Annotated in this window: 52 protein-coding genes (1 of these 52 cut by a window edge); 28 read left to right on the plus strand and 24 right to left on the minus strand. The window is 61.1% G+C overall.

The window, feature by feature from the left end; all coding sequences use genetic code 11:
* The 7 genes from glyA to fdhA form a co-directional block, all read left to right on the plus strand.
* Positions 1–818 (plus strand): serine hydroxymethyltransferase (gene glyA, locus AB4N48_RS00005; protein WP_460143623.1); only part of this gene is annotated, 818 nt, incomplete at its 5' end.
* Between the two features lie 21 nt (positions 819–839).
* Positions 840–2090 (plus strand): sarcosine oxidase subunit beta, encoded by a 1251-nt coding sequence (locus tag AB4N48_RS00010; protein WP_016772829.1) that lies wholly within the window; start codon positions 840–842, stop codon positions 2088–2090.
* Positions 2091–2104: 14 nt separating this feature from the next.
* Positions 2105–2434, plus strand: a complete 330-nt coding sequence (locus AB4N48_RS00015; RefSeq protein WP_253496574.1) for a sarcosine oxidase subunit delta — start codon at positions 2105–2107, stop codon at positions 2432–2434.
* A complete protein-coding gene (locus AB4N48_RS00020; protein WP_056786556.1) occupies positions 2431–5448 on the plus strand; it encodes a sarcosine oxidase subunit alpha in 3018 nt (1005 codons plus the stop codon). The genes AB4N48_RS00015 and AB4N48_RS00020 overlap by 4 nt, the downstream gene beginning before the upstream one ends.
* Before the next feature lie 132 nt (positions 5449–5580).
* A complete protein-coding gene (locus tag AB4N48_RS00025; protein WP_323619772.1) occupies positions 5581–6213 on the plus strand; it encodes a sarcosine oxidase subunit gamma in 633 nt (210 codons plus the stop codon).
* A gap of 216 nt (positions 6214–6429) precedes the next feature.
* On the plus strand, positions 6430–7287 hold the full coding sequence (gene purU / locus AB4N48_RS00030; RefSeq protein ID WP_460143624.1) for a formyltetrahydrofolate deformylase: 858 nt from the start codon (positions 6430–6432) through the stop codon (positions 7285–7287).
* Positions 7288–7461: 174 nt separating this feature from the next.
* Positions 7462–8661 (plus strand): formaldehyde dehydrogenase, glutathione-independent, encoded by a 1200-nt coding sequence (gene fdhA, locus AB4N48_RS00035; RefSeq protein WP_016772834.1) that lies wholly within the window; start codon positions 7462–7464, stop codon positions 8659–8661.
* Positions 8662–8723: 62 nt separating this feature from the next.
* On the opposite strand, the gene AB4N48_RS00040 is transcribed toward fdhA, so the two are convergent.
* Complete coding sequence (locus AB4N48_RS00040; RefSeq protein WP_315435763.1) at positions 8724–9032, minus strand: hypothetical protein; 309 nt, start codon at positions 9030–9032, stop codon at positions 8724–8726.
* Between the two features lie 282 nt (positions 9033–9314).
* On the opposite strand from AB4N48_RS00040, the gene AB4N48_RS00045 reads away from it, so the two are divergent.
* Positions 9315–9872: a DUF2780 domain-containing protein gene (locus tag AB4N48_RS00045; protein WP_016772837.1), complete on the plus strand. Its 558-nt coding sequence runs from the start codon at positions 9315–9317 to the stop codon at positions 9870–9872.
* 1 nt (position 9873) lies between these two features.
* On the opposite strand, the gene AB4N48_RS00050 is transcribed toward AB4N48_RS00045, so the two are convergent.
* The gene (locus tag AB4N48_RS00050) at positions 9874–10761 is read right to left on the minus strand and encodes an acyltransferase (protein ID WP_056786561.1); all 888 of its coding nucleotides are present in this window, start codon (positions 10759–10761) and stop codon (positions 9874–9876) included.
* A 278-nt stretch (positions 10762–11039) separates the two neighbouring features.
* Here AB4N48_RS00050 and rloA2 point away from each other — a divergent pair, with 278 nt between their 5' ends.
* The 4 genes from rloA2 to creD all read left to right on the plus strand — a co-directional run bounded on the left by rloA2 (position 11040) and on the right by creD (position 15214).
* Positions 11040–11546, plus strand: a complete 507-nt coding sequence (gene rloA2, locus AB4N48_RS00055) for a retropepsin-like aspartic peptidase RloA2 (RefSeq protein ID WP_041476742.1) — start codon at positions 11040–11042, stop codon at positions 11544–11546.
* Positions 11547–11615: 69 nt separating this feature from the next.
* A complete protein-coding gene (gene creB / locus AB4N48_RS00060) occupies positions 11616–12296 on the plus strand; it encodes a two-component system response regulator CreB (RefSeq protein ID WP_273528258.1) in 681 nt (226 codons plus the stop codon).
* On the plus strand, positions 12296–13714 hold the full coding sequence (creC, locus tag AB4N48_RS00065) for a two-component system sensor histidine kinase CreC (RefSeq protein WP_460094576.1): 1419 nt from the start codon (positions 12296–12298) through the stop codon (positions 13712–13714). Before creB ends, creC begins: the two co-directional genes overlap by 1 nt.
* Before the next feature lie 132 nt (positions 13715–13846).
* On the plus strand, positions 13847–15214 hold the full coding sequence (gene creD / locus AB4N48_RS00070) for a cell envelope integrity protein CreD (RefSeq protein ID WP_252884935.1): 1368 nt from the start codon (positions 13847–13849) through the stop codon (positions 15212–15214).
* Positions 15215–15413: 199 nt separating this feature from the next.
* Here the strand turns inward: creD and AB4N48_RS00075 are convergent, their stop codons facing one another.
* The 8 genes from AB4N48_RS00075 to AB4N48_RS00110 form a co-directional block, all read right to left on the minus strand.
* A complete protein-coding gene (locus tag AB4N48_RS00075) occupies positions 15414–16043 on the minus strand; it encodes a glutathione S-transferase (protein ID WP_071173844.1) in 630 nt (209 codons plus the stop codon).
* 162 nt (positions 16044–16205) lie between these two features.
* Positions 16206–16385: a hypothetical protein gene (locus AB4N48_RS00080; protein ID WP_150636835.1), complete on the minus strand. Its 180-nt coding sequence runs from the start codon at positions 16383–16385 to the stop codon at positions 16206–16208.
* On the minus strand, positions 16382–17512 hold the full coding sequence (locus AB4N48_RS00085; RefSeq protein ID WP_460094580.1) for a PepSY-associated TM helix domain-containing protein: 1131 nt from the start codon (positions 17510–17512) through the stop codon (positions 16382–16384). The genes AB4N48_RS00080 and AB4N48_RS00085 overlap by 4 nt, the downstream gene beginning before the upstream one ends.
* A gap of 74 nt (positions 17513–17586) precedes the next feature.
* Complete coding sequence (locus AB4N48_RS00090; protein WP_460094582.1) at positions 17587–20013, minus strand: TonB-dependent siderophore receptor; 2427 nt, start codon at positions 20011–20013, stop codon at positions 17587–17589.
* 204 nt (positions 20014–20217) lie between these two features.
* Positions 20218–21192 carry a FecR domain-containing protein gene (locus AB4N48_RS00095; protein WP_460094584.1) on the minus strand — a complete coding sequence of 325 codons (975 nt, stop codon included), beginning with the start codon at positions 21190–21192 and terminating at the stop codon, positions 20218–20220.
* Positions 21189–21665 carry an RNA polymerase sigma factor gene (locus AB4N48_RS00100; protein ID WP_263596263.1) on the minus strand — a complete coding sequence of 159 codons (477 nt, stop codon included), beginning with the start codon at positions 21663–21665 and terminating at the stop codon, positions 21189–21191. Before AB4N48_RS00100 ends, AB4N48_RS00095 begins: the two co-directional genes overlap by 4 nt.
* Before the next feature lie 242 nt (positions 21666–21907).
* Positions 21908–22615: a 3'-5' exonuclease gene (locus tag AB4N48_RS00105; protein WP_406227723.1), complete on the minus strand. Its 708-nt coding sequence runs from the start codon at positions 22613–22615 to the stop codon at positions 21908–21910.
* Positions 22612–24546 (minus strand): putative nucleotidyltransferase substrate binding domain-containing protein, encoded by a 1935-nt coding sequence (locus tag AB4N48_RS00110; RefSeq protein ID WP_460094586.1) that lies wholly within the window; start codon positions 24544–24546, stop codon positions 22612–22614. The genes AB4N48_RS00105 and AB4N48_RS00110 overlap by 4 nt, the downstream gene beginning before the upstream one ends.
* A gap of 255 nt (positions 24547–24801) precedes the next feature.
* Here AB4N48_RS00110 and AB4N48_RS00115 point away from each other — a divergent pair, with 255 nt between their 5' ends.
* Positions 24802–25248, plus strand: coding sequence for a response regulator (locus AB4N48_RS00115; RefSeq protein ID WP_016772851.1), 447 nt, complete (start codon positions 24802–24804; stop codon positions 25246–25248).
* 263 nt (positions 25249–25511) lie between these two features.
* Here the strand turns inward: AB4N48_RS00115 and AB4N48_RS00120 are convergent, their stop codons facing one another.
* The gene (locus AB4N48_RS00120; protein WP_305381646.1) at positions 25512–27689 is read right to left on the minus strand and encodes a malate synthase G; all 2178 of its coding nucleotides are present in this window, start codon (positions 27687–27689) and stop codon (positions 25512–25514) included.
* A 640-nt stretch (positions 27690–28329) separates the two neighbouring features.
* Here AB4N48_RS00120 and AB4N48_RS00125 point away from each other — a divergent pair.
* Complete coding sequence (locus tag AB4N48_RS00125; RefSeq protein ID WP_016772854.1) at positions 28330–28848, plus strand: glycine cleavage system transcriptional repressor; 519 nt, start codon at positions 28330–28332, stop codon at positions 28846–28848.
* A gap of 223 nt (positions 28849–29071) precedes the next feature.
* Here the strand turns inward: AB4N48_RS00125 and rarD are convergent, their stop codons facing one another.
* The 5 genes from rarD to AB4N48_RS00150 form a co-directional block, all read right to left on the minus strand.
* Positions 29072–29959 (minus strand): EamA family transporter RarD, encoded by an 888-nt coding sequence (gene rarD / locus AB4N48_RS00130; RefSeq protein WP_041476730.1) that lies wholly within the window; start codon positions 29957–29959, stop codon positions 29072–29074.
* Between the two features lie 194 nt (positions 29960–30153).
* The gene (locus AB4N48_RS00135) at positions 30154–31128 is read right to left on the minus strand and encodes a serine/threonine protein kinase (protein WP_460094588.1); all 975 of its coding nucleotides are present in this window, start codon (positions 31126–31128) and stop codon (positions 30154–30156) included.
* Between the two features lie 165 nt (positions 31129–31293).
* The gene (locus AB4N48_RS00140) at positions 31294–33195 is read right to left on the minus strand and encodes a PhoX family protein (RefSeq protein ID WP_460094590.1); all 1902 of its coding nucleotides are present in this window, start codon (positions 33193–33195) and stop codon (positions 31294–31296) included.
* A gap of 69 nt (positions 33196–33264) precedes the next feature.
* Positions 33265–34029 (minus strand): TOBE domain-containing protein, encoded by a 765-nt coding sequence (locus tag AB4N48_RS00145; protein ID WP_460094593.1) that lies wholly within the window; start codon positions 34027–34029, stop codon positions 33265–33267.
* A gap of 186 nt (positions 34030–34215) precedes the next feature.
* On the minus strand, positions 34216–34950 hold the full coding sequence (locus AB4N48_RS00150; protein WP_460094596.1) for a double zinc ribbon domain-containing protein: 735 nt from the start codon (positions 34948–34950) through the stop codon (positions 34216–34218).
* Between the two features lie 91 nt (positions 34951–35041).
* Here AB4N48_RS00150 and bioB point away from each other — a divergent pair, with 91 nt between their 5' ends.
* The 10 genes from bioB (at position 35042) to AB4N48_RS00200 (ending at position 47415) form a co-directional block, all read left to right on the plus strand.
* On the plus strand, positions 35042–36097 hold the full coding sequence (bioB, locus tag AB4N48_RS00155; protein ID WP_460094598.1) for a biotin synthase BioB: 1056 nt from the start codon (positions 35042–35044) through the stop codon (positions 36095–36097).
* Positions 36098–36256: 159 nt separating this feature from the next.
* Positions 36257–37435, plus strand: coding sequence for an 8-amino-7-oxononanoate synthase (bioF, locus tag AB4N48_RS00160; RefSeq protein WP_256808071.1), 1179 nt, complete (start codon positions 36257–36259; stop codon positions 37433–37435).
* Positions 37428–38147 (plus strand): alpha/beta fold hydrolase, encoded by a 720-nt coding sequence (locus AB4N48_RS00165; protein ID WP_375122784.1) that lies wholly within the window; start codon positions 37428–37430, stop codon positions 38145–38147. The genes bioF and AB4N48_RS00165 overlap by 8 nt, the downstream gene beginning before the upstream one ends.
* Positions 38140–38949 (plus strand): malonyl-ACP O-methyltransferase BioC, encoded by an 810-nt coding sequence (gene bioC, locus AB4N48_RS00170; RefSeq protein ID WP_375122783.1) that lies wholly within the window; start codon positions 38140–38142, stop codon positions 38947–38949. The genes AB4N48_RS00165 and bioC overlap by 8 nt, the downstream gene beginning before the upstream one ends.
* Positions 38946–39626 (plus strand): dethiobiotin synthase, encoded by a 681-nt coding sequence (gene bioD / locus AB4N48_RS00175; RefSeq protein ID WP_252868392.1) that lies wholly within the window; start codon positions 38946–38948, stop codon positions 39624–39626. Before bioC ends, bioD begins: the two co-directional genes overlap by 4 nt.
* A 108-nt stretch (positions 39627–39734) precedes the next feature.
* Complete coding sequence (locus AB4N48_RS00180) at positions 39735–40031, plus strand: hypothetical protein (RefSeq protein ID WP_016772865.1); 297 nt, start codon at positions 39735–39737, stop codon at positions 40029–40031.
* A 274-nt stretch (positions 40032–40305) separates the two neighbouring features.
* A complete protein-coding gene (locus AB4N48_RS00185) occupies positions 40306–42111 on the plus strand; it encodes a phenylacyl-CoA dehydrogenase (protein WP_460094600.1) in 1806 nt (601 codons plus the stop codon).
* A 191-nt stretch (positions 42112–42302) separates the two neighbouring features.
* A complete protein-coding gene (locus tag AB4N48_RS00190; RefSeq protein ID WP_039757672.1) occupies positions 42303–43592 on the plus strand; it encodes a GGDEF domain-containing protein in 1290 nt (429 codons plus the stop codon).
* A 90-nt stretch (positions 43593–43682) separates the two neighbouring features.
* Positions 43683–45479 carry an acyl-CoA dehydrogenase C-terminal domain-containing protein gene (locus AB4N48_RS00195; RefSeq protein WP_423520354.1) on the plus strand — a complete coding sequence of 599 codons (1797 nt, stop codon included), beginning with the start codon at positions 43683–43685 and terminating at the stop codon, positions 45477–45479.
* A 157-nt stretch (positions 45480–45636) separates the two neighbouring features.
* Complete coding sequence (locus tag AB4N48_RS00200) at positions 45637–47415, plus strand: acyl-CoA dehydrogenase C-terminal domain-containing protein (protein ID WP_252886895.1); 1779 nt, start codon at positions 45637–45639, stop codon at positions 47413–47415.
* A 228-nt stretch (positions 47416–47643) separates the two neighbouring features.
* Here the strand turns inward: AB4N48_RS00200 and AB4N48_RS00205 are convergent, their stop codons facing one another.
* Entirely contained in the window at positions 47644–48558 is a 915-nt protein-coding gene (locus tag AB4N48_RS00205) for a LysR family transcriptional regulator (protein ID WP_460094602.1), read from the minus strand.
* Between the two features lie 169 nt (positions 48559–48727).
* On the opposite strand from AB4N48_RS00205, the gene AB4N48_RS00210 reads away from it, so the two are divergent.
* The 4 genes from AB4N48_RS00210 to AB4N48_RS00225 all read left to right on the plus strand — a co-directional run bounded on the left by AB4N48_RS00210 (position 48728) and on the right by AB4N48_RS00225 (position 51127).
* Positions 48728–49954: an aspartate aminotransferase family protein gene (locus AB4N48_RS00210; protein ID WP_460094604.1), complete on the plus strand. Its 1227-nt coding sequence runs from the start codon at positions 48728–48730 to the stop codon at positions 49952–49954.
* A gap of 250 nt (positions 49955–50204) precedes the next feature.
* On the plus strand, positions 50205–50561 hold the full coding sequence (locus tag AB4N48_RS00215; RefSeq protein ID WP_056786636.1) for a type II toxin-antitoxin system RelE/ParE family toxin: 357 nt from the start codon (positions 50205–50207) through the stop codon (positions 50559–50561).
* Positions 50554–50874, plus strand: a complete 321-nt coding sequence (locus AB4N48_RS00220; RefSeq protein WP_039757682.1) for a helix-turn-helix domain-containing protein — start codon at positions 50554–50556, stop codon at positions 50872–50874. The genes AB4N48_RS00215 and AB4N48_RS00220 overlap by 8 nt, the downstream gene beginning before the upstream one ends.
* Before the next feature lie 94 nt (positions 50875–50968).
* Complete coding sequence (locus AB4N48_RS00225) at positions 50969–51127, plus strand: YqaE/Pmp3 family membrane protein (RefSeq protein ID WP_003228885.1); 159 nt, start codon at positions 50969–50971, stop codon at positions 51125–51127.
* Between the two features lie 116 nt (positions 51128–51243).
* Here the strand turns inward: AB4N48_RS00225 and AB4N48_RS00230 are convergent, their stop codons facing one another.
* From AB4N48_RS00230 to pqqF, 7 genes are all read right to left on the minus strand, one after another.
* Positions 51244–53043 carry an alpha/beta hydrolase family protein gene (locus AB4N48_RS00230; RefSeq protein ID WP_460094605.1) on the minus strand — a complete coding sequence of 600 codons (1800 nt, stop codon included), beginning with the start codon at positions 53041–53043 and terminating at the stop codon, positions 51244–51246.
* Entirely contained in the window at positions 53009–54181 is a 1173-nt protein-coding gene (pqqE, locus tag AB4N48_RS00235; protein ID WP_056786640.1) for a pyrroloquinoline quinone biosynthesis protein PqqE, read from the minus strand. The genes AB4N48_RS00230 and pqqE overlap by 35 nt, the downstream gene beginning before the upstream one ends.
* Positions 54153–54428, minus strand: coding sequence for a pyrroloquinoline quinone biosynthesis peptide chaperone PqqD (pqqD, locus tag AB4N48_RS00240; RefSeq protein WP_056786642.1), 276 nt, complete (start codon positions 54426–54428; stop codon positions 54153–54155). Before pqqD ends, pqqE begins: the two co-directional genes overlap by 29 nt.
* On the minus strand, positions 54425–55177 hold the full coding sequence (gene pqqC / locus AB4N48_RS00245; protein ID WP_039757691.1) for a pyrroloquinoline-quinone synthase PqqC: 753 nt from the start codon (positions 55175–55177) through the stop codon (positions 54425–54427). The genes pqqD and pqqC overlap by 4 nt, the downstream gene beginning before the upstream one ends.
* 139 nt (positions 55178–55316) lie before the next feature.
* Entirely contained in the window at positions 55317–56228 is a 912-nt protein-coding gene (gene pqqB / locus AB4N48_RS00250) for a pyrroloquinoline quinone biosynthesis protein PqqB (RefSeq protein ID WP_460094607.1), read from the minus strand.
* An 81-nt stretch (positions 56229–56309) separates the two neighbouring features.
* Positions 56310–56384 (minus strand): pyrroloquinoline quinone precursor peptide PqqA, encoded by a 75-nt coding sequence (pqqA, locus tag AB4N48_RS00255; RefSeq protein WP_003444522.1) that lies wholly within the window; start codon positions 56382–56384, stop codon positions 56310–56312.
* Positions 56385–56540: 156 nt separating this feature from the next.
* Positions 56541–56833, minus strand: the 3' portion of a protein-coding gene (gene pqqF / locus AB4N48_RS00260) for a pyrroloquinoline quinone biosynthesis protein PqqF (RefSeq protein WP_256808084.1). Its footprint extends 2119 nt past the window's final position; the window shows 293 of its 2412 coding nt (coding positions 2120–2412); the start codon falls outside the window, past its right edge; its stop codon occupies positions 56541–56543.

Genomic DNA, 56833 nt, shown 5'->3' on the forward strand with positions numbered 1-56833 from the left:
GCATCAACACCGACACCGGACTGATCGACTACGACGAAGTCGAGCGTCTGGCCGTCGAGTGCAAACCGAAAATGATCGTTGCCGGTTTCTCCGCTTACTCAAAGACTCTGGACTTCCCGCGCTTCCGTCAGATCGCCGACAAGGTCGGTGCGCTGCTGTTCGTCGACATGGCTCACGTCGCCGGTCTGGTCGCTGCTGGCCTGTATCCGAACCCGCTGCCGTACGCCGATGTGGTCACCACCACCACGCACAAAACCCTGCGCGGTCCGCGTGGCGGGCTGATCCTGGCCAAGTCCAACGAAGAGATCGAGAAAAAGCTCAACGCCGCCGTTTTTCCCGGTGCCCAGGGCGGTCCGCTGATGCACGTCATCGCCGGTAAAGCGGTGTGCTTCAAGGAAGCACTGGAGCCTGGCTTCAAGGCTTATCAGCAACAAGTGATCGACAACGCCCAGGCGATGGCCAGCGTGTTCATCAAGCGTGGCTACGATGTGGTCTCCGGCGGCACCGACAACCATCTGTTCCTGGTCAGCCTGATCCGTCAGGGCCTGACCGGCAAGGACGCCGACGCCGCGCTGGGCCGTGCCCACATCACCGTGAACAAGAACGCCGTGCCGAACGACCCGCAGTCGCCGTTCGTGACCTCGGGCCTGCGCATCGGCACCCCGGCGGTGACCACGCGCGGCTTCAAGGTCAGCCAGTGCGAAACCCTCGCCGGCTGGATCTGCGACATCCTCGACAACCTCGGCGACGCCGATGTCGAGGCCAATGTCGCCCAGCAGGTCTCGGCCCTGTGCGCAGACTTCCCGGTTTATCGCTGAGTCGGTTTTGGAGTAATGACTATGCAACGCTATTCCGGCTTCGGCCTGTTCAAACACTCGCTCAGCCACCACGAAAACTGGCAGCGCATGTGGCGCACGCCCACCCCGAAAAAAGTCTACGACGTGGTCATCGTCGGCGGCGGCGGGCACGGCCTGGCGACGGCCTACTATCTGGCCAAGGAGCACGGCATCACCAATGTCGCCGTGGTCGAGAAGGGATGGCTGGGCGGCGGTAACACCGCGCGCAACACCACCATCGTGCGCTCCAACTACCTGTGGGACGAGTCGGCGCACCTCTACGAACACGCGATGAAATTGTGGGAAGGCCTGTCGCAGGATCTCAACTACAACGTGATGTTCTCCCAGCGCGGCGTCTACAACCTGTGCCACACCCTGCAGGACATCCGTGATTCGGAGCGTCGGGTCAGCGCCAACCGCCTCAACGGCGTCGACGGCGAACTGCTCGACGCTAAGCAGGTTGCGGACGAAATTCCGTACCTGGACTGCTCGAAAAACACCCGCTACCCGATCATGGGCGCGACCGTGCAGCGTCGCGGCGGCGTCGCCCGACACGATGCCGTGGCCTGGGGCTTCGCGCGTGCCGCCGATGCCTTGGGCGTGGACCTGATCCAGCAGACCGAAGTGATCGGCTTCCGCAAGGAAAACGGCGTGTGCATCGGCGTCGAAACCAACAAGGGTTTCATCGGCGCCAAGCGCGTCGGCGTGGTGACGGCCGGTAACTCCGGGCACATGGCCAAGCTTGCCGGTTTCCGCCTGCCGATCGAATCCCACCCGCTGCAAGCGCTGGTGTCCGAGCCGATCAAGCCGATTATCGACAGCGTGATCATGTCCAACGCCGTACACGGTTACATCAGCCAGTCCGACAAGGGCGACCTGGTGATCGGCGCCGGTATCGACGGCTACAACGGCTACGGCCAGCGTGGTTCGTACCCGGTAATCGAACACACCATTCAGGCCATCGTCGAGATGTTCCCGGTGTTGTCCCGCGTACGCATGAACCGCCAGTGGGGCGGCATCGTCGACACCACCCCGGACGCCTGCCCGATCATTTCCAAGACGCCGGTACCGAACATGTTCTTCAACTGCGGTTGGGGCACCGGCGGCTTCAAGGCCACACCGGGTTCGGGCAACGTGTTTGCCGCGAGTCTGGCCAAGGGTGAAATGCACCCGCTGGCCGCACCGTTTTCCATCGACCGTTTCCACAACGGCGCGCTCATCGACGAACACGGCGCTGCTGCCGTCGCCCACTAACAGGAGAAATCCCTATGTTGCACATCTTCTGTCCTCACTGCGGCGAACTGCGCTCCGAAGAGGAATTCCATGCGTCCGGTCAGGCGCACATCCCGCGTCCGCTGGATCCGAACGCCTGCACCGATGAAGAGTGGGGCGACTACATGTTCTTTCGCGATAACCCGCGCGGTCTGCACCACGAACTGTGGGACCACGTTGCCGGTTGCCGCCAGTACTTCAACGTCACTCGCGATACCGTGACCTACGAGATTCTCGAGAGCTACAAGATCGGCGAGAAGCCGCAATTCACCGACAAGGCTGGCACTGCGAAAACAGCCGCGACGGCGCTGGGAGAGAAGGTATGAGCCAGACCAATCGCCTGTCCAACGGTGGACGGATCGACCGCAACAAAGTGCTGAGCTTCACCTTCAACGGCCAGACCTACAAAGGCTACGAAGGCGACTCGCTGGCCGCTGCACTGATCGCCAACGGCGTCGACATCATCGGCCGCAGCTTCAAGTATTCGCGCCCTCGCGGCATCTTCGCCGCCGGTTCCGAAGAGCCGAACGCCGTGCTGCAGATCGGTGCCACCGAAGCCACGCAGATTCCCAACGTGCGCGCCACGCAACAGGCGTTGTATCAGGGCCTGGTCGCCACCAGCACCAATGGCTGGCCGAGCGTCAACAACGACATGATGGGGATTCTCGGCAAGGTCGGCGGCAAGCTGATGCCGCCGGGTTTCTACTACAAAACCTTCATGTACCCGCAATCGTTCTGGATGACTTACGAGAAGTACATCCGCAAGGCTGCCGGCCTCGGCCGTTCGCCGACCGAGAACGATCCGGACACCTACGACTACATGAACCAGCACTGCGACGTGCTGATCGTCGGTGCCGGCCCGGCCGGTCTCGCCGCAGCCCTGGCCGCTGCGCGCAGCGGTGCCCGCGTGATTCTGGCCGATGAGCAGGAAGAGTTCGGCGGCAGCCTGCTCGACTCGCGCGAAAGCCTCGACGGCAAACCGGCGATGGAATGGGTCGCCAGTGTCATCGCTGAATTGAAGAACACTCCGGACGTGCTGCTGTTGCCGCGCGCCACGGTCAACGGTTACCACGACCACAACTTCCTGACCATTCACGAACGCCTCACCGATCACCTTGGTGACCGCGCGCCAATCGGTCAGGTGCGGCAGCGCATCCACCGTGTCCGCGCCAAGCGCGTGGTGCTGGCGACCGGCGCCCACGAGCGTCCGCTGGTGTACGGCAACAACGACGTGCCGGGCAACATGCTCGCTGGCGCGGTGTCGACTTACGTGCGTCGTTATGGCGTAGCGCCGGGCAAAAAACTGGTGCTGTCGACCAACAACGATCACGCCTATCGCGTCGCTCTGGATTGGCTCGATGCCAGTCTGCCAGTCGTCGCCATCGCCGACGCGCGCAGCAATCCGCGCGGTGCATTGGTCGAAGAAGCGCGCGCCAAAGGCATTCGCATCCTCACCGGCAGCGCCGTCATCGAAGTGCGTGGCAGCAAGCGTGTGACCGCTGCCCGCGTCGCCGCGATTGACGTAAAGGCCCACGCCGTGACCAGTCCGGGCGAATGGCTCGACTGCGACCTGGTGGCCAGCTCCGGTGGTTACAGCCCGGTGGTTCACTTGGCTTCGCACCTCGGTGGCAAACCGGTCTGGCGCGAAGACATTCTCGGTTTCGTACCGGGCGAAGCACCGCAGAAGCGCGTGTGCGTCGGTGGCATCAATGGCGTCTACGCGCTGGGCGATTCGCTGGCCGACGGTTTCGAAGGTGGCGTGCGCGCTGCCGCTGAAGCCGGTTTCCAGACCGTCGAAGGCGTGTTGCCGAAAGCCCTGAGCCGTCTCGAAGAGCCGACCCTGGCGCTGTTCCAAGTGCCGCACGAGAAGAACTCGGCGCGTGCACCGAAGCAATTCGTCGACTTCCAGAACGACGTCACCGCCGGTGGTATCGAATTGGCGACCCGTGAAGGTTTCGAGTCGGTCGAGCACGTCAAACGCTACACCGCGCTGGGCTTCGGCACCGATCAGGGCAAGCTCGGCAACGTCAACGGTCTGGCCATTGCCGCCCGTTCGCTGAACGTGACCATCCCGCAGATGGGCACCACCATGTTCCGTCCGAACTACACGCCGGTGACCTTCGGCGCCGTGGCCGGTCGACACTGCGGGCACATCTTCGAACCGGTGCGCTACACCGCGCTGCATGCCTGGCATGTGAAGAACGGCGCCGAGTTTGAAGACGTCGGTCAGTGGAAGCGTCCCTGGTACTTCCCGAAAAACGGTGAAGACCTGCACGCGGCGGTCAAGCGCGAATGCAAAGCCGTGCGCGACAGCGTTGGCCTGCTCGATGCTTCGACCCTCGGCAAGATCGACATTCAAGGCCCGGATGCCCGCGAGTTTCTCAACCGCGTGTACACCAACGCCTGGACCAAGCTCGACGTGGGCAAGGCTCGCTACGGTTTGATGTGCAAGGAAGACGGCATGGTCTTCGACGACGGTGTGACGGCTTGCCTGGCCGACAACCATTTCGTCATGACCACCACCACCGGCGGCGCGGCTCGCGTGCTGCAATGGCTGGAGCTGTACCACCAGACCGAATGGCCGGATATGAAGGTGTACTTCACTTCGGTCACCGACCACTGGGCGACCATGACCCTGTCCGGGCCGAACAGCCGCAAGCTGCTCAGCGCCGTGACCGACATTGATCTGAGCAACGAAGCGTTCCCGTTCATGACCTGGAAAGAAGGTCTGGTTGGCGATGTGCCGGCGCGGGTGTTCCGTATCTCGTTCACTGGTGAGCTGTCGTACGAAGTCAACGTGCAGGCCGATTATGCGATGGGCGTGCTGGAGAAGATCGTCGAGGCCGGCAAGCAGTACAACCTGACGCCGTACGGCACGGAAACCATGCACGTGCTGCGGGCCGAGAAGGGTTTCATCATTGTCGGTCAGGACACTGACGGCTCGATGACCCCCGACGACCTGAACATGGGCTGGTGTGTCGGTCGCACCAAACCGTTCTCGTGGATCGGCCAGCGCGGCATGAACCGGGAAGATTGCGTGAAAGACCAGCGCAAACAACTGGTGGGCCTCAAGCCGATCGATCCGACCAAATGGCTGCCGGAAGGTGCGCAGCTGGTGTTCAACACCAAGCAGGCGATCCCGATGACCATGGTCGGCCACGTGACCTCCAGTTACGCGCACAACTCCCTCGGTTATTCATTTGCCATGGGTGTGGTCAAGGGCGGTCTCAAGCGCATGGGCGAGCGGGTGTTCGCACCGCTGGCCGATGGCAGCGTGATCGAGGCGGAAATCGTTTCTTCGGTGTTCTTCGATCCGAAGGGTGATCGGCAGAACATCTGACACTGATCGTTCCCACGCTCCGCGTGGGAATGCATCCCGGGACGCTCCGCGTCCCAAGAGCGGACGCAGAGCGTCCATGGCGGCATTCCCACGCAGAGCGTGGGAACGATCAAATCAAACAACAGGTGCTTTATGACCACAGCCAATGTTTACCAACAACGCCCGACCACTGGCGCCAAGGCCGAGTCGTCGCTGCACCATGCCGACCTCGCCAGCCTGGTCGGCAAGGGCCGCAAGAACGCCGGCGTGATCGTGCGGGAAAAGAAACTCCTCGGCCACCTGACCATTCGTGGTGATGGTCACGATGCCGCGTTCGCTGCCGGTGTGCACAAGGCGCTTGGCATTGAATTGCCCGGTGCGCTGAGCGTAATCGTCAAAGGCGAAACCAGCCTGCAATGGATGGGCCCGGACGAGTGGCTGCTGATCGTGCCAAGCGGTGAGGAATTCGCCGCCGAGCAGAAACTGCGCGAAGCGCTGGGCGATCTGCACATTGCTATCGTGAACGTCAGCGGCGGCCAGCAGATTCTCGAATTAAGCGGCCCGAACGTGCGTCAGGTGCTGATGAAGTCGACCAGCTACGACGTGCACCCGAACAGCTTCCCGGTCGGCAAAGCGGTGGGCACGGTGTTCGCCAAGTCGCAGTTGATGATCCGTCATACGGCGGAAGACACCTGGGAATTGCTGATCCGTCGCAGCTTCTCGGATTACTGGTGGTTGTGGTTGCAGGATGCTTCGGCCGAGTACGGGCTGAGCGTTCAGGCCTGAAGATCAAAAGCCACCCCCTCACCCCAGCCCTCTCCCCCTGAGGGGGAGAGGGGGAAAGGGAGCAGATTTGTGTGTTTTTCGAGCCTGAGTTCGACGCGCTATTTCAGGTCGGCGTAGCTCGAAAGAACACCTCGGTCAGTCCCCTCTCCCTCTGGGAGAGGGCTAGGGTGAGGGAAAAACCTGACACCCCGCACAACGAACAGGAGTCACCGCACCATGAGCCGCGCCCCAGACACATGGATTCTGACCGCCGACTGCCCCAGCGTCCTCGGCACGGTGGACGCGGTCACGCGTTTTCTGTTCGAGCAGGGCTGTTACGTCACCGAGCACCACTCGTTCGATGACCGCCTCTCCGGGCGTTTTTTTATTCGCGTGGAATTCCGTCAGCCCGACGGCTTCGACGAACAATCCTTCCGCGCCGGGCTGGCCGAGCGCGGGCAGGCGTTCGGCATGCTCTTCGAACTGACCGCGCCGAACTACCGGCCGAAAGTGGTGATCATGGTCTCCAAGGCCGATCACTGCCTCAACGACTTGCTCTACCGCCAGCGCATCGGCCAGTTGTCGATGGACGTGGCGGCGGTGGTGTCCAACCATGCGGATCTCAAGCCGTTGGCCGACTGGCACCAGATTCCCTACTACCATTTCCCTCTCGACCCCAACGACAAACCGGCGCAGGAGCGTCAGGTCTGGCAGGTGATCGAAGAGGCCGGTGCCGAACTGGTGATCCTCGCCCGCTACATGCAGGTGCTATCGCCGGAGCTGTGCCGCAAGCTCGACGGCAAGGCGATCAACATTCATCACTCGCTGTTGCCGGGCTTCAAGGGCGCCAAGCCTTATCACCAGGCTTACAACAAGGGCGTGAAACTGGTGGGCGCGACGGCGCATTACATCAACAACGACCTCGATGAAGGGCCGATCATTGCCCAGGGCGTCGAGGCGGTGGATCACAGTCATTACCCCGAGGATCTGATTGCCAAAGGGCGGGATATCGAAGGCCTGACCTTGGCGCGGGCGGTTGGGTATCACATCGAAAGACGAGTTTTTTTGAACGCCAACAGAACCGTCGTTCTCTAGATCGCTTTCGCGAGCAGGCTCGCTCCCACAGGGTATGCATTCCAATGTGGGATCGAGCCTGCTCGCGAAGGGGCCGTAACAAACAACGCAAGACCAACAAGCAATACCCGAGCACTCAACGCGCTGCCCAACCGGGGCAACGCAGTTCCATAAAAACAACAGCGAGGTGAAAGCATGTCTGGCAATCGTGGTGTGGTGTATCTCGGCGCTGGCAAGGTCGAAGTACAGAAAATCGACTACCCGAAAATGCAGGACCCGCGCGGTCGCAAGATCGAGCATGGGGTCATTCTCAAAGTGGTTTCCACCAACATCTGCGGCTCCGACCAGCATATGGTGCGCGGCCGGACCACGGCGCAGACCGGTCTGGTGCTGGGCCATGAGATCACCGGCGAGGTGATCGAAAAGGGCTCCGACGTCGAAAACCTGAAGATCGGCGATTTGGTCTCCGTTCCGTTCAACGTGGCTTGCGGGCGCTGCCGTTCCTGCAAAGAGCAACACACCGGCGTCTGCCTGACCGTCAACCCGGCCCGTGCCGGCGGCGCATACGGTTACGTCGACATGGGCGACTGGACCGGTGGCCAGGCCGAATACGTGCTGGTGCCGTACGCCGACTTCAACCTGCTGAAACTGCCGGATCGCGACAAGGCCATGGAGAAAATCCGCGACCTTACCTGCCTCTCCGACATCCTCCCGACCGGCTATCACGGCGCGGTTACTGCCGGTGTTGGCCCGGGCAGCTCTGTGTACATCGCCGGCGCCGGTCCGGTCGGCCTGGCCGCTGCCGCTTCCGCACGTTTGCTCGGTGCTGCGGTGGTGATTGTCGGCGACGTCAACACCATCCGCCTGGCCCACGCCAAGGCCCAGGGCTTTGAGGTCGTCGACCTGTCCAAAGACACCCCGCTGCACGAACAGATCGCCGCGCTGCTGGGCGAGCCGGAAGTCGATTGCGCGGTGGACTGCGTTGGCTTTGAAGCACGCGGCCACGGCCACGACGGCGTCAAGGCCGAAGCCCCGGCCACGGTGCTCAACTCACTGATGGGCGTGGTGCGCGTTGCCGGCAAGATCGGTATCCCCGGCCTGTACGTCACCGAAGATCCGGGCGCCGTCGACGCTGCCGCGAAAATGGGCAGCCTGAGCATCCGCTTCGGCCTGGGCTGGGCCAAATCCCACAGCTTCCACACCGGCCAGACTCCAGTGATGAAGTACAACCGCCAGTTGATGCAGGCGATCATGTGGGACCGCATCAACATTGCCGAAGTGGTCGGCGTGCAAGTGATCAGCCTCGATCAGGCGCCGGAAGGTTACGGCGAGTTCGATGCGGGTGTGCCGAAGAAGTTTGTGATTGATCCGCATAAGTTGTTCAGTGCGGCGTAAGTTCTACCCATGTAAGAAGGGCAGCCGATCGGGCTGCCCTTTTTTGTTCTGAACACGACCAGTTATTTAAAGGCGCATTTGCGGGCGTCACCATCCTTGGTTGCACACTCATCACCGTTCCAATTGCTACCGGTGGCTTGAACCGGAGTGTCGTTTCTGTAGCCAGCCGAGACGCCAAGGTCTGCCTCACCTTCGTATCGGCAGATGACAACTGAATTAGCAGTGTCTTTATCTTTAAGTCGGGCAGAAGTGAAGGTTACATCTTCGGCGCCTTGCGCATGAGTCACTGATATCGTTGGGCAGGTTGCAGCATAGGCAGTACTCATCATGGTCAGACCAAGCAGGGCGCCAGTGACAATTTTAAACTTCATCTTTTCGTACTCCGTTACGTAATTGGAGTGGAGATATTCACTTGCATCGTTATGACTGCCAACTGTCAGATCTGACAGTTGGTTAGTTCCAATCGAAATAAATAGTCGGGTTTTCAGTGTGAAGTCGAATAGTGAAGTGGCTATTCAACGATTGAACAATTCATTTAGGTGAGTGCGTAGAGAAGGGGATGCGCCGCGAGGAACATGCCGCCCAATACCCGGTCAAACCGGCAGTTTCGTCGCCGTTGTCCGGTGGCAGCTTTTTCCCAAGAGGATGTCTGAATGAAGATTTCACGCGGTTTTGCCTTGGCATCGCTCCTGACTCTGGCCGCCGGGCCGGTGTTTGCCGGTTTCAGTCTGAACGACGTGGCCGGTGCGGTAGCGGGGATGCAAGGTGGTGACAAGGCGGCCGCTGCAGCGCCGACTTCGGAGACCGCTGGTTTGTTGAGTGCTTTGAGTGCGCTGGACGTCACGCCGGAGCAGGCCGTTGGCGGTACCAGTGCGATGCTCGGGCTGGCGAAGAATCAGCTGAGCAGCACCGACTATTCGCAACTGGCCAAGGAAGTGCCGGGCATCGACAAACTGTCCGGTGGCAGCGGCAATCTGGCGGCGCTCGGGGCTTTGCTCGGTTCGTCCGGCAAGTCCGCAGGTCTTGAAAATGCGCTGGGCAATGTCAAAGACACTAACGACCTGAACAACGCGTTCAGCGCGCTGGGCATGGACAGCGGCATGATCGGCCAGTTTGCCCCGGTGTTGCTGCAATATCTCGGTCAGCAGGGCGTCGGCGGTTCGCTGTTGAGCAGCCTCGGCAGCATCTGGGGCACCGGCACCGGCACTTGAGTCAGCCGCGCTCGTTGCGCAGCTCGACGATGCGCTGATCCTTCTCGGTCCAGAGCTGGTTGACCCAGTTCTGGACGTGTTGGCGAAAGGCCGGATCCTTCTCGTAATCGCCCTGCCACAGCGTCGGGTCGAGTTCGCGGGTCCTGATGTCGATGATCACTCGCGGCACGTTGCCGCTGATCAGGTCCCAGAAGCCCGGGATTTTTTCCTGCGGATACACCACCGTCACATCGAGCATCGCGTCGAGCTGTTCGCCCATCGCCGCCAGCACGAACGCCACGCCGCCGGCCTTGGGTTTGAGCAGGTGGCTGAACGGTGATTCCTGCTGGGTGCTTTTAGCCAGGGTGTAGCGCGTGCCTTCCAGATAATTCACCACCGTCACCGGCTGGCGCTTGAACAGCTCGCACGCCGCTTTGGTGATTTCCAGATCCTTGCCTGCCAGCTCGGGGTTCTTTGCCAGAAAGGCTTTGGTGTAGCGCTTCATGAACGGGTAATCCAGCGCCCACCACGCCAAGCCGAGGAACGGCACCCAGATCAGCTCTTTCTTCAGAAAGAACTTGAAGAACGGCGTGCGCCGGTTGAGGGTCTGGATCAGTGCTGGAATGTCGACCCACGATTGATGGTTGCTGACCACCAGATAGGACGTGTCGCGGCGCAGATCGTCGCCGCCGCGAATGTCCCATTGCGTCGGGATGCACAGCCGGAAGATCAGCTTGTCGATTTCGGCCCAGGTCTCGGCGATCCACATCACCGCCCCCGATGCGTAATCCCGCCAGCGCCCGGGTGCGACCAGTTTGAGCAGGGCAAACACCATCAATGGCCCGATCAGGATCAGGGTGTTGAGCAACAGCAGCAGGGTGACGAAACAGCCGGTGAGCAGGCGGCGCATAAGCAACTCTATGAAGTGGCAGGGGCGAGCCATGATAAGCAGCTTCGCGCGACAGGCCAAATCGGCGCTGACGAATGTTTCACTTTTTGCCGGGTATGCTTCGCTCAAGATTGGATCTGAATGCACTGGCCTCTTCGCGAGCAGGCTCGCTCCCACAGGGGAATGCATTTCAAATGTGGGAGCGAGCCTGCTCGCGAAGAGGACCGAAGCGAACGAATAACTCGGCGCGTGTCTAAAACTCCAGTCCGCCGCCCTCAATTTCCAAGGAAGCCCCTTACGTGAAATCCCTCCTTGCTCTGTTTGCTCTCGTCGCGCTTCCGGTCATGGCCGCCGAGCCGACGCTGTACGGTCGCTACGAATACATCGCGCTGCCGGAAATCGGTGGCGAAGTGCTCAAGGCCAAGATGGACACCGGCGCGCTGACCGCCTCGCTGTCGGCCAAGGACATCGAGACCTTCACCCGTGATGGCGACGACTGGGTGCGTTTTCGCCTCGCCACCAAGGACGCCAGCAACAAGGTTTTCGAGCACAAGGTCGCGCGGATCAGCAAGATCAAAAGCCGTTCCGACGAGGACGATGAAGAGCGCGACAGCAGCGATGTCGCCAAGCGTCCGGTGGTCGATCTGGAACTGTGCCTGGGCAACGTCAAGCGCACCGTCGAGGTCAACCTGACCGACCGCAGCCACTTCAACTATCCGCTCCTGATCGGCGCCAAGGCCTTGCGCGAGTTCGGCGCGGCGGTAAACCCGGCGCGGCGTTACACCGCCGACAAGCCTGACTGCTAAGTGGTCTGATTGACGTAACCCCGGGCTTGGGGCACCGTTCGCGCACTAACTGCCACGGGCTCGGACGCCATGCCGCACATCCTGATTGTCGAAGACGAAGCGGCAATAGCCGACACACTGATTTTTGCCTTGCAGGGCGAGGGGTTCAGCACCACGTGGCTGAACCTCGGCGCGGCGGCGCTGGAGCATCAGCGGCAGACGCCGGCCGACCTGATCATTCTCGATATCGGTTTGCCGGACATCAGCGGCTTCGAGACTTGCAAGCAACTGCGGCGCTTCACGGAAGTGCCGGTGCTGTTTCTCAGCGCCCGCGACGCCGAGATCGACCGCGTGGTGGGCCTGGAGATCGGTGCCGACGATTACGTGGTCAAGCCGTTCAGCCCCCGTGAAGTGGCGGCGCGGGTCAAAGCCATCCTCAAACGCATGGCGCCGCGCGCAACCCTGGAAGCAGGCTCAACGCCGTTTCGCATCGATGCCGAACGCGTACAGATCAGCTATCGCGGCCAGCCGCTGAGCCTGACCCGCCACGAATTCCGCTTGTTGCAATGCCTGCTCGAACAACCTGAGCGGGTGTTCAGCCGCGAGCAATTGCTTGATGCGCTGGGCGTTGCCGCTGATGCCGGTTACGAGCGCAGCATCGACAGTCACATCAAAAGCCTGCGCGCCAAGTTGCGCCTGGTGCGCGCCGAGGCCGAGCCGATCCAGACCCATCGCGGCCTCGGTTACAGCTACAGCCCGGGGCACAGCTGATGTCGCTGGGGCTGCGGATTTTTCTGGTGTACGTGCTGTTTGTCGGCCTGACCGGCTATTTCGTCCTCAACACGGTCATGGAAGAAATCCGCCCCGGCGTGCGTCAGTCCACCGAAGAGACGCTGGTGGACACCGCCAACCTGATGGCAGAAATCCTGCGCGACGATTTCAAGGCCGGCACCCTCAGCGAGAACCGCTGGCCGCAATTGCTCCGCGCCTATGGCGAGCGCCAACCGCAAGCGACCATCTGGGGCTTGCCGAAAAATCAGGTCAACCACCGCATCTACGTCACCGACGCCAAGGGCATCGTCGTGCTCGACTCCAGCGGCGTCGCGGTCGGCCAGGATTATTCGCGCTGGAACGACGTCTACCTGACCCTGCGTGGCGAGTACGGCGCGCGCTCCAGCCGCAGTGTTCCTGACGATCCGAGCTCGTCGGTGATGCACGTCGGTGCGCCGATCCGCGACAACGGCAGGATCATCGGCGTGGTCACCGTGGCCAAGCCCAACAGTTCGTTGCAACCCTACGTCGATCGCACCGAGCGGCGTTTGCTGTTTTACGGCGCCGGACTGATCGGCCTCGGTCTGCTGTTCGGCGCCTTGCTCTCATGGTGGCTCAGCCGCGCGCTGCACCGTTTGACCGGTTATGCCCAAGCGGTCAGCGAAGGCCGGCGCGTGGAAGTGCCGCATTATCGCGGCGGCGAACTGGAGCAACTGGCGACTGCGGTCGAGCAGATGCGCACGCAGCTCGAAGGCAAGGCCTACGTCGAGCGTTATGTGCACACCCTGACCCATGAATTGAAAAGTCCGCTGGCGGCGATCCGGGGTGCGGCGGAGTTGCTGCAAAGCGATATGCCACCCGTCCAGCGTTTGCGCTTTGTCAGCAACATCGACAGCGAAAGCGCGCGGATGCAGCAGTTGATCGAGCGCCTGCTCAACCTGGCGCAGGTCGAACAGCGCCAAGGGCTGGAAGAACGGGTGGCAGTGCCGCTGGCGCTGTTGGTCGCAGAACTGCTCAAGGCGCAGGCCGCGCGGATCGAGGGCAAACAACTGCGCGTCGAGCAAGCGATCGGCGAGGATCTGCTGTTGATTGGCGAGCCGTTTCTGCTACGCCAGGCGTTGGGCAATCTGCTTGAGAACGCGCTGGATTTCACCCCGGCGCAGGGCCTGTTGCGCTTGAGCGCCGAGCGGGTTGGCGAGCAGATCGAGTTCCGCCTGTTCAACCAGACCACGCCGATTCCCGATTACGCCTTGCCGCGTCTGACCGAACGCTTCTACTCGTTGCCGCGCCCGGACAGCGGACGCAAGAGCACCGGGCTGGGGCTGAACTTCGTTGAAGAAGTGGTCAAGTTGCATGGCGGGGTGATGCGCATTGGCAATGTCGAGGGCGGGGTTGAGGTGGTATTGCGCTTGCCGTGAGACCCAGTTGCTGCCTTCGCGAGCAGGCTCGCTCCCACAGGAGAATGCATTCTCCACACAATCTCCATATTCCCCCCACACTCCCACCACAGCGCATCCCCAGACTCTTCCCATCCAAACAGGGAGAGTCCCATGAACAAGAATCTGACCATCAAACTCGGCGCGATCGCCTTGTTGATCCTGCTGTTGCTGATACCGCTGTTGATGATCGACGGCATCATCGACGAACGTCAGCAACTGCGCGACGGTGTGCTCGAAGACATCGCGCGCAGCTCCAGTTACAGCCAGCAGCTGACCGGGCCGGTGATGGTAGTGCCGTATCGCAAGGTGGTGCGCACCTGGAAAACCAACGAGAAAACCAACAAGCGCTACGAGGAGATCGGCGAAGCGCGCGGGCGTTTGTACTTTCTGCCGGAGCGCTTCGAGCTCGACGGGCAAGTACAAACCGAACTGCGCAAACGCGGTATTTACGAGGCGCGGCTGTTCCACGCCGACAATCGTATCGACGGGCATTTTTCCCTGCCGGCGCAGTTGGGCATCAAGGAAAATTTTGCCGATTACCAATTCGACGCGCCGTTCCTCGCCGTCGGTATCAGCGATATTCGCGGCATCGAGAACGCGCTGAAACTCGAGCTCGGCGGCCAGCAACTGGACTTCGTGCCAGGCAGCGAAGTGGCCTGGATCGGCGAGGGTGTACACGTCACTCTGCCGGCGCTGGACGCCAGCAAAGCCACGCAATTGACCTTCGGTTTCGACCTGCGTCTGCAAGGCACCGGCTCGCTGCGTGTGGTGCCGGTGGGCAAGACCAGCAGCGTCAGCCTCGCCGCCAATTGGCCGCACCCCAGCTTCGTCGGCAACTTCCTGCCGGCCAAGCGCGAGATCAACGATCAGGGTTTCAGCGCCGACTGGCAGACCTCGTTTTTCTCCACCAACCTGCAAGAGGCAATGGAGCGCTGTGTCGCTGGCGACTGTGATGCACTCAACGGGCGCAGCTTCGGCGTCAGCTTCATCGATCCGGTGGATCAGTACCTGAAGAGCGATCGGGCGATCAAATACGCGCTGCTGTTCATCGTCCTGACATTCGCCGGTTTCTTCCTCTTCGAAGTGCTCAAGAGCCTGGCGGTGCACCCGGTGCAATATGCCCTGGTCGGTGTTGCGCTGGCGTTCTTTTACCTGCTGCTGTTGTCATTGTCGGAACACATCGGGTTTGCGCTGGCGTATCTGTTGTCGGCGAGTGGCTGCGTGTTGCTGATCGGCTTCTATGTCAGCCACGTCCTGCGCAGCGCGCGGCATGGCTTGAGCTTCTCGGCGGGGCTGGCGGCGCTGTATGGCTTGCTGTACGGCTTGCTCAGCGCCGAGGATTACGCGCTGTTGATGGGCTCGCTGATGTTGTTCGGTCTGCTCGGGGTGTTCATGGTGCTGACGCGCAAACTGGACTGGTACGGGATTGGTTTGAAACCGGCCAAGCCGCTGGAGTTTGATGTGGAGGCGATGCAATGAGCGGGTTGAGGGCTGAGCGCAGGGAAGTGGCGGTTCTGCTGACGCTGATTGTTGCAGCGCTGCCGCCAGAACCGAGGTGGTGCCATCGCTGGCAAGCCAGCTCCCACAGGATATATGCCGACACACAGATCAGCGGTCTGTCCCGATTCAATGTGGGAGCTGGCTTGCCAGCGATGGGGGCAGATCAGGCGCCGCAGAATCAGGGCTTGGGCATTGTCGCCACCATGGACGGTCGCTGACTCACTTCAAAATACCAGTTGGCCAGTTGCGGATTGGCTGCACGCCAGTCCATGTCCGGGAAACGCAGATCCAGGTAACCCAGTGCGCAGGCCACGCTGATCGCCGCGACATCGAAGTGGCTGGTCAGCTCGGCAATCGCTTCGCTCTCGAGCACGGCGAGGGCGCGGCGGATCTTGTCGCGCTGGGCGTCGAGCCATTCGTCCCAGTGTTTTTCCACCGGGCGCAGCACAGTTTCATAACGCACCATCACCGAGGCATCCATGATCCCGTCAGCCATCGACGCCAGGGTCAGGCGTCGCCAGCGCGCCGCACCTTCACGGGGGATCAGCGGATTGCCGACGTGCTGCTGATCGAGGTATTCGAGGATGACGCGGCTGTCATGGATGACATTGCCATCGGCCAGACGCAGGGCAGGGATCTTGCTCAGCGGGTTGTCGGCAATCAGCGCCGGGTTCGGGCTGACCGGGCTGAGCACGCAGTCCTGCAGCGCTACACGATCCTGCTGACCGGTTTCGTGCAGCAGCACCATGACCTTGCGGACGAAGGGCGACAGGGTGTTGTGGTACAGGGTCATGCTGGGGGCGGACATGGCAAGGTCTCGATCAGGACAATGATCGGGCAGCATAGCCTGCTCGCGTGCGGCGCAGAACCCATGTGGGAGCGAGCCTGCTCGCGAAGGCGTCGTGACAGTCGACTTTGATGTTGAATGTCTGGGCGCTTTCGCGAGCAGGCTCGCTCCCACAAGGGATTCTCAGCGTCGCGGCAGTAAACCTTTTATCGCCAGAAATGCCGGCACGCCAAGCCCGACCCAGCTCAACGCATCCCAGATTCCATCCCCCAGCAACGCCGCAAACAGCCCCGCCGCACTGAGCAGGGCGATCACGATCGGTGTGCTGAAAACCTTCCAGAAACTCGACTGACGCGGCTTCATGCCGAGGCCTCCGCCGTTTCCAGAACAGGCTTGGCCGCCTTGCGCCGCACCACCCACAAATACACCCCACTGGCCAACACGATGATCGTCAGCACATTCAGCGTCGCCCAGAGAATCTTCATCGGCATGCCGCCGTAGTCACCAAAGTGCAGTGGCTGCGACATGCCCATGGCGTCCATGTACCACGGCCGTTCGGCCACGGCGGTGACCTGCAAGGTCGTGGCGTCGATCAGCACCGGCGTCAGCAGGTGCGAGGTCAGGTGCGTGCCGCCCTTCATGAATACCGAGTAATGGTGCTCGCTGGAAAAGCGTGTGCCGGGGAAGGCGATGAAATCCGGTTTCATCCCCGGTGCGACTTCCTCGGCGATGTCGAGCAGCCGCGTGGCCGGCGCCAGTTGAGTAAGCGGCGGCGCATCGCGATACGGCGCGATCAGCGTGGTCAACGCGTCGTTGCGCCAGGCAGCGATGAGCAGGTCGGCGCAGGCGCTGATCACTCCGGTCACGCCCACCACCAGGCACCAGGTCAAAGTGACGACGCCGATCAGGTTGTGCAGGTCGAGCCAGCGCAGTCTTGTCGATTTGTCTTGGCGCACGGTTCCGAATTTCAAGCGGCGCATGAACGGCAGGTACAGCACCGTGCCGGACACGATCGCCACGACAAACAACAGACCCATGAACGCCAGCAGCAGCTTGCCCGGCAGCCCGGCGAACATGTCGACGTGCAGACGCAGGATGAACAGCATCAAACCACCGTTGGCCGAAGGGGTTTCCAGCGCTTCGCCAGTGCGCGCATCGAGCATGAAGGTGTGCGAAGAGTTCGGCTCGGTGTCGGCCGTCCTGGCCATGATCGCGAACGCCGCGTTCGGCTCTTCGTCGTCATAACCGAAGTACTGCATGACTTCGCCCGGGCGATGCTTCTGCGCCGCCTCGACCAGTTGCTGCAGGTTGAGTTGCGGCGTGTCGGCCGGCATCTCGCGCAGCTCCGGGGCGTTGCCGAGCAAATGATCGATCTCGTGGCTGAAAATCAGCGGCAGACCGGTCAGCGCCAGCATCAGCAGAAATACGGTGCAGATCAGGCTGGTCCAGGTGTGAATGAACGACCAGCGGCGGATGGTTTTACTTTTCATTGCATGACCTTCAAAAACACCGAAGCCGCCCGGTTCGGACGGCCTGGGAACAGGGCCTGGTTCAGCTCACTGGCTTACCACTTGTAAGTGGCGCTGGCGACGATACTGCGCTGGTCGCCGTAGTAGCAGTAGAAGCTGTCGCAGGTGGAAATGTAGTCCTTGTCGAACAGGTTGGTCGCGTTCACCGCCAGCGATGCACCCTTCAGACTGTTGTCCAGACGGCCCAGGTCATAATGCACGCTGGCGTCGAACACGGTATAGGCATCGGCCTTGCCCAGCCAGGTGTTGGCCTTGTCGCCGTAGGTGTTGCCGGTGTAGCGCACGCCGGCGCCAATGCCGAAACCGTCGAGCACGCCGGCGTGCCAGGTGTAGTCGGTCCACAGCGAGGCTTGTTGGTTGGGCATCAGTTGCAGACGATTGCCCTTGTCGACGCCTTTCTGCACTTCGGACTTGGCCAGGGTGTAGGCGGCGATGACTTTGAGGTTGTCAGTCACATCCGACACGGCCTCGAGTTCCAGGCCTTTGACCTTCACTTCGCCGGTCTGGCTGGTCACCGAAACGTTGTTGACGAAGGTGTTCACCGCGACGTTCTTCTGGGTCAGGTCATACACGGCGGCGGTCAGCAGGGTCTTGCTGCCCGGAGGCTGGTATTTGATGCCCAGTTCCCATTGCTTGCCTTCGGTTGGCTTGAGCGAGCCGGTCGAGGTGGCATCGGCGCCCGTGGTCGGCTGGAATGATTCGGCGTAGGACAGGTACGGCACGAAACCGTTATCGAAGACGTAGCTGAGCGCCGCGTTGCCGCTGAATTTCTTGTCACGCTGGGTGTTGGTGGCATCGCCCTTGTTGAAGAACTCGGTGCTGGTGTGCACCCAGTCTTCACGGCCGCCGAGGGTCAGGCGCCACTGGTCGAGGGCCATTTGGTCCTGCACGTAGAGGCCGGTCTGGTAGGTCTTCTGGTTGTAGTCGTAAAACGCGGTGGAGCGTGCTGGACGTACGATCGGCTGGCCGTAGATCGGGTTGATAACGTTGGTTTGCAGACCATCGCCAAAAATCGAGGTGTAGTTGGTGTTGCTGCGCTGGTGATCCAGACCCAGCAGCAAGGTGTGGCGAATGTTGCCCGTGGCGAAGTCGGCCTGGAAGTTGTTGTCCACGGCGAACTGGCTGATGTCTTCGTCGACGCTGGTGCTGGTGCGGCCGACGTTGCCCTCTGCATCCACGGTGGTGAACGGGTAGGAACCGGGGGTCAGCGACTGGAACGACAGGTCCGACTTGGTGTAGCGCAGGTTCTGCTTGAACTGCCAGACATCGTTCAACCGATGCTCGAAGGCATAACCCAGCGCATAGTAGGTGCGATCGTAGTATTCCCAATCCGGATCGCCGAGATTCTTGTGATGGGAAATATCACCGAGCGGCGATTTGATCTTCGTGCCCTGGATCGGCAGAAACTGGCTGGTGATGCCGGTGTCATCGCGGGTGAACTGGCTCAGCAGAGTGAGTTTGGTGTCGTCACCGATGTTCCAGGTCAGGCTCGGCGCGATGTTGTAGCGCTTGTTGTCGACGTGGTCGACCTGCGTGCCGCTGTCGCGCACCACGCCGCTGATGCCATAGAGAAACTGCCCGGCGTCATCGATCTTGCCGGTGCTGGCGAAGTTGATCTGGCGGTGATTGTCGCTGCCGTATTGCAACTGGATTTCGCTGCTGGCTTCAGCGCTCGGGCGGCGGCTGACCATGTCGAGCAAACCGCCCGGCGGGGTGTGGCCGTACACCGACGAAGCCGGGCCACGCAGCAGGGCGAGGCGGTCGAGGTTCCAGGTTTCCTGTTTCGGGTTGGCGTACACGCCTTTGGGCAGCGGCAGGCCATCGAGGAACTGGGTCGGCTCGAAACCACGCACGCGCAGCCAGTCGGCGCGGGTGTCGCTGCCGTAGCTGCTGGCGGTGATGCCCGGCATGTAGCGCACGGCGTCATCGAGGCTGTGCACGCTGCGGTCGTCCATTTGCTGGCGGGTCGCCACCGAGATCGAACGCGGTGCTTCGACCAGCGCAGTGTCGGTCTTGGTGCCGGCGGCGGTGCGGGTCGCGGTGTAGCCTTCGACCGGGCCCCAGGCGCTTTCGAAGTTTTCCACGCCGATGACCGAAGTTTCCGGCAGGGCCAGCGTGCCTTCAGGCACGGCCACCAAGGTGTAGGTGCCGGCGCTGCTCTGTTCCAGTTGCAGACCGGTACCGCGCAAGGCCGCGCGCAGGGCTCCGGCGGCGTCGTACTGGCCGTTGACCGGGGCCGAGGTCTTGCCGGCGGCCAGCGCAGGATTGAGCGACAGGGCGAGGCCGCTCTGGCTGGCGATCTGGTTCAGGGTGGTCGACAGCGGCGCCGCCGGCAGGTTGTAGGCGCGCACGCTGGACGCTTGCTCAGCGGCGAGCAACGGGCTGCTGATCAGCGGCGTGCCGAAAGCGATGGCAAAAGCCAGCAGACTGGGGCGCAACAAGGTGTCTGGCGAACGGGACATACGGCGGCTCCTGAATGGAAATATTTCTCAATTGCCTGTGTGCCGGACGAGATTGGAAAAGTGATAGGGCTCGGTGGAAATTATTTTTTGCTGGAAATGGTTGTGCGGCTGATGCCGTCATCGCGAGCAGGCTCGCTCCCACAGGTGATCGCATGCCAATGTGGGAGCGAGCCTGCTCGCGAAGGCGGTTTTCCTGCCGACGCATTACTCAGGCTTGATATCAGCCTTCGCCACGGTGACCCAATACGGCGTATGCCGCTCGATCTGCACTGGCAGAGTCGGCAGCAAAGCACTCAGCGCCTTGTCGGTGTCGTGCAACGGAAAACTGCCGGTAATGCGCAGATCGGCCACTTCCGGCGCCACACCCAGATGGCCACGACGATAGCGCCCGAGCTCGTGCACCAGATCGCCCAGCCGCGCGTTGTCCACCACCAGCATGCCGCGCGTCCAGGCATCGGCGCCGGGGGCGAGGGCGGCAATCGAGCCCAGCCCGTCACTGCGCAGCAACACCTGCTGGCCTTCGCGCAGAATCTGTACTTGCGGGTTGGCCTGGGCATGTGCCGCCACCGCTGACTGCAACACGCTCAGGCGTGTGCCATCGTCCTCGCGCTTGACCAAAAACCGCGTGCCCAGCGCGCGCATGCTGCCTTCGCGGGTTTCGACGATAAACGGCCGCGCATCGCCATGGCCGGTCTCGACGAGGATTTCGCCTTCCTGCAACACGATCAAGCGGCGCTCGTCATCGAAGCGTACGTCGACCGCGCTGTGGGTATTGAGGTTGAGCAGAGTGCCGTCGGACAGGCGCAAGCTGCGCTGTTCGCCGGTGGCGGTGCGCTGATCGGCGAGCCAGTAATCCAGCGGCAGATAGCGCTCACTGACAAACAGCCCGAGCCCGATGATCACCACGACACTGGCCAGCCCGCTGCCGAGTTTGCGCACGCGCCGACGAATGCCTTCGCGTGATTGCAGCAACGCACTTCGGGCCGGGCCCTTGGCGACGCTGAAGCGCTGATCGAGCATGCCCAACTGGCGCCAGGCGCGGGCATGTTCTTCATGGGCCGCGTGCCATTTGGCGAATTCCTCGCGCTCCAGTGCGGTGCTCGAATCGAGGGTCAATTGCCAGGCAATCGCCGCGTCCAGCACATGCGCCGGCACCGGCCGCGAACTGGCCGCGGTCATGTCGGTTCACCGTAAAGGGCGATGTAGCACTGGCGCAGGCCTTGGGCCAGGTACTGCCGCACGCGCGGCACTGACACGCCGAGTCTGGCGGCGATTTCGCCGTGGCTGAGGCCGTCGAGGCGGTTATACAGGAAGGCCGCGCGCGCCTTGGTCGACAGCTTGCCGAGCAGGCGATCGATGGCTTTGAGGTCGTCGAGGATCATTTGCTGTTCTTCAACCGACGGCTGCTCGTCTTCGGGGATCAGCATCAGTTCGGTGAGGTAGGCCTGTTCCAGCGCGGCGCGGCGGAAGTAGTCGAACAACAGGCCTTTGGCGATCGCCACCAGAAACGCCCGAGGTTCGCGCGGCGTCAGCAGCTGGTCGCGGTTGAGCAGGCGCACGAAGGTGTCCTGGCTCAGGTCCTCGGCACGCTGCGGACACGCCACATTGCGCCGCAACCACGCCAGCAGCCAACCGCGATGGTCGCGATACATCGCACCGACGAGCTCACTGTGGGGGTTGGGCACTGACGACACCGGACATCACCGATTGGGAAATGTTAACTAACGAGAATAGTTCGCGATTCTGGCAGAGGTGGGAATGGTTAGCAATTGGCCACTGGTCAGGTGATAGGGCTGCATGCCTCTGTAGGAGCTGCCGAAGGCTGCGATCTTTTGATCTTGCTGTTTATAAAATCAAAAGATCGCAGCCTGCGGCAGCTCCTACAGGGGTAGTGCTAGAAAGAGTGAGTTTGCTGCCGCCGCTTCCACTGATTCAACCGCTGCTGCAACTGCAACGGACTGTAGATCTGCTGCGCCCGCGCGCGGCTGAACAGGATCAACGCCAACTCCGCCGTGGCCAGCGCATCGGCACTCGCGTTATGCCGCTCGAACACTTCAAGGCGAAACCACTCGATCCACTCATCCAGCCCGGCCTCGCGAATCTGCGCCTGCGGACACAGAAACGGCGCGATATCTGCCACATCCAGAAACACATGCTGCAGCTTATGCCCCAGGTGTTCTTTCACTGCGCGCCCGAGCATGTGCTGATCGAACGGCGCATGAAACGCCAGCACCGGGCTGTCGCCGATGAACTCCAGCAACTCCAGCAACGCTTCCGCCGGGTCGCTGCCTGCGGCAATCGCATTCGGTCCCAAGCCATGAATCAGCACGCTGGGGCTGAGCTTCAATTCGCGGCATTGCAAGGTGCGTTCGAACTGCTGACGGAAATCGATCGCGCCGTCCTCGATCACCACCGCGCCAATCGACAGGACCCGATCCTTGCTCATATTCAGGCCGGTGGTTTCCAGGTCCAGCACCACCCAGCGCTGCTCACGCAGGCTGCATTCGCTCAGCTCGGCAAGCGCCGGCAGATTCGCCAGCCGCTGCTGCAAGTCCGCCGACACCACGGGACTGGCCGGGCGCAGCCAGGAAAACAGGCTCATAGCTGATACCGCAAGCTCAGGCTGCTCTGCAGGCGTTGCGCCTGCCGCAGGGATTCACGCAGGATGCGCCGGTCGAGGTGATTGAGGCTGTCGGGATCGACGCGGTTGGAGTACGGCTGGTTCTCCCGGGTCTGGAGCTGATGCTGCTGCATGCGCGTTTGCTGAATGAAGTGATAGGCCTCTTCATACGCCGCGCCGTCGAGCGGCTCGATGACTTGTTTATCGACCAATTGGCGGAAACGCTCGAGGGTGTTGTTGGCGTCGATGCCGTTGGCCAGCGCCAGCAAACGGGCACCGTCGACGAACGGCGTCAGACCCTGGATCTTCAGATCCAGCGTGGCCTTCTCGCCGTTCTTGCGTGCCAGCACGAATTCACGGAAGCGCCCAACGGGAGGGCGATTGCGCAGCGCATTTTCGGCGAGCATGCGCTGGAACAGACGATTGTCACCGACCTGATCGAGAATGCCCCGGCGCAATTGCTCGCAGCCTTGCTCATCGCCCCAGACCACGCGCAGGTCGAAATAAACGCTCGAGCCCAGCAGGTTCTCCGGCGTGGCTTCGCGGATGAACGCGGCAAAGCGCCGTGCCCATTCGGCCCGCGACAGACACAGCTCGGGATTGCCGGCCATGATGTTGCCCTTGCACAGAGTGAAACCGCACTGCGCCAGGCTCTGGTTGATCTGCTGGGCAATCGGCAGCAGCTTGCCGCGTATTTCTGCTGCGTGCGCGGCATCGCGCGCGTCGAAGAGAATGCCGTTGTCCTGATCGGTGTGCAGCGTCTGCTCGCGCCGGCCCTCGCTGCCGAAACACAGCCAACTGAACGGCACACCCGGGTCGCCCTTTTCCGCGAGGGTCAGTTCGATGACCCGGCACACCGTGTGATCGTTGAGCAGGGTGATGATGTGGGTGATTTGCGTCGACGACGCGCCGTGGGCGAGCATGCGTTCGACCAGTTGGCCGATCTCGCCGCGCAAGGTCACCAGTTGCTCGATCCGTTGCGCGCTGCGGATGGTCCGGGCCAGGTGCACCAGATCGACCCGTTGCAGGGAGAACAGATCACGCTCGGATACCACGCCGCACAGGCGTTGATCCTTGACCAGACAGACGTGAGCGATGTGCCGCTCGGTCATGGCGATCGCCGCATCGAAGGCGCTGTGATCCGGCGACAGATAAAACGGTGATCGAGTCATGTGCTGTTCGATGGCGTCGCTGAAATCGCCGACACCTTCGGCGACCACATGGCGCAAATCGCGCAGGGTGAAAATCCCCAGCGGCGCCTTGTGCTCATCCACCGCGACGATGCTGCCGACCTGTTGCTCGTGCATCAGCTTCACCGCTTCACGCAGTGGTGTATCGGCGCTGCAAGTCACCGGATGGCGCATCGCAAGTTCACCGAGACGAGTGTTCAGCGAGTATTGGGTGCCGAGGGTTTCCACGGCTTTTTGCTGGACTTGCTGGTTGACCTGATCGAGCAGGCTGCTCACCCCACGCAAGGCGAAATCGCGGAAGGCACTGGAGAGGGCGAACAGTTTGATGAACGCCAGCTTGTTCAGTTGCAGGCAGAAGGTGTCTTCGCCCGCCAGATGTTCGGTGCGCGTGGCGCGCTCACCGAGCAGCGCGGCCAGCGGAAAGCATTCGCCGGTGGTGATTTCGAAGGTGGTTTCGGTGCCGGGCTTGGTGATGTGCTGGCGTTCGCCGACCACCCGACCCTGTTTGACGATATAAAAGTGCTCCACCGGGCCGTCAGCCGGTTTGATGATGCTCTCGCCCTGGGCAAAAAAACGCAGCTGACATTGCTCCACCAGATAGGCGAGGTGGGCGTGTTCCATCTGATTGAAGGGCGGGAAGCGCTGGAGGAATTGCAGGGTGCCCTGAATGTTCTGCAACACCGCGGTTTTCCCTGCCTGGGTGAAGGCGTCCGCTTTGCTCATAACCATTACCGCAGTCTTTTTCGAATTGTTGTTGTCGGATCGTTGCCACCATGGTCGACCCCGGCGGGCAGGGTGCCCATTGGACGTAAGTCTAGGTTTTGCCACCATTGGCCGATTTTCGGAAATAACCTACGCAAAAGCTCGGAAAAGCTTGCGCTAGCCACTTGGAAAAAATTCCGACGAAGTGCACATTGAAGCGCTGTCCGGTGATGTCTGACGACTTGCCAGGGATTGTTTGAACATTTAGAGAGCGCCATGTCCGACCACGATATTTTGAGCGACGCCGAGCGAGAAGCGCTCAGCGCAGTCATGCTCGAACCCGATCTGCCGCCGCAGCGTGTCCTGATCGTCGACGACGACAAGGACGCCCGCGAGCTGTTGTCGGAGATACTCGCGCTGGACGGCATTCGCTGCATGACCGCAGCCAGCGGTGAAACCGCGCTGAAAATGCTCGATGAAAAGCCTTCGATCGGTCTGGTGATTACCGACCTGCGCATGGGCAATGTCGACGGCCTCGAGCTGATTCGCCAGGTGCGTGAATCGGTACGGGCAGCGATGCCGATCATCATCGTCTCCGGCGATGCCGACGTGAAAGACGCGATCGAAGCGATGCATTTGAGCGTGGTGGATTTTCTGCTCAAGCCGATTGATACGGGGAAGTTGCTTGAGTTGGTGAAGCATGAATTGGGCATTGAGCCCTAGAAGCCCCTCACCCTAACCCTCTCCCAGAGGGAGAGGGGACTGACCGCGGTGAATGTTGGAGGTACACCGACCTGAATTTCATGAGTCGAACTCAGGAATTGAAACTTCCCCAATCTGCTCCCTTTCCCCTCTACCCCTTGGGGGAGAGGGCTGGGGTGAGGGGGATGGATCTCAAGCCCACCACAACAATCCAACCCACCTCACAAACAAAAAGGCCCTGATCTCTCGATCAGGGCCTTTTTCACTTCCAGCGTCAGCGCAAATTACAGACCATTCGCGGCCTTGAACTCGCGACGACGACGGTGCAGCACCGGCTCGGTGTAGCCGTTCGGCTGCCTGGTGCCTTCGATCACCAGTTCGACCGCCGCCTGGAAGGCGATGTTGCTGTCGAAGTCCGGTGCCAGCGGGCGATACAGCGGGTCGTTGGCGTTCTGACGGTCGACCACCGGTGCCATGCGCTTGAGGCTTTCCATCACTTGCTCTTGGCTGACGATACCGTGGCGCAGCCAGTTGGCGATGTGCTGGCTGGAGATACGCAGCGTCGCACGGTCTTCCATCAGGCCAACGTCGTTGATATCCGGGACTTTGGAGCAACCGACACCTTGGTCGATCCAGCGCACCACGTAACCGAGAATGCCTTGGGCATTGTTGTCCAGTTCGTTCTTGATCTGCTCTGGCGTCCAGCTTGGGTTCACTGCCAGTGGAATGGTCAGGATGTCGTCCACCGAGGCGCGCGCACGTTTGGCCAGTTCGGCCTGACGCGCAAACACGTCAACCTTGTGGTAGTGCAGCGCGTGCAGCGCAGCGGCGGTCGGCGATGGCACCCAGGCAGTGTTGGCGCCGGCCAGAGGGTGAGCGATTTTCTGCTCGAGCATCGCTGCCATCAGATCCGGCATGGCCCACATGCCTTTACCGATTTGCGCACGACCTTGCAGGCCGGTGCTCAGACCGATATCGACGTTCCAGTTTTCGTAGGCACCGATCCACTTCTCGGCCTTCATGTCAGCCTTGCGCACCACTGGGCCGGCCTCCATGGAGGTGTGGATTTCGTCGCCGGTGCGGTCGAGGAAACCGGTGTTGATGAACACCACGCGCTCGCTGGCGGCCTTGATGCAAGCCTTGAGGTTGACCGTGGTGCGGCGCTCCTCGTCCATGATCCCGACTTTCAGGGTGTTGCGCGGCAAGCGCAGGACATCTTCGATACGCCCGAACAGCTCGTTGGTGAACGCCGCTTCTTCCGGGCCGTGCATTTTCGGTTTGACGATGTACACCGAACCGGTGCGGGTGTTGCGCCGCGAAGTGTTGCCGTTGAGGTTGTGCATTGCCGCCAGACAGGTCACCAGACCATCGAGGATACCTTCCGGTACTTCGTTGCCTTGGCTGTCGAGGATCGCATCGATGGTCATCAGATGGCCGACGTTGCGCACGAACAACAGCGAACGACCGTGCAGGGTCACTTCACCGCCGTTGGGCGCTGTGTAGGTGCGATCCGGGTTCATGGTGCGGGTGAAGGTCTGGCCGCCCTTGGACACGGATTCCGCGAGGTCGCCCTTCATCAGGCCGAGCCAGTTGCGGTAGATCACCACTTTGTCGTCGGCATCGACGGCGGCCACGGAGTCTTCGCAGTCCATGATCGTGGTCAGCGCCGCTTCCATGAGGATGTCTTTGACCCCGGCGGCATCGGTCTGGCCGACTGGAGTGCTGGCATCGATCTGGATTTCGAAGTGCAGGCCGTTGTGCTTGAGCAGAACGGCGATCGGCGCGTTGGCGTCACCCTGGAAACCGATCAACTGAGCGTCATCGCGCAGGCCGCTGTTGCTGCCGCCCTTGAGCGTCACGACCAGTTTGCCGTCAGCGATCTTGTAGCCGGTCGAATCGACGTGGGAGCCTGCGGCCAGTGGCGCGGCTTCGTCGAGGAAGGCGCGGGCGAAGGCGATGACTTTGTCGCCACGCACCTTGTTGTAGCCTTTGCCTTTTTCCGCGCCACCGTCTTCGCTGATCGCGTCGGTGCCGTAGAGGGCGTCGTACAGCGAACCCCAGCGGGCGTTCGAGGCGTTGAGCGCGAAGCGCGCATTCATCACCGGCACGACCAGTTGCGGGCCGGCGGTGCGGGCGATTTCATCGTCGACGTTTTGCGTCGTCGCCTGGAAATCAGCCGCTTCTGGCAGCAGATAACCGATCTCTTGCAGGAAAGCTTTGTAGGCCACGGCGTCGTGCGCCTGGCCGGCATGCTGCTGATGCCAGGCATCGATGCGCGCCTGGAAGTCATCGCGTTTGGCGAGTAGGGCTTTGTTCTTCGGCGCCAGGTCATGAATGACCTTGTCGGCACCTTCCCAGAATTGTTCGGCGGTGAGGCCGGTACCGGGAATGGCTTCGTTGTTCACGAAGTCGAACAGGACTTTGGCGACCTGCAGGCCACCGACTTGAACGTGTTCAGTCATTGCTTGCCTCACTCTGCTCAGCTATTTCGCTTTTCAGCTCGTCAATTTAACAATGAAGCTTCCGGCCATTTAAACCACAAACCTGCGGACCAGTACATGCCATCGCTGGCGGCTGGGCTAGGACCAATCAACGGCTTGGAGGCCTTGCTGACGGGGCTTTCAGGATTGCGAAGGACCTTGGGCAGACATCGATCCAGCGTTATGTAGTGCGCGCTGCGGCATACTACATGATGAGTTGCGCTTGTGAAAATCAGACTAATTACGTCGTTCTGCGACCTCATGACGCATTGCGGTCACGTCGCGGAAAGGGATGTTCTCAAAAAAGCATTGGATTGTTCCAGCTAAATATCGAAAGTTGTACACATAATTACTGTTTGACTGCTATGGCGCGATTTGGCGTCTCCCCCTTTGCGATGAGCGAATCTGTGGCGAGGGGATTTATCCCCGTTTGGGTGGCGAAGCCGCCCCCTGCGGTCCGGCTGGCAGACCCAATTGGCAGGACTCACGACTGCTGCGCAGCCGGACGGGGATAAATCCCCTCGCCACAGGTCATCATCTGCCAGCACTGGGTCAGGCTGAATCAAGCCGCTTGCCTATACTTGCCCTTCGATAACAAAAGTCATGACAAGAGGGCTGCGCCATGGACCATCTCGTACTCACCGTTTTCGCCCCGGACAAGCCCGGGCAGGTCGAGCGCATCGCCCAATGCATTGCCGAGCACGGCGGCAACTGGCTGGAAAGCCGCATGTCACGCATGGCCGGGCAGTTCGCCGGGATTCTGCGCGTGGGCGTGCCGGCGGAGGCTTACGACGAACTGGTCGATGCCCTGCAAGCGCTGTCGGCCCATGGCATTCGGGTATTGATTGCCGAAAGCGGAGTGGAGCAGTCCTGCACGTGGAAACCGATCGCCATGGAACTGGTCGGCAATGACCGGCCGGGTATCGTCCGCGATATCACTCGGCTCTTGAGCGAGCAGGGCGTAAACCTGGAGCGACTGGTAACTGAAGTGCGCCCGGCGCCGATGAGCAGCGAGCCGCTGTTTCACGCCGAGGCGATTCTCGCGGTACCGCTGACCTTGTCGCTCGACGTTCTGCAGGCGCGTCTGGAAACCCTGGCCGATGATCTGATGGTCGAACTGGTGTTACGCACAGAAGTTTGAGCGTTCACAGGGTTATTCAGGTTTAACGTGCACCTGCCTGTGGATAACCTGTAGAGACAGACCGCCACGCCACGCCGGCCGTGGCTTTGCGCAGGTTGATCAAAAAACCGCCAACATTCAGTGACTTGCGCACAAACGGCGGGGATCACGCTGTGGATAAGCTTGGGAAGGAACGATGCAGGCCACGAGAACCGTGGCCTGTGGAGGTTTGTGCGTTTTTTGATCAGGCGCGCCGGCGCAAACTTATCCACGCATCAACGCTGTAGACCGCCAGACCGGCCCAGATAAACATGAACGCGACCAGCGTGCTGGACGACAAATGCTCGCCAAACAGCAGCACGGCTTGCAGCAACACCAGTGTCGGCGCGATGTATTGCAGGAAGCCGATGGTGGTGTAGGGCAAGTGGCGGGTGGCGGCGTTGAAACACACCAATGGCACCAGCGTCACCGGGCCGGCAGCCACGAGCCACCAGGCTTCGGAGGTGGTCCAGAAGGCCGGCTGCACACTCGTGGCAGTCTGATTGAACAGCAACCATGCAATCGCGATCGGCACCAGCATCCAGGTTTCCACCACCAGCCCCGGCAACGCCTTGACCGGCGCCTGCTTGCGGATCAGACCGTAGAAGCCGAAAGTCAGCGCCAGCGCCAGCGACACCCACGGCAAGCTGCCGACCTGCCACACCTGCTGCGCCACGCCGATGGCAGCGAGACCGACCGCGACCCACTGCATGCGCCGCAGCCGTTCGCCAAGAATCACCATGCCCAACAGGACGTTGACCAGCGGATTGATGTAGTAACCCAAACTCGCCTCGAGCATGCGGCCGTTGTTCACCGACCAGACATAGGTCAGCCAGTTGGCCGCGATCAGCGTGCCGCTCAGGGCCAGAATCGCCAGGCGTTTTGGATTGTCGAGCAGCTCGCGCAGCCAGCCCGGGTGTTTCCACACCATCAGCAGCAACGCACCGAAGAGCGCCGACCACAGCACCCGATGGATGATGATCTCGACGGCCGGGACTTCGGCGATGGCTTTGAAATAGATCGGGAACAGGCCCCAGATGATGTAGGCGCTCAGGCCCAGAATGTACCCGCGACGCGGGTTGGCGGCTTGCATGCAGAATCCTTGCTCAGGCAGCTGACAAAGGAGGGATTGTAAGGAGATTTGTCTGCAAGTGAGTTGTGAATTTGTGAACACCGGACAAATGTAGGAGTGAGCCTGCTCGCGATAGCGTCGGGTCAGCCAACATCAAAGTTGAATGTCCGTCCGCTATCGCGAGCAGGCTCGCTCCCACAGGGTTCAGGTTTGAATCAGAAAAGTTTCAGCGGCTCTTCATTCAGTGCCGCCAGCTGCTCACGCAAGGCCAGCACCTGGTCGCCCCAATACCGCTCGGTGCCAAACCACGGAAAGCTGTGCGGGAACGCCGGGTCGTCCCAGCGCCGCGCCAGCCAGGCGCTGTAGTGCATCAGGCGCAGGGCGCGCAACGGTTCGATCAGCGCCAGTTCGCGCGGGTCGAAATCATGGAATTCGTTGTAGCCGTCCATCAATTCCGACAACTGCCCCAGACACTCCTGACGATCGCCGGCGAGCATCATCCAGATGTCCTGCACCGCCGGGCCCATGCGGCAATCGTCGAGGTCGACGATGTGGAACATCTCGTCGCGGCACATCATGTTGCCGGGGTGGCAGTCACCGTGCATGCGGATGTTCTGGTGCGGCGTAGCGGCGTAGACATCTTCGACGCGTTTGAGCAGGTCGCGGGCAACCGACTCGTACGCCGGCAGCAGGCTCTTGGGAATGAAATTGCCCTCAAGCAGGGTGTTCAGCGAGGCATGGCCGAAGTTCTGCACCGCGAGGGCTTCGCGGTGCTTGAACGGCTTGGTACCGCCCACCGCATGCATGCGCCCGAGCAACTGGCCGAGGCGATACAGCTGATCAAGGTTGCCCGGCTCCGGCGCGCGGCCCCCACGGCGCGGGAACAGGGTGAAGCGGAAACCGGCGTGCTCATGCAGGGTTTCACCGTTATGGATCAGCGGCGCTACCACCGGAATGTCGATGTCGGCCAGTTCGAAAGTGAACTGGTGCTCTTCGAGGATGGCCTCGTTGGTCCAGCGCTGCGGACGATAAAACTTGGCAATCAGCGGCTCGTAGTCTTCGATACCGACCTGATAAACACGGTTTTCGTAGCTGTTGAGCGCCAGAATGCGCGCGTCGCTGAGGAAGCCGATGCTTTCAACGGCATCCAGGACGAGATCGGGGGTGAGGGTTTCAAACGGGTGGGCCATGCTGACTCCTGCGCGCAGCAGGCTGCTGCGTCCGGCTCGGCATGGTAGCGCAGATGGCGGCGGCGGAGGTGGTTGGTGTCATTGCTGATGCCATCGCTGGCAAGCCGGCTCCCACAGGTTTTGCGCAAGACCTGTGGGAGCTGGCTTGCCAGCGATGAGGGTTTATCAGGCGCCGACGATCCCACCATCCTCGCGCGTAATCGCCATCACCGAAGACCTTGGCTTGCCGTTGGGCAGGTGCTCGGGGAAGGTCGAACCACCGTTTTCGCCCGGATGCTGAATCCCGACAAACAGGGTTTTCTGATCCGGCGAGAAGCTGATCCCGGTCACTTCACAACCCACCGGCCCGACCATGAAACGGCGAATCTCACCGGTCGCAGGATCGGCGCAGAGCATCTGGTTGTTGCCCATCCCGGCGAAGTCGCCAGCGTTGCTCGAATCGCCGTCAGTGAGAATCCACAGGCGGCCGGCGTTGTCGAAACCCAGACCGTCGGGGCTGTTGAACATGTTCTGCGGGGTGATGTTCGATGAGCCACCCTTCGGCGTCCCGGCATGCACGCCCGGGTTGCCAGCGACCACAAACAGGTCCCAGGCAAATGTCTTCGAGGCGTGATCGTTGCGGTCGGTGCGCCAGCGCAGAATCTGCCCGTAAACGTTCTTCTCGCGCGGGTTTGGACCGCCCACCGGTTGCCCGTCTTCACCGCGCTTGGCGTTGTTGGTCAGGGTGCAATAAACCTGGCCGTCCTTGGGGCTGACGACGATCCACTCCGGGCGGTCCATGCGTGTTGCGCCGACGACGCTGGCGGCGAGGCGCGCGTGGATCAGCACTTCGGCCTGATCGGCAAACCCGCTGCTGGCGTCGATGCCGTTCTTGCCGTGTGTCAGTTCGATCCACTGGCCCCGGCCTTTCGGGTGATCAGGGTTGCCGTCACCGGCATCGAATTTGGCCACATACAACGTGCCGTGATCGAGGATGTCGCGGTTGGCCTTCTGATTGCGATGGTTGATGCGATCGCGGCTGACGAATTTGTAGATGAACTCGCCACGTTCGTCGTCGCCCATGTACACCACAGCGCGACCATCGTCGGTCTCGGCGAGTGCGGCGTTTTCATGCTTGAAGCGGCCCAGCGCGGTGCGTTTGACCGGAGTCGATTGCGGATCGAATGGGTCGATCTCGACCACCCAGCCGTGACGGTTGAGCTCGTTGGGGTTCTTGGCCATGTCGAAGCGCGGGTCGTGCGGGTGCCAGTTGATGTCTTTGCTGCTGGCGACAACGCCGTAGCGCTTTTGCGCGGCATCGAACTGCTGCTGGGCGTTGCTGCTGCCGAAGCAGTCGGTGAAGTTTTCTTCGCAGGTCAGGTAGGTACCCCACGGCGTCTTGCCGTTGGCGCAGTTCTGGAAGGTGCCGAGAACTTTCTTACCGTGCTTGTCGGCAGCGGTTTTCATCAAGTCGTGGCCGCGGGCCGGACCGCTGATGCGCAGCGGCGAGTTGCCGTGGATGCGGCGGTTATAGCGCGAGCCCTGGACGAATTGCCACTGGCCGTTCTTGCGCTGCACTTCGATCACCGACACGCCTTCGCAGGCCAATGCCTTGCGCACATCCTCAGCCGACTGCGGCATGCCGCCATGCGGATACAGGTAGCGGTAGTTGGTGTATTCGTTGTTGATTGCCATCAGCGCGCGGTTCTTGTCGTCCGGGAAGGCGAACAGGCTCATGCCGTCATTGTTGTCGCCGAACTGCACTTCCTGTGCGGCAGCGGTGCCGTTACCGCTCGGGTCGAAGGCCGGGCCGTTCTTGTGCAGCGGCTGGCCCCAACTGATCAGCACCGAAGACTTGTAGCCCTTGGGCAGGCTGATGGCGTCGGTGGTCGCCGCCGGAATGCTCTCGAAACCGAGCAGGCGGCTGTTGCCGGCGCTGACGCTGGCGGCCATGACGCTGCGGCTCAGCAGGTTGCCGCCGAGGAACATCGCAGCGCCGCACAAGGCACCGGCGCTGATGAAACCGCGACGGCTGAGGCCGACCATTTTTTCCAGATCAGTGGATTGGTTTTCTTCTAATAGGCTCACATCAGGCTCCCTGCTTGGTTATGGGCAACACCTTAATGCGGGTCGATGACGCTTTTGTGGCAAGACAAATCAGAGCGGCGTGCCGATCAGCACGTTAGATGGTGCGCATTGCACCTGCACCGCAGACCCCACGGCGAGTTGCTGGCTGCGCAAGTGCAGCGGTTCGGCCAAGGCGCAAAGTGTCTGGCCGTTGGGCAGGGAAATGCGCACTTCGCTGGGTCCGTCCTCGGCATCGAGAATCGCTTCGATGGTGCCGCGCAGGACATTGTGTCCGGGCGTTGCCGACTGATCGGCGCCGAGCAACTCAAGCCAGCCAGCCTTGATCAGCGCCATCACTTCGGTACCGATCTGCAATTCCAGATGCACGGTGCTGTCGTGGGTGATCTGCGCCTCCAGAGCAATGCCTTCGGCCAGTTCAAGGTGGATCAAGTCATTGCGACCCTGCGCCTGAATCGCTGCCACCGTGCCATGCAGCTGATTGCGCGCGCTGGTCCTGAGCATCAGCCGCCCGAGCAGGTCGAGATCGCTGGCGTCTTCCGCCGCTTCCAGCACCTGTGCCTGCAACGCCTGCAATTTCTGATACAGGCGCAGCACTCGCTCGCCCTCGCTGGACAATCTGGCGCCACCGCCACCCTTGCCGCCCACCACGCGCTCGACCAAGGGTTTCTGCGCCAGGTTGTTCAACTCATCGATCGCATCCCATGCCGCCTTGTAACTGAGCCCCGCGCTCTTCGCCGCACGGGTGATCGAGCCCTGCTCGGCGATGTGTTGCAGCAGGGCAATGCGCTGCGGACGGCGGACGATGTGTTGGGACAGCAGGGTGGGCAGGGACATGGCAGAACGCTTCTGGCTCGGGCGATGAAATGGACGTTGGCCACTTGCAACGCATGAGTCAAGCCTGACGCAAAGCCCCCTGTGGGAGCGAGCCTGCTCGCGAAAGCGGTTTGACCAACAACAGCTTTGTTGAATGTGATGCCCATTCGCGAGCAGGCTCGCTCCCACACGATATCTGTATTCGCTTCAGGTACCGGGCTTCGGCGTACGAGCCAGGCAATACACATCAACCCGCGCCGCACCTGCATTCATCAACAACCGCGCCAGCGCTTGAGCGGTCGCGCCCGTGGTCAGAACATCATCCACCAGCGCCCAATGGCGGCCACTGACCTGCGCGTCAGGCGCCAGCGCAAAGGCATTGCGCAAGTTGCGTTTGCGCGCCTTGGCGTCGAGATCCTGCTGGGCGTCGGTGTCCATGACTCGCCTTAGAAGCTGTTCTTCACAGGGCAGATCCAGAGAAACACTCAACCAGCGCGCGAGCATCGCCGCTTGATTGAATCCTCGCCGACGCAGTCGTTTATTCGCCAACGGCACCGGTAGCAACACATCGGGGCGCGGCAGGTCCTCGGCGAAGCGATGCTGCAGGTATTGGCCGAGAACGTCGGCGAGCAGGTGACCAAACGGCCATTTCGCGTTGTGTTTAAACCGTGTAATCAGACTGTCCACGGGGAAGCCATAAACCCAGGGCACGGCGACCTGTTCGAAGGCCGGAGGCTCTAGCAGGCATTCGCCGCAAGTCAGGCCATCCGCCGCCAGTGGCAAAGCGCAGCTCTGACAATGGCTGCCGAGCCAGGGCAGCTCGGTTTCACAGGCCTCGCACATTGGCATTTGTGCTTCTGCGGGCTCATCGCACAGCAAACAGGTCTGTACGTTTTTTAAACAGATGTAAACCTGCTCCTTGTATTGCGGTTGACAGCGCATCGCTCTTCCTTAAATATGCCGAACATCCGTGTAGCGCCTGTGGGTATTCCGTTTCCCCCAGCGCCAGCCAAGCATAACCAAGGAATTGCCAATGAGCGCGAGCACCACCGCCACCCTGCGTCACGATTGGTCTCTGGCCGAAGTCAAAGCACTCTTCGTACAGCCATTCAACGACTTGCTGTTCCAGGCGCAAACGGTGCACCGCGCACATTTCAACGCCAACCGCGTGCAGGTCTCGACACTGTTGTCGATCAAGACCGGTGCCTGCCCGGAAGACTGCAAGTACTGCCCGCAGTCCGGGCACTACAACACCGGTCTGGAAAAAGAAAAGCTGATGGAAGTGCAGAAGGTCCTCGAAGAGGCGGCCCGCGCGAAAGCCATTGGTTCGACGCGTTTCTGCATGGGCGCGGCGTGGAAACATCCATCCGCCAAAGACATGCCGTATGTGTTGAAGATGGTTGAAGGAGTAAAAGCCCTCGGCCTGGAAACCTGCATGACCCTCGGCCGTCTCGATCAGGAGCAGACTGAAGCGCTGGCCAAGGCCGGTCTCGATTACTACAACCACAACCTCGACACCTCGCCGGAGTTCTACGGCAGCATCATCACCACCCGCACTTACAGCGAGCGCTTGCAGACGCTGGCCTATGTACGCGAGTCGGGGATGAAAATCTGCTCCGGCGGCATTCTCGGCATGGGCGAATCGCTGGACGATCGCGCCAATCTGCTGATCCAGTTGGCCAACCTGCCGGAGCACCCGGAATCGGTGCCAATCAACATGCTGGTGAAAGTCGCCGGCACGCCGCTGGAAAACGCCGAAGACATCGACCCGTTCGACTTCATCCGCATGCTCGCCGTCGCGCGCATCCTCATGCCGCAATCCCACGTGCGCCTGTCCGCCGGTCGCGAAGCGATGAACGAGCAGATGCAGGCCCTGGCATTTTTCGCTGGCGCCAACTCGATTTTCTACGGCGAAAAATTGCTCACCACCGCCAACCCGCAGGCGGACAAGGACATGCAATTGTTCGCGCGCCTCGGTATCCAGCCGGAGGCTCGCGAAGAGCACGCGGATGAAGTGCACCAAGCGGCGATCGAGCAGGCGCTGGTGGAGCAGAAGAGCAGCGAGCAGTTCTATAACGCTGCCATCTAAAAGCTGCACGGATTGCGCTGAAGGAATGCAAAACCCCTGTGGGAGCGAGCCTGCTCGCGAAAGCGGTTTGGCCGCGAATATCCATGTTGGATGTGACGCCCATTCGCGAGCAGGCTCGCTCCCACAGGGGATCTGTGTCATTTGAAAATCGAGGCCTGCATGTCATTCGATCTCGCCGCACGCCTTGCTGCCCGCCGTGCCGACAACCTCTACCGCCACCGCCCGCTGCTCGACTCGCCGCAAGGCCCGCAAGTCGTGGTCGACGGCCAACCGCTGCTCGCTTTCTGCAACAACGATTATCTGGGCCTGGCCAATCATCCGCAGGTGATCGAAGCCTGGCGCGCCGGTGCCGAGCGCTGGGGGGTCGGCGGTGGCGCGTCGCATCTGGTGATCGGCCACAGCAGCCCGCATCACGCACTGGAAGAAGCACTCGCCGATCTGACCGGGCGCCCACGTGCACTGCTGTTCACCACCGGCTACATGGCCAACCTCGGCGCGGTCACCGCGCTGGTCGGGCCGGGCGATACGGTACTCGAAGACCGGCTCAATCACGCTTCGTTGCTGGACGCGGGCCTGTTGTCCGGCGCGCGTTTCAATCGCTATCTGCACAACGACGCCGAAAGCCTGGGCAAACGCCTGGAGAAAGCCACCGGCAACACGCTGGTGGTCACCGACGGTGTGTTCAGCATGGACGGTGACATCGCCGACCTGCCGGCGCTGGCCCGCGCGGCCAAGGCCAAAGGCGCGTGGCTCATGGTCGACGATGCGCATGGCTTCGGCCCGCTGGGCGCCAACGGTGGCGGCATCGTCGAGCATTACGGCCTGAGCCAGGACGACGTGCCGGTGCTGGTCGGCACCCTCGGCAAAGCCTTCGGCACCGCCGGGGCCTTTGTCGCTGGCAGCGAAGAGTTGATCGAAAGCCTGATCCAGTTCGCCCGCCCGTACATCTACACCACCAGCCAACCGCCGGCGCTGGCCTGCGCGACGCTGAAAAGCCTCGAGCTGTTGCGCAGTGAACACTGGCGCCGTGAGCATTTGCAGACACTGGTCCGCCAGTTCCGCCACGGCGCCGAGCAGATCGGGCTGGAGCTGATGGACAGCTTCACGCCGATCCAGCCGATCATGATCGGCGATGCCGGCCGCGCGGTGCGGCTGTCGCAAATGCTCCGCGAGCGCGGCTTGATGGTGACCGCGATCCGTCCACCGACCGTGCCGGCCGGCAGCGCGCGGTTGCGCGTCACGCTGACCGCCGCCCACAGCGAGGCACAGGTGCAACAGTTGCTGGAAGGGTTGGCAGATTGCTTCGCCCGATTGTCATTGGAGCCAGGCCATGCGTAATCGTCTGATCCTGCTGCCCGGCTGGGGCCTCGGCGTGTCGCCGCTGGAACCGCTGGCCGCAGCATTGCGCGGCCTCGACGAACATCTGCAAGTCGAGATCGAACCGCTGCCGGAGCTGGACTCCGCTGACCTTGAAGACTGGCTCGACGAACTCGATGCGCGCATTCCGCAGGAAATCTGGCTTGGTGGCTGGTCTCTGGGCGGCATGCTCGCGTCTGAGTTGGCGGCACGACGCGGCGAGGCGTGCTGCGGGCTGCTGACGCTGGCGAGCAACCCTGCGTTTGTCGCCCATGAGCAGTGGCCGAACGCGATGCCTGGCGAGACCTTCGATGCGTTTCTTGCCGGTTGCCAGGCCGATCCGCGTACCACGCTCAAGCGCTTCGCTCTGCTATGTGCGCAAGGTTCACCAGACCCGCGTGGCTTGTCGCGCTTGCTGCTCGCTGGCGCACCGGCCGCGCTGATGGCAGGGCTGGAGCTGCTCGCGCAACTGGACACACGCCAGGCGTTGCAGGGGTTTCGCGGCCCGCAGTTTCATCTGTTCGGCGGACAGGACGCGCTGGTCCCGGCGGAAGCGGCCGGCGCATTGTTCGCGCTGTTGCCGGATATCGAAATTGGTCTGATCGAACAGGCCAGCCATGCTTTTCTGCTGGAAGACCCGCATGGAGTCGCGGGCGCGATCCAGGCGTTTCTACATGAGTGCGCTGATGACTGATCTGTCCCTTGTGCTGCCTGGGGGCTTGCCCGACAAGCGCCAGGTGGCGGCGTCTTTTTCCCGCGCTGCGGCCAGTTACGACAGCGTCGCCGAGTTTCAGCGTGACGTCGGCACGCAGCTGCTTGAGCGTTTGCCTGGAAGTTTCATGCCGTCGCGGTGGCTCGATCTCGGTTGCGGCACCGGCTATTTCACTCGTGCGCTGGCCTCGCGTTTCACCCAGGGCAGCGGTGTCGCGCTGGACATTGCCGAGGGCATGCTCAATCACGCACGGCCGTTGGGTGGCGCTGAGCATTTCATTGCTGGCGATGCCGAACGGCTGCCGTTGCAGGATGCGAGCGTCGATCTGATTTTCTCCAGCCTTGCAGTGCAGTGGTGCGCCGACTTCGAGGCGGTGCTCAGCGAAGCCTTGCGCGTGCTTAAACCGGGGGGGATTTTTGCGTTTGCTAGTCTTTGTACAGGGACGCTGTTCGAGTTGCGTGAGAGTTGGCAGCAGATCGACGGGCTGGTGCACGTCAATCGCTTCCGCGCCTTCGCCCGCTATGAGCAGTTATGTGCCGGCAGTGGCATGCGCATTTTGGCGCTGCAGAATCAGCCGCACGTGTTGCATTACCCGGATGTGCGCAGCCTGACTCATGAGTTGAAAGCGCTGGGCGCACACAATCTGAATCCCGGCCGGCCGGGCGGTTTGACCGGACGGGCGCGGATTCTCGGGCTGATCGACGCGTACGAGCGGTTCCGTCAGGCGTCGGGGCTGCCGGCAACGTATCAGGTGGTATACGCCGTGTTGGAGAAACCTCTATGAGCGCAGCCTATTTCGTCACCGGTACCGACACCGATGTCGGCAAAACCACCGTTGCTGCCGGATTGCTCCATGCGGCGCGGTCGGCAGGCTTGAGCACGGCGGCGGGCAAACCGGTGGCATCGGGTTGCGACGTCACGCCCAAAGGCTTGCGTAATTCCGATGCCTTGGCGCTGTTGGCCGAATGTTCGTTGCCGCTGACTTATCAACAGGTCAACCCGGTGGCGTTCGAGCCAGCGATCGCTCCGCATCTGGCGGCGCGCGAAGCAGGAGTGGCGCTGACGGTGCAATCGCTGCTGGCGCCGATGCGCGGGATTCTGGCGATGAACGCCGATTTCACCCTGATCGAAGGCGCGGGCGGCTGGCGTGTGCCGTTGGCCGATCAGGACAATCTCTCGGACCTGGCGATTGCGCTGAAGCTGCCGGTGATTCTGGTGGTGGGCGTGAGGCTGGGGTGCATCAGTCATGCGTTGCTGACCGCCGAGGCGATTACCCGCGATGGTCTGCAATTGGCGGGGTGGGTGGCGAATATCATCGATCCGAAAACTTCGCGGCTGGAGGAAAACCTCGCGACCCTGGCCGAGCGCATCCCCGCGCCGTGCCTAGGCCGGGTGCCGAAACTCAAGGCGTTGAGCGCCGAAGCGGTCGCCGAGCATTTGCAACTGGATTTGCTCGACTAAGCTTTTGCCTATGAGCAGGCACTGTGCCATTAGTGTTTTTGACGGGCGTTTTGCCGGCGCGTCTGCTTCAATGGCGAGCATTGATCCTTTGCAAGGATGAGAGCGACTATGGAAATCTCAGGTAACACAGCTTTTTATGCGGGGCTGAGCTCGATTCAGTCCGGGCAGAACCGCGTCGATCAGGCTGCCAGCCAGATCGCCAACAACACTATCGAACGTTCGGTGACCAGCCAGTCGTCCGAAGTGCAGGTCAATCGCCTGCGCGGTGTGGATCGCGCACAAGAATCGGATCTGGCGAGCAATATCGTCGAGCTGTCGCAGGGCAAGATCCAGGCAGAGCTGGGTGTGAAGGTGGCCAAGGCATCCGACGAAGTGCTCGGGACGATCATCGATACTTTCGCCTGATTGAGTTTGTTGTAGACCCCGAAACGCCGCGCCCTGTCGCGGCGTTTTTCGTTTAAGTCCTTCTTGCTCAACTAATCTTTTTACAACGCCCGTGGCTTATATCAAGTCGCGGCGATTTGTCGTCTCCGGCATTTGCAAAGTCTGATGACGAACGGCAAAAGAACGATGCTTGACAAGATTTCGGCGTAAACGTATGTTTCAAACAACTGTTTGACCGTCACAACAATTCAACACGGTCGTTCATTCCCGGTTACATCAGCAGAGGTTTATCGCTATGCCTGACTACAAGGCCCCCTTGCGTGATATTCGCTTCGTTCGTGACGAACTGCTCGGCTACGAAGCGCACTATCAGTGCCTGCCAGCGTGCGCAGACGCCACGCCGGACATGGTTGACGCCATCCTCGAGGAAGGCGCCAAGTTTTGTGAGCAGGTACTGGCGCCGCTGAACCGCGTGGGCGACATCGAAGGCTGCACCTGGAGCGAGTCCGGCGTGAAAACCCCGACTGGCTTCAAAGAGGCGTACAAGCAATTCGTCGAAGGCGGCTGGCCAAGCCTGGCGCACGACGTTGAGCACGGCGGTCAGGGCCTGCCTGAGTCGCTGGGTCTGGCGGTGAGCGAAATGGTCGGCGAAGCCAACTGGTCTTGGGGCATGTACCCAGGTCTGTCGCACGGTGCGATGAATACCATCTCCGAGCACGGCACCCCAGAGCAGCAGGAAGCCTATCTGACCAAACTGGTCTCCGGCGAATGGACCGGCACCATGTGCCTGACCGAACCGCACTGCGGCACCGACCTGGGCATGCTGCGCACCAAGGCCGAGCCTCAGGCCGACGGTTCCTACAAAGTTTCCGGCACCAAGATCTTCATCTCGGCCGGTGAACACGACATGGCCGACAACATCGTCCACATCGTACTGGCGCGTCTGCCCGATGCACCGGCTGGCACCAAAGGCATCTCGCTGTTCATCGTTCCAAAGTTCCTGCCAAACGCCGATGGCACCATTGGCGCGCGCAACGCAGTGAGCTGCGGTTCGCTGGAACACAAGATGGGCATCCACGGCAACGCCACCTGCGTGATGAACTTCGACGGCGCCACCGGTTACCTGATCGGCCCGGCGAACAAAGGTCTGAACTGCATGTTCACCTTTATGAACACCGCTCGCCTCGGTACCGCACTGCAAGGTCTGGCTCACGCTGAAATCGGCTTCCAGGGCGGTCTGAAATACGCTCGTGATCGCCTGCAAATGCGCTCGCTGACTGGCCCGAAAGCGCCGGACAAAGCCGCTGACCCGATCATCGTCCACCCTGACGTGCGCCGCATGCTGTTGACCATGAAGGCGTTCGCCGAAGGCAACCGCGCGATGGTCTACTTCACTGCGAAGCAGGTCGACATCGTCAAATACGGCGTCGATGAAGAAGAGAAGAAGAAGGCCGACGCACTGCTGGCGTTCATGACCCCGATCGCCAAAGCGTTCATGACCGAAGTCGGTTTCGAAGCCGCCAACCACGGCGTGCAGATCTACGGCGGCCACGGCTTCATCGCCGAGTGGGGCATGGAGCAGAACGTTCGCGACAGCCGCATTTCGATGCTGTACGAAGGCACCACCGGCATCCAGGCCCTCGACCTGCTCGGCCGCAAAGTGCTGATGACTCAAGGCGAGGCTCTGAAAGGCTTCACCAAGATCGTCCACAAGTTCTGCCAGACCAACGAAGGCAACGAAGCCGTCCAGGAATTCGTCGCGCCGCTGGCTGCACTGAATAAAGAGTGGGGCGAGCTGACCATGAAGGTCGGTATGGCTGCCATGAAAGATCGCGAAGAAGTCGGCGCGGCCTCCGTGGATTACCTGATGTACTCCGGTTATGCCTGCCTGGCCTACTTCTGGGCAGACATGGCACGTCTGGCTGCGGAAAAACTGGCTGCCGGCACCAGCGACGAGGCGTTCTACACCGCCAAGCTGCAAACCGCGCGCTTCTACTTCCAGCGCATCCTGCCGCGTACCCGTACGCACGTGGCCACTATGCTGTCGGGTGCTGGCAACCTGATGGACATGAAGGAAGAAGACTTCGCGCTGGGCTACTAAGCCTTAACGCAGTCTGACGAAAACCGCTGCTCCCGTTAGGGGGCAGCGGTTTTTTTGTTTGTGGATCGCTCAGATAGTCGAGCTTCCGGCCGTTACAGAGACCGTGTGTGATCTGGATCACATTGTATGGGCTTGGCCGCACTTTGCAGGCACAATGCCATCTCTTTGCTATGACGGGTCGGAGCTTACCCTTGCCGCGTTCTTCCGCTGTACGTTTCAGCCATTTCCTGCCATCACTGCTGTTATTGCTTGCGGGGCTGGCGGCTGCGTACGTCAAAGACCTCAGCGTATTCTTCACGTCACTGTTCAACGTCCTGCCGACATTGGTTCTGCTCCTCGGTGGCGCGTATTGCGCGGTGTATCGACGTCAGCGCGAACTGTTTTTGATGCTCACGGTGTACATCGCCTACTTTCTGCTGGACACCCAGACAGATTTCTACCGCGACAACGGCAAGGTCCGCGAAGACGCTGCGGTGGTGTTTCATCTGGTCTGCCTGTTGTTGCCGCTGTTGTTCGGGCTGTTCGCGGCGTGGCAGGAGCGTACCCATCTGTTTCAGGACATGGTCGCGCGCTTTGCCGTGCTGCTGGCATTTGGCAGCGTGGCGCTGGGACTGGAGCAAAGTTACCCACAGGCGCTGCTGCTGTGGTTGTCGGAGATCCGCTGGCCGGCGCTGCATGGGGCATGGATGAGTCTCATCCAGTTGTCCTATCCGGTGTTCATCTCGGCCTTCCTGCTTCTGGCCTGGCAATACTGGCGCAACCCGCGCCCGTTGCACGCGGCGCAACTGGTTGGCTTGCTCGGTGTGTTCTGGATGCTGCCGAAGACCTTCATTCTGCCGTTCACCCTGAACATCATGTGCAGCCAGGTGATGCTGATGATCGCCGCCGCCGTTGCGCATGAGGCCTATCAAATGGCCTTCCGCGACGAGCTCACCGGCCTGCCGGGACGACGTGCGCTCAACGAACGCATGCAGCGACTGGGGCGCAACTATGTGCTGGCGATGAGCGACGTCGATCACTTCAAGAAATTCAACGACACCCACGGCCACGATGTCGGTGATCAGGTGCTGCGGCTGGTCGCCAGCAAACTGTCGAAAATCAGCGGTGGCGGTAGGGCGTATCGCTACGGCGGTGAGGAATTTGCCTTGGTGTTCGCAGGCAAGACCCTTGAGGAGTGCATGCCGCACCTGGAAGTGATCCGTGAATCGATTGCGTCTTATAGCATTCAGCTACGCAACCAGGAAAACCGCCCGCAGGATGATCAGCAAGGTCGCCAGCGGCGCAGCGGTTCCGGGGCTTCGGCGGTGTCGGTGACGGTGAGCATCGGCGTCGCCGAACGTGTCGAGCAGCGCACCCCTGAAGAAGTGCTCAAGTCCGCCGACCAGGCGTTGTACAGCGCCAAGGGCGCCGGGCGTAACTGCGTCATGGCGTTCGGGCAGAACCGCCGTGGCGCGGTGCGCATGGACGCTGCTGCGGGTTGAGTGATGACGGCGCATTCAGCGCCTGCACAGTGATTGTCGCGCGTGGTGGCCAGCAGTAGGTTGAACAAATCTGCTGACGGAGAATCCACCATGCCCGAGTACAAAGCTCCCCTGCGCGACATGCGCTTTCTGATCGATCACGTCTTCGACTTCCATACCAACTACGCCGCTCTCGGCGCTCATGACGCCAGCCCGGACATGATCAGCGCGATCCTCGAAGAAGGCGCGAAGTTCTGCGAGAACGTGCTGGCCCCGCTCAATCGCAGCGGCGACGAAGAGGGCTGCCATTTCGACAACGGCGTGGTGACAACGCCTACAGGCTTCAAGCAGGCCTTCGCACAATATGTCGAGGGCGGCTGGCACGGTTTGGCGGCTGATCCGGCTTACGGTGGCCAAGGGTTGCCGAGTTCGCTAGGGCTGGTGATCAGCGAGATGGTCGGCTCCAGCAACACGTCCTGGGGCATGTACCCCGGCCTGACCCACGGCGCGATGTCGGCGATCCACGCCCACGGTACCGCCGAGCAGAAAGACACCTACCTGAGCAAACTCACCGCTGGCCAGTGGACCGGCACCATGTGCCTGACCGAAGCGCACTGCGGCACTGATCTGGGCATCATCAAGACTCGCGCGGTGCCCCGGGCCGACGGCAGCTACGCGATCACCGGCAGCAAGATTTTCATCTCCGCTGGTGAGCATGACCTGAGCGACAACATCATCCATCTGGTCCTGGCCAAGCTGCCGGACGCACCGGCCGGAACCAAGGGCATTTCCCTGTTTATCGTGCCCAAGTTTCTGCCCGATGCAGCAGGCGAAGCGGGTGAGCGCAATGGCGTTTCCTGTGGCTCGATCGAGCACAAGATGGGCATCAAGGCTTCTGCTACGTGCGTGCTGAATTTCGATGCCGCCACGGGTTACTTGATCGGCGAGCCGAACAAGGGCCTCAACTGCATGTTCACCATGATGAACCACGCGCGGCTTGGTACTGGCATGCAGGGGCTGTGTCTGGGCGAGGCGAGTTTTCAGGGCGCGATCAAGTACGCCAATGACCGCCTGCAGATGCGCGCCCTGACCGGTGCCAAATCCCCGGAAAAACCTGCCGACCCGATCATCGTTCACCCCGATGTGCGACGCATGTTGCTGACCATGAAAGCCTTCAACGAAGGCAACCGCGCGCTGACCTATTTCACTGCGCAGATGCTCGATGTTGCGCACCTGAGCAGCGATGCCGATGCGCGTCAGGAGGCCGAAGACCTGCTGGCGTTCCTCACGCCGATCTGCAAGGCGTTCATGACCGACACCGGGCTGGAAGTGACCAATCACGGCATGCAGGTATTCGGCGGCCACGGCTTCATTCGTGAGTGGGGCATGGAGCAACTGGTGCGCGATTGCCGGATTGCGCCGATCTACGAAGGCACCAACGGCATTCAAGCGCTCGACCTGCTCGGGCGCAAGGTGCTGGGCAGTCAGGGCAAGCTGCTGCGCGGCTTTACCAAAATCGTCCACAAGTTCTGCGCAGCGAACGCCGAACATGCGCAGCTGGGCCGCTTCGTCGCGCAACTCAACGGGCTCAACCAACAGTGGGGCGATCTGACCATGAAGGTCGGCATGGCGGCCATGAAGAACCCGGACGAAGTCGGTGCTGCGTCGGTGGATTATCTGATGTACAGCGGCTACATCATCCTGGGCTACCTGTGGCTGCGCATGGCGTTGGTTGCTCAGGCACAGCTGGAGGCGGGCGAGGGTGAGGCTGATTTCCTCAAGGGCAAACTGGCGACGTGCGAGTTCTACTTCAAGCGCTTGCTGCCGCGTACGGCTGCGCATCAGGCGGCGATCGAGGCGGGGAGTGATTGTTTGATGAATCTGCCGGCGCAGGCGTTTGCTTTGTAGGGCAGATCGAAAGATCGCGGCGATCTTTTTCCGGTGACCAAAAATAACAAATCAGTCACCGGTTGACCCTATGTGTCGCAAAAGTTGTTGAGGTACACTCCGGATCAACGAAAACATCATTCCACGAACCACCTGTTTAGATCTTGCGAGGTTTGCCATGGCTGACTACAAAGCGCCGCTGCGCGATATGCGCTTCGTCCTCAATGAAGTGTTCGAAGTCGCCAAACTCTGGGCCGAGCTGCCGGCGCTGGCCGAGACCGTCGATGCCGAAACCGTTGAAGCGATTCTCGAAGAGGCCGGCAAGGTCACCAGCAAAAGCATCGCGCCACTGAGCCGTGCTGCTGACGAGGAAGGTTGCCATTGGGCGGACGGTGCCGTCACCACGCCGGCCGGTTTCCCACAGGCCTATCAGACTTATGCTGAAGGCGGCTGGGTCGGTGTTGGCGGCGATCCGGCCTACGGCGGCATGGGCATGCCCAAAGCCGTGTCGGCGCAGGTCGAAGAAATGGTCAACTCCGCCAGCCTCGCGTTCGGTCTGTACCCGATGCTGACCGCCGGCGCCTGCCTGTCGATCAATGCCCATGCCAGCGAAGAACTGAAAGCTGCGTACCTGCCGAACATGTACGCCGGCATCTGGGCCGGTTCCATGTGCCTGACCGAGCCGCACGCGGGCACCGATCTGGGGATCATTCGCACCAAAGCCGAACCTCAGGCCGACGGTTCCTACAAGGTCAGCGGCACCAAGATCTTCATCACCGGCGGCGAGCACGACCTCACCGAGAACATCATTCATCTGGTACTGGCCAAGCTGCCTGATGCCCCGGCCGGTCCAAAAGGCATTTCGCTGTTCCTGGTACCGAAGTTCATGGTCAATGCCGACGGCAGCCTTGGTGCGCGTAACCCGGTCAACTGTGGCTCGATCGAGCACAAGATGGGCATTCAGGCCTCGGCGACCTGCGTGATGAACTTCGACGAAGCCGTGGGTTATCTGGTCGGCGAGCCGAACAAAGGCCTGGCGGCGATGTTCACCATGATGAACTACGAGCGCCTGGGCGTTGGTATTCAAGGCCTGGCCACGGGCGAGCGCTCTTATCAGAACGCTGTTGAATACGCGCGCGATCGTCTGCAGAGTCGTTCGCCGACCGGTGCGCAGAACAAGGACAAAGTCGCCGACCCGATCATCGTCCACCCGGACGTGCGACGCATGCTGCTGACCATGAAAGCCTCGAACGAAGGCGGCCGTGCGTTCTCCACGTATGTGGCGATGCAACTGGACACCGCCAAGTTCAGCGAAGACGCGACCACCCGCAAACGCGCGGAAGATCTGGTGGCGCTGCTGACGCCGGTAGCGAAAGCTTTCCTGACCGACCTGGGTCTGGAAACCACCGTCCACGGCCAGCAGATTTTTGGTGGCCACGGCTACATCCGCGAGTGGGGCCAGGAACAACTGGTGCGTGATGTGCGCATCACCCAGATCTACGAAGGCACCAACGGCATTCAGGCGCTGGACCTGGTCGGGCGCAAGATCGTTGGCAGTGGCGGCGCGTTCTACCAGCTGTTCGCTGACGAGATCCGCCATTTCACCGCAACCGCCAGCGCCGATCTGGGCGAGTTCACCAAGCCGTTGAACGATGCCGTCGACACCCTCGACGAGTTGACCGCGTGGCTGCTGGACCGGGCGAAAAACAATCCGAACGAAATCGGCGCGGCCTCGGTCGAATATTTGCAAGCGTTCGGCTACACCGCTTACGCCTACATGTGGGCGTTGATGGCCAAAGCCGCGCTGGGCAAGGAAGCGCAGGAGGATTTCTATGCGAGCAAGCTGGGCACCGCGCGCTTCTATTTCGCCCGCCTGCTGCCGCGTATCCACTCGTTGAGCGCGTCGGTCAAGGCCGGTAGCGAGTCGCTGTTCCTGCTGGATGCGGCACAGTTTTGATCCTGTAGACGTCATGTAAGCATTTGCTTACGTGACGTGCTGCTGTTCTCCCATATCCGTATATTGGATCCACGGCTAATCTACATTTCATGGACGTCGCGCAGGAAGCGCAAAGTAAACAACACGGACACGTAGGATTCTGCCAGGGTGGCGGAGTGAAATGGATGTCAGGGAAACAGTCTGCAAAGCCCCGCTTCGGCGGGGTTTTCTTTTGCCTGAAGAAAAGTTTCAGGCGAGCGGATCAAGGGGCGGCTTCGTTTCGCGGTCGATCACCTCTTCAAGCAATGTCCGCAGCAATGCCAACGAGGCCTGCTGGCGTTGCACATCACGGCACACCAGGCCAACTTGCAACGGCACCCGTGGTTCGCTCAGCGGTTTCCATAGCAGATCTTCATCGTCATATTCCTTTTGCGAACGTCCCGGCAGCACCGTTGCCAGCCTGGTGTGCGGCAGGCTATCGAGAATCCCCAGCATATTGTTCAACTCGGCCTGCACCTGCGGGCGTCGTCCGAGGCTGGTCAGTTGTGCCTGCCAGATCTGTCGGATCTGGAACTCTTCGCCGAGCAGCAACATGGGCAGCTCAGCAGCCTGGCGCATCGAGACCTTCTTGAACTCGCGCAAGGGATGGTCCGCCGGGATGACCAGCGTCAGTTCATCTTCGTACAGCAACACACCGTGCAGACCGGGTTGGCGCGGTGGCAGATAGCTGATACCGATGTCCAGCGAACCGTTGAGCAAGCGCCGTTCGATTTCCAGCCCGGTCAGTTCATAGATTTGTACCACCAGATGCGGCTGCGCCTTGCGCACACGCTCGAGCATCTGCGGCACAAGGCTGGTGTGCACCGTTTGCAACACACCGATCGCCAGTGTGCGCAGTGCCTGACCCTTGAAACTACCCAACGCCTCGCGCGCCCGCTGCAAGCCATCGAGCAATGGCAACGCGTGGTTGTACAGCGTATGCGCAGCGAGGGTCGGCAGCAGGCGTTTACTGCTGCGTTCGAACAGGGTTACGTCGAGGTTCTGCTCCAGCTGACGGATCTGTTGCGACAGCGCCGGTTGCGAGATCGACAAGCGCTCAGCCGCACGGCCGACATGGCCTTCTTCGTAGACCGCGACGAAATAACGCAGTTGTTTGAAATCCATAAGTAGCGCTTATCGAAATGGCTGAGAAATCGAAATGGCCTGAAGCCGTTTGCGCGCCTAGTCTAACCGCATTCACAAGGCTTGCAGGGCCAGAAAGCGTGACGAATTCCATTTGCTTCGTTCGTGATTACATAGGCAGTTCAAAAAACCTCCAACGAGGTTTTTCCGCATGAATCTGTTCAGTTTGCGGCGCCAGACGCCGAGTCTGGATGACCTCTGCTTCGAGGCGGGGCCATCCGCTATGACCGACCATCTCAATGCCCAACGCCTGATGCCCAGCGTCGATCGGCCGCAACAAGTGTTCGTTCGCGGCCAGGGTTCATGGCTATGGGACAGCAACGATCGCGCCTACCTCGACTTTTCCCAGGCCGGCGGCGCCAACAGCCTTGGCCACAGCCCCACGGCGTTGGTCAAAGCCATCGCCAATCAGGCCCAGGCGCTGATCAATCCAGGCTTCAATCTGCACAATCGCGGCATGCTCAGCCTCGCCGAACGTTTGTGCGCCAGCACGTCCAGCGAACAGGCGTATCTGCTCAACAGTGGCAGCGAGGCTTGTGAGGCGGCGATCAAACTGGCGCGCAAATGGGGGCAGCTGCATCGCGGCGGCGCCTCGCGGATCATCATGGCTGAGCAGGGTTGTCATGGCCGCAGTCTGGCGACGATTGATCGAGTGCCATTCAACGACCTGCCGGCGCTGCATGCGGCGGTGGACGCGCAGACCGTGGCGATCATGCTGGAGCCGATCCAGAGCGATGCCGGGGTCATTCCCGCGACCGGGCACTACCTCAAAGGGGTCGAGCGACTGTGCCGTGAACTGGGCATTCTGCTGATTCTCGACGAAGTGCAGACCGGTATCGGCCGCTGCGGCAGCTTGCTCGCCGAACAGTCCTACGGTATTCGCGGCGATATCGTCGTGCTCGGCAAAGGCCTCGGCGGCGGCTTGCCGCTGGCGGCCTTGCTGGCGCGAGGCAAGGCTTGCTGCTTCGCCACCGGCGAGCTGAGCGGCACCCATCACGGCAACGCCTTGATGACGGCGGCCGGTCTGGTGGTGCTCGACAGCATCCATGACCGCAGCTTTCTCCAGCAGGTTAACGACAGCGGCCAGCATTTGCGCGAAGGCCTTGCGCGACTGGCGCACCGCTACGGCCACGGCGATTTGCGCGGCCAAGGCCTGTTTTACGGGTTGACGCTGTCCGACGAATGCGCCGACGCCGTCGTCCATGCCGCACTTCACGAAGGCCTGATATTGAACGCCGCGCAGCCTGACTGCCTGCGCTTCACCCCGGCCCTCACTGTCAGCAAAGCCAACATCGACGAAATGCTCCTGCGCCTGGGCCGCGCCTTCTCGCGGGTGCGCACCGCCCAAGTGCACTGCCGCAAAGGCATTGCCGTCTGAGCCGAGCAGCCCCAACCGATTACTCGAACCGTCTCGCGGTATAACGCACGCCCCACGCCTGATTCTTTTGGCGTAGGGCGTTTTTTTGTGGCCGGGTTTTACAGACGGGATTTAGAGCTTGAGGGATCGTACCGCGGATGGTCTTTTAGAGAATGCCAGCAAGGGATGCGGCCACGGCCTGATCGGTATCACCGAAAAAGCCGTTTTGCGATCTGTACCACTGGGTGGTATGTTTTTGGAAGGGATACCTATGCCATTGAGGTTGTTCAAGACCAAACGCTTCGCCCTCCAGGCCAGCAGGGCGTGGATCACAGATGAAGAGTTGCAAGAGGCGTTTCACCAGATGCTTCAGGGACAGGCGGACAATCTTGGCGGAGGCGTGTGGAAGAAGCGCTTGAAGGCGAACCGTCACCGTTCGATTGTTTTGGCAAAAGGTGGACGTCACTGGATCTACCAAGTGCTTTTCGCCAAGCAGGATCAAAGCAATATCACGCCAACAGAATTGAAGGATTTACGTAAATTGGCAAAGGTCTATGCGCAACTGACCGAAGCGCAGATCAGCGACTTGTTGGCGATGAAGGAGTTTGTGGAGATATGTCATGAGTAAGAAATTCAAAAGTGAAGTCTTTGAATCGATACACGAATCAGCCGGGGCGTTGCTTGCTGTCGGAGCAATAAACAAGGCAACGATGCGAGAATTCGATGACTCCTGTCTGGCATCGGTTCCCTTAGCGATCCCGGCTGAGGAGATCAAGGCGCTACGCGAGCGAAACAAGGTCAGCCAACCGGTATTTGCACGCTATCTCAACACAAGTGCATCCACGGTGAAGCAGTGGGAATCGGGTGACAAACATCCCAGCGGTATGGCGCTCAAACTACTGAGCATCGTACAAAAACATGGGTTGAAAATTCTCGCTTGAGCCTGACGAGCTATTGCACTGAACCCTGACGAACGGCGCGTGTCGATTAGCTTGTATGGCTCAAGTGAGCCAACCCCCATTCAGGAGCTGCCCCATGGATTTCATTCGTATCATCATCGCTATTCTGTTGCCGCCACTGGGCGTGTTTCTGCAGGTCGGGTTTGGCGGGGCGTTCTGGCTGAACATTCTGCTGACGTTGTGCGGCTACATTCCGGGGATCGTGCATGCGGTGTATATCATCGCCAAGCGCTGAGTCCGCTAGCGCAACTTAGATAGCTTTCGCGAGCAGGCTCGCTCCCACACTGGATCTGTGGTGTACACAAGTCCTCTGTGGGAGCGAGCCTGTTCGCGAAGGGCGCAACACAGTTTTCAGTCAACCAGCCCCATCACTCGCCGATAAAACGTCCACTCCTGCTCCAGCGCATGCGCCTGGTTGGCCGCGCGGCGGAAGCCGTGGCGTTCGTCAGGGTAGTAATGCGCTTGGACCGGGACGCCGTTGTGCTCCAGCGCCGCGACCATGTCGCGGGTCTGTTGCGGCACGACCACCGCGTCCAGTTCACCCTGAAAGAAAATCACCGGCACGCGAATGTTATCGGCGTGCAGCAATGGCGTGCGGGCGGCATAGCGTTCGGCATCTCGCTCGGGATCGCCGATCAGCCAGTCCAAATAATCGCCCTCGAACTTGTGCGTTGCGCGAGCCAACGCGACCGGATCGCTGACGCCGTAGAGGCTGGCGCCTGCGCGGAAAACCTGTCTGAACGCCAGCGCACAAAGCGTTGTGTAGCCACCCGCACTGCCACCGCGAATGAACGCGCGGTCGCCATCGATCAAGCCCTGTCCGGCGAGATGGCTGACCACCGCGCAGGCATCCTCGACATCCACCTCGCCCCAGCGCAGATGCAGCGCTTGGCGATATTCGCGACCATAGCCACTGCTGCCGCGATAGTTGAGGTCGGCGACAGCAAAGCCGCGCTGCGTCCAGTACTGGATGCGCGGGTCGAGTATCGGATAGCACGCCGACGTCGGGCCGCCGTGGATAAACACCACCAGCGGAGGTTTCGCTTCACCGCTCATGGCCGGGTAAAAGAAACCGTGCGCCTCGCCGGAGCCGCTCGGATAACGCAAGGTCTGCGGACGGCTGATGCGTTCGGCAGGCAATGGAGCCACGCCGCCAGCGAGGATTTTCACGGCATGCGACACACGATCAATGGCGATCACTGCCGACGGGCTGGTCGGCGATGCAGCGATGCAATAGATGAATTGTTGATCCATCGCCAAGTGGCGGAAGCGGCTGTAGTCACCGCTGAAATCTTCACTTCCAAGGGCCAGGCGACCGAAACCATCCTCGCTCCAACTGGCTAAAAATTGATCACCGACAGGCAGCCACGTGCAGCCGCCTAGCTGCCACGGCGCGGGCGCGTGATCGGCCGCGACGCTGGCCAGCGCTTTCAGGCCATCGGTCGTTTCGCCCCACGGCTGCCAGTAGCCGTCACGGTCCGTCAGGCAATAGAGCCGCCCATCAGCGTCGAATCGCGGCTGCTGGATCGACTCCTCCATCTGCGTACCGGCAACACAGCGAGGCGCAGAAAAATCGCCTTGCGCGACCATCAAGCGCGTCGAGGTCCACGGCTGATGCGGGCGACTCCACTCGATCCACGCCAGCCGCTGGCCATCGGGGCTGAGCGTTGGTGACGCATAAAAATCCGCACCCTCGGCCAGCACCTGTCGCGTACCGGTCGCCAGATCAATTGCCACCAGGCGATGCCGATCCTGCTGCTCTTCAACCGCCAATACCCGGCCAGCGGCGAATTGCAGATCGCCGTAGCGGCAGTCAGTCGACGTCAGCGCAACCGGCTCGCCATCCAGCGCCTGCCGATACATCTGCTGATCCGCTTCATTGACGAAAACCACCCCGTCAGGCGTCAGACAAAACGCACCACCGCCATATTCGTACACGCGGCTACGCACGCTGAAGCCGTCCGGCGTCAGACTTTTCGCTGCGCCATCGCGCCAATGCCAGATCCGGCATGCGGCATCCTCGGGGCGGTATTCATTCCAGAACACACCATGGGCGCCGAGCTGCAGTTCGGCGAAGTCGGTTCCGGCGGCGACGGCCTGGGCGGCGCTGAAAGGCTCAGCCCTTGGCGATGAGGCGTGAGTTTCGTTCATTGCGAAAGGCCAATTGTTCGATGGTTTGAGTGGCGGTCTCGGCTTCTTCGCGGGCCTTGAGGATCACGCCGTGATGTTCGGACTTGCTGCACACCGGGTCGGCATTACTGGCGTCGCCGGTGAGCATGAACGCCTGGCAGCGGCAGCCGCCGAAGTCTTTTTCTTTCTCGTCGCAAGAGCGGCACGGCTCGGGCATCCAGTCGTAACCGCGAAAACGGTTGAAGCCGAACGAGTCATACCAGATGTGTTGCATGCTGTGATCGCGCACGTTGGGAAACTGCACCGGCATCTGGCGGGCACCATGGCAGGGCAGGGCGGTGCCGTCCGGGGTGACGGTCAGGAAGATGCTGCCCCAGCCGTTCATGCAGGCTTTCGGGCGTTCTTCGTAATAGTCCGGAGTGACGAAAATCAGCTTGCACGGATGCCCTTCGGCTTCCAGCCTGGCCCGGTATTCGTTGGTGATGCGTTCGGCGCGCACCAGTTGCTCCCTGGTCGGCAGCAGGCCAACACGGTTCAGCTGCGCCCAGCCGTAGAACTGGCAAGTGGCGAGTTCGACGAAGTCGGCCTCCAGCGCAATGCACAGTTCGATAATGCGGTCGATCTTGTCGATGTTGTGCCGATGGGTGACGAAGTTCAGCACCATCGGATAGCCGTGGGCCTTGACTGCGCGAGCCATTTCCAGCTTTTGCGCAAAGGCCTTTTTCGAACCGGCGAGCAGGTTGTTCACTTGCTCGTCGCTGGCCTGAAAACTGATCTGGATGTGATCAAGCCCGGCCTTTTTGAAGTCGCTGATTTTCTGCTCGGTCAGGCCAATGCCGGAGGTGATCAGGTTGGTGTAGAAACCCAGCTGCCGCGCTTCATGGATCAGTTCGGCCAAGTCCTGACGCACCAGCGGTTCGCCGCCGGAAAAGCCCAATTGCGCCGCGCCCATCTCCCGCGCTTCGCGGAACACCTTGATCCATTGCTCGGTGGTCAGCTCTTTGCCCTGCTCGGCGAAATCCAGTGGGTTCGAGCAATACGGGCATTGCAGCGGGCAGCGGTAGGTCAGCTCGGCGAGCAACCAAAGGGGCAGGCCGACTTCAGGTTTCGGCGGTACTTGCACTGACGAATCAGGCAAGTTCGATCCAGTGCTGCGCACGGGCAACCTCCATGAATTGCTCGATGTCGTCACCGAGCTCGGGCACGCCGGGGAATTGCTCGTCGAGTTTGGCAATGATCGCCGCGACATCGCGTTCACCATCAATCAAGCCGCCGATCAGTGCGGCGCTGTCGTTGAGTTTGATCATGCCTTCAGGGTAGAGCAGCACGTGACCCTTTTGCGCCGGCTCGTATTGGAAGCGATAGCCCGGGCGCCAGCTCGGCACTTTGCTGCGGTCGAAGCTCATAAGATGATTCCTTTATGCCAGACCCGTTGTTCGGTCACGCTGTGATACGGCGGACGGTTCAGTTCGTAGGCCATGCTCATGGCATCGAGCATGCTCCAAAGAATGTCCAGTTTGAACTGGAGAATTTCCAGCATGCGCTCCTGGCCTTCGCGGGTCTTGTAATGCTCGAGGGTGATCGCCAGCCCGTGTTCGACGTCACGCCGCGCCTGACCGAGGCGGGTGCGGAAATATTCATAACCGGCCGGGTCGATCCATGGGTAATGCTGCGGCCAACTGTCCAGACGCGACTGGTGGATCTGCGGCGCGAACAGTTCGGTCAGCGAGCTGCTGGCGGCCTCCTGCCAACTGGCGCGACGGGCGAAGTTGACGTAGGCATCGACGGCGAAACGCACGCCGGGCAGCACCAGTTCCTGGGAGCGCAATTGGTCCGGATCGAGGCCAACAGCCTGGCCCAGACGCAGCCAGGCTTCGATGCCGCCATCTTCACCGGGTGCGCCGTCGTGGTCGAGCAGGCGCTGAATCCACTCGCGGCGGATTTCCCGATCCGGGCAATTGGCGAGGATCGCTGCGTCCTTCAGGGGAATGTTCACCTGATAGTAGAAGCGGTTGGCGACCCAGCCCTGAATCTGCTCGCGGGTCGCACGGCCTTCGTACATCGCCACGTGGTAAGGGTGGTAGATGTGGTAGTAGGCGCCCTTGGCGCGCAGGGCCGCTTCGAATTCGGCGGGGGACAGCGGGGTGTCGGTCATGTCTGTTCTCCGGGAACAACCCTGGAAATCTCTGGTGTCTGTGCTGGCCTCTTCGCGAGCAGGCTCGCTCCCACAGTTGATCGCATTCCATTGTAGGAGTGAGCCTGCTCGCGATAGACCGCGCAGCGGTCTCGATTGCTTAAAGCACGATACTCATGCCATCAAACGCTACTTCAACGTCACGCCGCGCCAGTTCGGCACGCTCCGGCGAATCCTCGTCGAGGATCGGGTTGGTGTTGTTGATGTGGATAAGTACCTTGCGCTGCTCGGGCAACTGCTCCAGCACTTCGAGCATACCGCCGGGGCCGTTCTGCGCCAGATGGCCCATCTCGCGACCGGTGCGGGTGCCGACGCCACGGCGCTGCATTTCATCGTCATCCCACAGCGTGCCGTCGACCAGCAGGCAATCGCTGCCCGCCATGATTTCCAGCAACGGCGCATCGACCTTGCCCAGTCCCGGCGCGTAGAACAGCTTGCCGCCAGTGTTGAGGTCTTCAACGATCAAACCGATGTTGTCGCCCGGATGCGGATCGAAACGGTGCGGCGAATACGGCGGCGCGGCGCTGCGCAACGGCAACGGGGTGAAACGCAGATTCGGGCAGGCGGCTACGGTGAAGCTCTGGTCGAGCTCGATACGGTTCCAGTCCAGCCCGCCGTTCCAGTGGGTGAGCATCTTGAACAGGGGAAAACCGGTGCTCAGGTCTTCCTGAACCATGTCCGTGCACCAGACCTGATGCGGGCATCCTTCGCGCAGACTGAGCAGGCCGGTGGTGTGGTCGATCTGGCTGTCCATCAGGATGATCGCGCTGATGCCGGTGTCGCGCAGCGCCCGGCCCGGTTGCATCGGGGCGAAGCTTTGCAGTTGCGCGCGGATGTCCGGCGAGGCATTGCACAGCACCCAGTTCACGCCGTCATCGGAAATGGCGATGGACGATTGGGTGCGGGCCTTGGCATTCAGGCTGCCGTCGCGAAAGCCTGCGCAGTTGACGCAGTTGCAGTTCCACTGCGGAAAACCGCCACCGGCGGCCGAACCCAGAATCTGGACGAACATGAACGCTCCATCATTTCAACGCGGAAAATAAAACGCCTCGGCGAGCCGAGGCGTTGCACTGCGATTCTGCGTAGGCAGAACTCAGCGGCTTGCGAAGTACATGGTGACTTCGAAGCCGATACGCAGGTCGGTGTAAGCAGGTTTGGTCCAGGCCATGAGATGTCTCCTTCTGAGGGTTGGGATAGCGCTATCCATAGTTATAGTCCACGGCAGCGCGGTGATGTTCCAATTAGTTAGGCGGCTATGTTACTCAAAATTTCAACGCCGTGACCCGTGAATCTTTGAGAAAGCTCCTTGCAGCCTCGGTAATGATCAGTTTGCCGCTTGCCACGGTGTGCCCGGCATCGATTCATTGGCCAGGCAATGCCAGCCACCCTCGGCATTGATCAGGCGCTGCGCAGCGGCCAGCAAAGCCTGGCGATCGAGTTGCCGGATCGCCGTGACCAACTGCTCCCGGTAATCCGACGAATGGCCGGCAAGCTTGCCTTGCCAGAGGTGTTCGGCGGCATCCTTGGTGGACAGTGTGGTGTCGTCGAACTGATCGGCGAGGCTTTGACGCTGTTGCTCGAGGTTTGCTTCATCGAGCGTTTCGATCAACGCGGGAA

Source organism: Pseudomonas sp. S2_C11 (assembly GCF_054668395.1).

What these genes read in the sequence shown, in the direction of transcription:
- AB4N48_RS00040 (WP_315435763.1), bottom strand. Translation starts at nt 9,032, where the DNA reads ATGAAGTTTAAAATTGTCACTGGCGCCCTGCTTGGTCTGACCATGATG.
- AB4N48_RS00125 (WP_016772854.1), top strand. Translation starts at nt 28,330, where the DNA reads ATGGACCATCTCGTACTCACCGTTTTCGCCCCGGACAAGCCCGGGCAG.
- pqqB (WP_460094607.1), bottom strand. Translation starts at nt 56,228, where the DNA reads ATGTTCGTCCAGATTCTGGGTTCGGCCGCCGGTGGCGGTTTTCCGCAG.
- bioC (WP_375122783.1), top strand. Translation starts at nt 38,140, where the DNA reads ATGACTGATCTGTCCCTTGTGCTGCCTGGGGGCTTGCCCGACAAGCGC.
- AB4N48_RS00110 (WP_460094586.1), bottom strand. Translation starts at nt 24,546, where the DNA reads ATGAGCAAAGCGGACGCCTTCACCCAGGCAGGGAAAACCGCGGTGTTG.
- AB4N48_RS00165 (WP_375122784.1), top strand. Translation starts at nt 37,428, where the DNA reads ATGCGTAATCGTCTGATCCTGCTGCCCGGCTGGGGCCTCGGCGTGTCG.
- pqqC (WP_039757691.1), bottom strand. Translation starts at nt 55,177, where the DNA reads ATGACCGACACCCCGCTGTCCCCCGCCGAATTCGAAGCGGCCCTGCGC.
- AB4N48_RS00205 (WP_460094602.1), bottom strand. Translation starts at nt 48,558, where the DNA reads ATGGATTTCAAACAACTGCGTTATTTCGTCGCGGTCTACGAAGAAGGC.
- AB4N48_RS00100 (WP_263596263.1), bottom strand. Translation starts at nt 21,665, where the DNA reads ATGTATCGCGACCATCGCGGTTGGCTGCTGGCGTGGTTGCGGCGCAAT.
- AB4N48_RS00135 (WP_460094588.1), bottom strand. Translation starts at nt 31,128, where the DNA reads ATGGCCCACCCGTTTGAAACCCTCACCCCCGATCTCGTCCTGGATGCC.
- AB4N48_RS00025 (WP_323619772.1), top strand. Translation starts at nt 5,581, where the DNA reads ATGACCACAGCCAATGTTTACCAACAACGCCCGACCACTGGCGCCAAG.
- AB4N48_RS00195 (WP_423520354.1), top strand. Translation starts at nt 43,683, where the DNA reads ATGCCCGAGTACAAAGCTCCCCTGCGCGACATGCGCTTTCTGATCGAT.
- rarD (WP_041476730.1), bottom strand. Translation starts at nt 29,959, where the DNA reads ATGCAAGCCGCCAACCCGCGTCGCGGGTACATTCTGGGCCTGAGCGCC.
- AB4N48_RS00010 (WP_016772829.1), top strand. Translation starts at nt 840, where the DNA reads ATGCAACGCTATTCCGGCTTCGGCCTGTTCAAACACTCGCTCAGCCAC.
- AB4N48_RS00090 (WP_460094582.1), bottom strand. Translation starts at nt 20,013, where the DNA reads ATGTCCCGTTCGCCAGACACCTTGTTGCGCCCCAGTCTGCTGGCTTTT.
- AB4N48_RS00215 (WP_056786636.1), top strand. Translation starts at nt 50,205, where the DNA reads ATGCCATTGAGGTTGTTCAAGACCAAACGCTTCGCCCTCCAGGCCAGC.
- AB4N48_RS00085 (WP_460094580.1), bottom strand. Translation starts at nt 17,512, where the DNA reads ATGAAAAGTAAAACCATCCGCCGCTGGTCGTTCATTCACACCTGGACC.
- AB4N48_RS00230 (WP_460094605.1), bottom strand. Translation starts at nt 53,043, where the DNA reads ATGAACGAAACTCACGCCTCATCGCCAAGGGCTGAGCCTTTCAGCGCC.
- creC (WP_460094576.1), top strand. Translation starts at nt 12,296, where the DNA reads ATGTCGCTGGGGCTGCGGATTTTTCTGGTGTACGTGCTGTTTGTCGGC.
- AB4N48_RS00015 (WP_253496574.1), top strand. Translation starts at nt 2,105, where the DNA reads ATGTTGCACATCTTCTGTCCTCACTGCGGCGAACTGCGCTCCGAAGAG.
- AB4N48_RS00050 (WP_056786561.1), bottom strand. Translation starts at nt 10,761, where the DNA reads ATGCGCCGCCTGCTCACCGGCTGTTTCGTCACCCTGCTGCTGTTGCTC.
- AB4N48_RS00150 (WP_460094596.1), bottom strand. Translation starts at nt 34,950, where the DNA reads ATGCGCTGTCAACCGCAATACAAGGAGCAGGTTTACATCTGTTTAAAA.
- AB4N48_RS00180 (WP_016772865.1), top strand. Translation starts at nt 39,735, where the DNA reads ATGGAAATCTCAGGTAACACAGCTTTTTATGCGGGGCTGAGCTCGATT.
- pqqD (WP_056786642.1), bottom strand. Translation starts at nt 54,428, where the DNA reads ATGAGCTTCGACCGCAGCAAAGTGCCGAGCTGGCGCCCGGGCTATCGC.
- AB4N48_RS00075 (WP_071173844.1), bottom strand. Translation starts at nt 16,043, where the DNA reads ATGTCCGCCCCCAGCATGACCCTGTACCACAACACCCTGTCGCCCTTC.
- AB4N48_RS00020 (WP_056786556.1), top strand. Translation starts at nt 2,431, where the DNA reads ATGAGCCAGACCAATCGCCTGTCCAACGGTGGACGGATCGACCGCAAC.
- AB4N48_RS00115 (WP_016772851.1), top strand. Translation starts at nt 24,802, where the DNA reads ATGTCCGACCACGATATTTTGAGCGACGCCGAGCGAGAAGCGCTCAGC.
- creD (WP_252884935.1), top strand. Translation starts at nt 13,847, where the DNA reads ATGAACAAGAATCTGACCATCAAACTCGGCGCGATCGCCTTGTTGATC.
- AB4N48_RS00210 (WP_460094604.1), top strand. Translation starts at nt 48,728, where the DNA reads ATGAATCTGTTCAGTTTGCGGCGCCAGACGCCGAGTCTGGATGACCTC.
- AB4N48_RS00120 (WP_305381646.1), bottom strand. Translation starts at nt 27,689, where the DNA reads ATGACTGAACACGTTCAAGTCGGTGGCCTGCAGGTCGCCAAAGTCCTG.
- fdhA (WP_016772834.1), top strand. Translation starts at nt 7,462, where the DNA reads ATGTCTGGCAATCGTGGTGTGGTGTATCTCGGCGCTGGCAAGGTCGAA.
- AB4N48_RS00220 (WP_039757682.1), top strand. Translation starts at nt 50,554, where the DNA reads ATGAGTAAGAAATTCAAAAGTGAAGTCTTTGAATCGATACACGAATCA.
- AB4N48_RS00105 (WP_406227723.1), bottom strand. Translation starts at nt 22,615, where the DNA reads ATGAGCCTGTTTTCCTGGCTGCGCCCGGCCAGTCCCGTGGTGTCGGCG.
- bioD (WP_252868392.1), top strand. Translation starts at nt 38,946, where the DNA reads ATGAGCGCAGCCTATTTCGTCACCGGTACCGACACCGATGTCGGCAAA.
- AB4N48_RS00080 (WP_150636835.1), bottom strand. Translation starts at nt 16,385, where the DNA reads ATGAAGCCGCGTCAGTCGAGTTTCTGGAAGGTTTTCAGCACACCGATC.
- AB4N48_RS00225 (WP_003228885.1), top strand. Translation starts at nt 50,969, where the DNA reads ATGGATTTCATTCGTATCATCATCGCTATTCTGTTGCCGCCACTGGGC.
- AB4N48_RS00045 (WP_016772837.1), top strand. Translation starts at nt 9,315, where the DNA reads ATGAAGATTTCACGCGGTTTTGCCTTGGCATCGCTCCTGACTCTGGCC.
- bioB (WP_460094598.1), top strand. Translation starts at nt 35,042, where the DNA reads ATGAGCGCGAGCACCACCGCCACCCTGCGTCACGATTGGTCTCTGGCC.
- AB4N48_RS00185 (WP_460094600.1), top strand. Translation starts at nt 40,306, where the DNA reads ATGCCTGACTACAAGGCCCCCTTGCGTGATATTCGCTTCGTTCGTGAC.
- AB4N48_RS00145 (WP_460094593.1), bottom strand. Translation starts at nt 34,029, where the DNA reads ATGTCCCTGCCCACCCTGCTGTCCCAACACATCGTCCGCCGTCCGCAG.
- creB (WP_273528258.1), top strand. Translation starts at nt 11,616, where the DNA reads ATGCCGCACATCCTGATTGTCGAAGACGAAGCGGCAATAGCCGACACA.
- purU (WP_460143624.1), top strand. Translation starts at nt 6,430, where the DNA reads ATGAGCCGCGCCCCAGACACATGGATTCTGACCGCCGACTGCCCCAGC.
- AB4N48_RS00200 (WP_252886895.1), top strand. Translation starts at nt 45,637, where the DNA reads ATGGCTGACTACAAAGCGCCGCTGCGCGATATGCGCTTCGTCCTCAAT.
- bioF (WP_256808071.1), top strand. Translation starts at nt 36,257, where the DNA reads ATGTCATTCGATCTCGCCGCACGCCTTGCTGCCCGCCGTGCCGACAAC.
- AB4N48_RS00095 (WP_460094584.1), bottom strand. Translation starts at nt 21,192, where the DNA reads ATGACCGCGGCCAGTTCGCGGCCGGTGCCGGCGCATGTGCTGGACGCG.